The organism is Mannheimia massilioguelmaensis (assembly GCF_000940515.1).
In the GTDB taxonomy this organism is placed as follows: Bacteria; Pseudomonadota; Gammaproteobacteria; order Enterobacterales; family Pasteurellaceae; genus Basfia; species Basfia bettyae.
The window spans coordinates 230,687-288,357 of record NZ_CDQL01000007.1; the positions used below are offsets into that span (position 1 = coordinate 230,687).

Here is a 57,671-nt window from a genome sequence, read left to right on the forward strand (position 1 = left end):
TAAATTTTCTTTTATCCAACCAAACTGATAAAGCTGTCGATTTATTTTTAGATATGCTACAAAAGCAGGAAGCTGAGAATGAAATCGAAAGTAACTCCCAATTTGAAGCAGAATTAACTCTCGGTAACCTTTTTCGCTCTCGTGGAGAAGTAGATCGTGCTTTGAGAATCCACCAAAATCTTGATCGTAGCCAAAATTATAGTTTTGAACAAAAGCTCTTAGCAAAGCAACAATTAGCTAAAGATTTTATGGCTATGGGTTTTTTTGATCGGGCTGAAGCAATTTATATTATGTTAGTGGATGAACCTGATTTTGCAGAAAGTGCTCTCCAGCAATTAGCTGTTATTTATCAAAAAACAAAAGATTGGAAGAAGGCAATTAATGTTGCAGAGAAATTAGCAAAAATAGCTCCTCGAGAAGATAATATTGAATTAGCACAATATTATTGTGAATATGCAAAAGCTTTACATAAAGAAAATAAAGATACGAAAGAACAACAGCCAAAGGCGCTTTTGAAACAAGCATTAAATGTTTCACCTAGATGTGTGAGAGCCTCAATTCTTTTAGGTGACATTTTGATTAAAGAGCAACATTATCAAGAGGCTATTGTTGTATTAGAAAATGTTTTAGCACAAGATGCAACATATCTTGGTGAAGTAGTAACAAGATTAAAAGATTGTTATCATCATCTTGATCAATTAGATAATTTTGAAATATTTTTGATTAGAGCAAATCAGGAATGTCAATATAACAGTACAGTTGCTTTAGCATTGGCAGATTTAATTGAAGAAAAACATGGTCGTGCAGCGGCGCAAAATAAGATATATCAACAATTGACACATAATCCAAGTCTATTCTTATTTCATCGATTTGTAGAATATCAAGTCGAGGAAGCCGAAGATGGAAGAGGTAAAGAAAGTTTAATTTTATTACGGAATCTTGTTGGTGAACGAATTAAGCGGAATTTTGATTATCGTTGTTCGAAATGTGGTTATCAGTCTCATAAATTAATATGGTGTTGTCCATCTTGTCGCCAATGGGAAACCATTAAACCTATTCGAGGAATAGAAAGCCAAATTTAAATAGAATTTAGGCTAAGAGAAGGAAGTTAAACATGAATAATAAAATTATCGTAGCGTTGGATTACGAAACAGAACATGAAGCTTTATATTTAGTAGATCAAATCGATCCAAGTTTGTGCCGTGTTAAGGTCGGTAAAGAAATGTTTACTACCTTAGGAACTACCTTTGTAAAACAATTACAAACTCGAGGTTTTGATGTATTTCTTGATTTGAAATTTCATGATATTCCTAATACTGTTGCACGGGCAGTTCGTTCTGCTGCTGATTTAGGTGTGTGGATGGTTGATCTCCATGCAATTGGTGGATTACGTATGATGGAAGAAGCAAAGAAAATTTTGGAACCTTATGGTCAAGATGCTCCTTTATTAATTGGCGTAACGGTATTAACTAGCATGGAAGATTTAGATTTGCTACAAATTGGTATCAATGCATCACCGATGGAACAAGTTATTCGTTTAGCACATTTGACTCAACGAGCAGGTTTAGATGGTGTGGTGTGTTCGCCACAAGAAGTTGAAATCTTACGTAGTCATTTAGGAAAAGACTTTAAATTAGTGACTCCAGGTATTCGTCCTTCAGGCAGTGATTTTGGAGATCAACGACGAGTCATGACACCCACAGATGCAATCAAATCAGGTTCAGATTATTTAGTGATTGGTCGTCCAATTACTCAAGCAGATAATCCAGCTGAAGTATTACGTGCACTTAATGCTTCTATTGCTAATTTAGGTGAGTAATGAGCGAAAGTAATTTAGTTTATTCCACAGAAGTGGGGCGTATTAAGCCAGAAAAAATCAAAGCTGAGAGACCTAAAGGTGATGGTGTAGTAAGAATTCAACGCCAAATAAGCGGTCGTAAAGGTAATGGTGTTAATGTAATTACTGGTTTAGATTTGAGTGATGATGAATTGAAAAAGCTAGCAGCAGAGCTTAAGAAACGTTGTGGATGTGGTGGCTCCGTAAAAGATGGAACTATTGAAATTCAAGGTGATAAACGAGAATTACTTAAATCACTGTTAGAGCAGAAAGGCTTTACTGTGAAATTAGCTGGTGGCTAGAGATAAAAATACCGCATTAAAGTGCGGTATTTTTTTATAAAATTTTAGTGAGAATAGCCTATGAATATTGCTCCTAAGAATGCACAGATAGCAAGTAATAAGAATAAGCTATTTGGTGCTGTAGCATTTTTATGGAAATATTTTGCTGCAAAAATGGCATAGACAATTAATAATATCACTTTAGCAATGATCCATAATTGTAATGAATAACCAAAAGCAAAAACTAATCCAATTCCACTTAATACTAAAATAGTGTCAGCTAAGTGCGGTAAGATTTTAAGAAGTTTGATTGTACGCCAATCTTTACCTTGCCATTGCATGAGACCTCGGATCACTAATAAAGTGAGGCTCAGAAAAGCAAAAGTAATATGAGTATGAAGCAGACCTGTTAACATAAAATAATCACTCTCGTAAAATGAAATGATTATAACGGCTTTTTATCATGTTTGATACAAATACTATCTAATTATTAAGAGGTAAAAGCGCGGTATTTTTCTGAAAAATTTACCGCACTTTAAATAGGCTAAATAACGCTACCAATGAGACTACGGGTTTCAAGTTTCACTTCAGTTAATTGAATCTTGATAATATCTCCGATTTTATATTTACGTTCCCCTTTAATATAAAATGCGAGCTCATCAGAATTCACTTCTATTTCTTCTTTTTTATCGTGTAAAGTTGCTGCTGGAATGAAAATACTTGCCCCATTTTCTAATAATTGAACCCGTAAACCACCACGCATACAATCTTGAACTTCTGCTTCAAATTCAGGTTTATCCTTAACTTTATCGGCAAGATAACGACAATATAACCAATCTGCGATATCACGTTCTACTAACCGATTTTGACGACGTGCTTCTTGTAAACGAGTAAGTATATCATCAGTTGGCTTGTCACAAGTTTGGTTAGCAATGCAAGCTTTAATTAAACGATGATTCACCATATCAGAATATTTACGGATAGGTGATGTCCAGGTAGCGTAACCTGTTAAACCTAAGCCAAAGTGCGGTGCTAATTCAGATTTAAATTCAGCGAAAGTAAGAAAACGACGTAAGCGGAATTCCATATAATCACCTTCAATAGGTTCGATATCATGACGCATACGACAGTAGCCTTCTAATGTCGCTAAATTTTCTACAGAATAGCGTTGTTCTAATTCAACTTTGTTTTCATCATTGCTTAAGTTAGCCATTAAGAAGTTATGCACATTTGGTAAGAATTTAGTATCAAATCCTTTATGAGTATTGAAAATCCCCGTATGAGCATGTTCTGCTAAATAATGAGCACAACAAATATTGGCTATAATCATTGATTCTTCAACAATTTGATTGGCTATACGACGATATTCCGCTTTGATCTCAAGAATATGTCCTTTGTCATCCACAACAAAGTGATAATCAGGTTTTTCTTTAAATAATAAACCATGAGATTGACGCCAATTAATTCGCATTAAGGCAAATTGGTGTAACCAATGAATTTGTTGCTTAGTGGCTTCATCTTGCGGTTGCCATGCATTTTCTAGTTGTTCTAAGTAATCTGAAACATGGTTATAAGCTAATTTTGCTTTAGATTGAACTTTTGCTTGGACGAAATATGGGCTACCAATAATTTCACCCTGTAAATTGGTTTCAAGGTAACAAACTAATGCTGCACGGGTTTCATTTTTGACTAAAGAACAAAGCTCATCAGAGAGTTCACGTGGTAACATTGGAATATTGAAACCAGGTAAATAGTTAGTAAAACAACGTTGGCGAGCATCTTTTTCGATTTGTGAATCTTTAGCTATATAAGCGGTTGGATCGGCAATCGCAACGACTAATTTCCAACCCGTTTGTTCGCCATTATTTTCCACAGGTTCGATGTAGAGTGCATCATCCATGTCTTTAGTCGTTTCGCTATCAATAGTGACAAAATGTAATGCTGTGAGATCTTCACGTGAGGCGGTGTCAAGCATTTGATAACTATCTTGACCTTTTACTGGATAGCGAGATTGTTGATGACGAGCAAGCGTTACCCACCAAGGCGCATATTCATCTTCAGATGAACAGATAAATTCAATAATTTGAGCAAAGAAAAAACGATCATCACGTAATGGGTGAGTTTTCAAGGTTGCCACAACCCAATCACCTTCTTTTAGTTCTTCTTTGACTGATTTAGCCTGATTTGCACCAATAGGTTGGTTAATGTTTGGATGATCCACTAAAACTTGGAGTTTTTTATCTTTATTGAAACGCACTTTGGCAATGAAGCGAGTGAGCATAGGCTCTATTAATGCTTCTGGCTCGGCTTGCTGTTTATCACCGAGAGTTTCAATTGTCGCTTTAATTTTATCTCCATGCATAACTTTTTTCATAGCTGGTGGAGCGATAAAGTAGGTTTCTTTTTCAGTCTCTAAAAAACCGTAAGCTTTATCAGTTCCTTTGACTACGCCCTCCACATGAGGTTTACTATCGTGGAGTTGCTGTTTTAGTTGTGAGAGTAGTGGATTATCTTGAAACATGTTGATTTATTATAAAAAGTAAAGGTGGACAGAAAGCCCACCGTATCAATACAAATGGAGGGATGGTTATTCCTCCTTGCGAGATAAGTTGCGATTATTCTTCGCCTAATTCACCCATTGCCATTATGCTAAAACCAGCATCAACGTGTAACACTTCACCAGTGACACCTGAAGCTAAGTTTGAGCATAAGTATGCGGCTGAATTACCAACATCTTCGATCGTTACTGTACGACGTAATGCGGCAGTTTTTTCAAATGCACCAAGCATTTTTTTGAAGTTTTTAATGCCTGATGCGGCTAATGTACGAATTGGACCAGCAGATATAGCATTAACACGAATGCCATCTTTACCTAAGTCAGCTGCCATGACACGAGTTGCCGCTTCTAATGAAGCTTTTGCTAAACACATAACGTTGTAGTTAGGAATAGCTCGTTCAGCACCTAAATAAGTTAAGGTTAATAAAGCTGAATTTGGGTTTAAGTATGGACGTGCCGCTTGAGCCATTGCTACAAAACTGTAAGCACTGATATCATGAGCAATACGGTAACCTTCACGAGTCGCTGCATTGACATAATCACCATCTAATTGATCACCAGGTGCAAATGCGATTGCGTGCACAAAACCATCAAATTTATCCCAACGTTTGCTTAATTCTGTGAAGCAACTAGAAATGCTTTCATCTGTTGCAACATCTAACGGAAGAACAATATCAGAACCGAATTCTTTAGCAAATTCTTCAACTCGTGGTTGTAATTTATCATTTAAATAAGTGAATGCTAATTCTGCACCTTGTTCTTTCATTGATTTTGCAATGCCGTATGCAATCGAACGGTTACTTGCAAGACCAGTGACTAAAATACGTTTGCCAGTTAAGATACCCATAGTGTTTCCTATTATATTAGTATAAACAAAAGATTGTTTGTGTTCGAAAATTGGGGCGATTATACCTTTTTCAGGGAAATTGAGCAATTAAACAATTAGCTAGCTTCCTTTTGTTGGACCAGTGAGATTCACTTAAGCCGGATTATTAATATCCTTAAATATTACCTCAAAGCCATATTCTTCGGCTAGCCATTCTCCTAAGGCTTTAATTCCATAGCGTTCTGTTGCATGATGTCCGCAACCAAAGTAGTGAATACCTTGTTCCCTAGCAGAATGAGTTGTTTGTTCTGAAATTTCACCTGAAATAAAAGCATCACAGCCTTGAGCTGCTGCAAGATCAATGTAACTCTGACCGCCACCAGTACATATACCCACTTTCTGAATCAAGTGCGGTTCATTTTGCAAAAATTCTTCCGAATTACATACGATTGGCGTTTTATCTAATACATGGATAATGCGCTGCGTAAATTCAGCTAATGTGACGGGTTCTTTTAACATTCCCCATATTGGAATACTTACTGTGCCTTGTTCTAATGGTTGTCGTTCTTCAATGCCAAGTCGTGTGGCAAGAAGAGCATTATTGCCTAATTCAGCATGTACATCTAAAGGCAGATGATAACCGTATAAATTGATATCATTCACTAGTAAGGTCTTAATGCGTTTACCTTTCATTCCTCGGATGCAGGGATTTTCATTTTTCCAAAAATATCCATGGTGTACCAAGATTGCATCAGCTTTTTGTTCTACAGCATAGTCAATCAATGCTTGTGTAGCTGTGACGCCTGTAATTATTTTTTTTATTTCAGCTTTACCTTCAACTTGTAAGCCGTTTGGGGCGTAGTCTGAAATAGCTTGTGTATTGAGTTTTTGATTAATAATTTGTTCTAGTTTGAGATTATTCATAATAGAAAAATGTGAGTGAATTATGTTGATATGATAAAGGATTTATTCAGGAATAAGAATAAAAAAATGGCTAGCAAAGTTGATCGTGGGGATCAGGGGGATTTACTAGCCAAAAATTTACTACACGAGTTTTGAGTGATTAGTATAATTATTAGAATGTGAATTCATTATATACTCATTTATATAATGATCAACAAAAATTTTAATGCTATATTTGAAAATAAAATAACTTAAAAAAAGGAATATGATTATGGCTATTAGTGCAAGAAATCAGTTAGCAGCAACAGTAAAATCAATTAAAACAGGTGCAACTAACGATGCGATTGAATTAACCCTTAAAGGTGGTGAAACTTTGGTAGCAACGATTACTTGTGAAAGTACAAAAAACTTAGGTTTAGTAGTGGGAAAAGAGGTCGTTGCAATTTTTAAAGCTCCTTCAGTGATTTTATCTACTGATAATGATTTAATTTTTTCTTCACGTAATCAATTTAAAGGCACTGTAGAAAAAGTGATAGACGGTGCTGTAAATGCAGAAATTCTGGTTAAAACAGTGGGTGGGATAGATTTAACCGCAATTATTACAGAAACCAGTGTTAAAAATTTAGGCTTATCAAAAGGAACTGAAGTGACAGCTTTAATAAAAGCCTCTCATGTCATTTTAGGGGTAAAGCATAAATAAATTAACTAAAACTGTGGTAAAATACCGCAGTTTTTTTATCTATTTTTAATTTATTTTCATAAGCATCTTGATTCCTTGTTTCATCGGTTTATGATCTCTATCAATAAAGTATTTTTAATTTGTGATATTCTTGTTAAAAATTTCTATTTGAAGGGGATTAAATATGTGTACAACTTGCGGCTGTGGTCATCCAGATCAAGTAAGAATTGGCGAATTACAACATACTCATGAACATAAAGAGTCAAAAAGTGCGGTTAAATTACCTAATTTTTCTCATTCAACTTTCCATACGGCAGCTCATAGCCATGCACATTCTCATCATTCTACTCAGATGCAACAGAGCGAAGGAGATATGCAAAAACGCTTATTAAAGATTGAGCAAGATGTACTAGGAAAAAATAATCAGATTGCTGATTCTAATCGTAACTTATTCAAATACTTAAACTTAACAGCATTAAACCTCGTTTCCAGCCCTGGCTCAGGTAAAACGACTTTATTGACAACAACATTAAATGCATTAAAAACTGCTCACCGCTGTTATGTCATTGAAGGCGATCAACAAACTGAAAATGATGCTGATCGTATTCGTGAAACAGGGGTGCCTGCTATTCAAGTTAATACAGGTAAAGGCTGTCATCTAGATGCACAAATGATTGCTGATGCGATGATGAAATTACGTCCTCAAGAAAACAGTTTCTTATTTATTGAAAACGTTGGGAATCTTGTTTGTCCATCTGAATTTGATTTAGGTGAGAAAGCAAAAGTAGTCATTTTATCAGTGACGGAAGGTGAAGATAAACCACTTAAATATCCGCATATGTTTGCAGCATCAAAATTGATGATTTTAAATAAAGTCGATTTACTTCCTTACTTAAAATTTGATGTAGAAAAATGTATTGAAAATGCAAAACGAGTCAATCCAGAGATTGAGGTCATTAAACTTTCTGCCACTACTGGTGAAGGTTTGCAAGACTGGTTAGCTTGGTTACAAAAATAAGTTTTTTAATTTTTTGTAGTGGGATGATTTATCCCACTTTTTCTTTGAAGTGATTATCAGATTGAGCAATAGCTCAATTTTACAGGGGAAACATGATGCAATTTGTTGATGAGTTTCGAGATCCCAAATTAGCGAAAAGTTTAATTGAACGCTTAAATCATTTGATGGATAAATTGCCACAATATAATGAGAAGAATCCATTATATTTAATGGAAGTTTGTGGCGGGCATACCCATACTATTTATAAATTTGGTTTAGATCGTCTATTACCAAAGAGTATTGAATTTATCCATGGACCAGGTTGCCCAGTTTGTGTTTTACCTATGGGGCGTATTGACGTTTGTATTGAAATAGCCGAAAAGCCAGATGTAATTTTCTGTACTTTTGGCGATGCAATGCGAGTAAAAGGTCGTCGTGGTTCTTTATTAGAAGCTAAAGCAAAAGGTTGTGATGTACGTATAGTTTATTCTCCTATTGATGCACTGAGTATTGCACAGCATAATCCTGACAAAAAAGTTGTGTTCTTCTCCCTCGGGTTTGAAACGACTATGCCAAGTGCAGCGGTAACTTTACAACAAGCTAAACGCCAAAATGTGCAAAACTTTTGGATTGTGTGCCAAAATATTACGATTATTCCAACTTTGCGTAGCCTATTATCACAAGATCAAGTGAAGATTGATGGTTTTATTGCACCAGGTCATGTGAGTATGGTAATTGGTTCCGAACCCTATGAAGGACTTTGTGAGAAATATCATAAACCCTTTGTGATTACAGGTTTTGAGCCTCTTGATATTCTGCAATCAATAGTTATGTTAGTAGAACAGTTTGTGGATGGACGTTGTAAAATTGAAAATCAATATAAGCGTATTGTGCATGATCATGGCAATCAATTAGCCCAAAAAGCAATGACTGAAGTATTCCAGTTGAAAGCTTCTAGTGAATGGCGTGGTTTAGGTGAAATTGAGGAATCTGGTGTGGAGTTAACGCCTGAATATCATCAATTTGATGCAGAAACTTATTTCAATAGCACACAACAGAAAGTTGCTGATGATCCTAATTCACGTTGTGGAGATGTGTTAACAGGTAAATGTAAACCATCAGATTGCCCATTATTTGCTAAACAGTGCAATCCAGATAATGCTTATGGTGCATTAATGGTTTCTTCTGAAGGGGCTTGTGCCGCTTATTATCAATATCGTAGAGACTAAAATAAAAGGAATCATATGACAGATTTTATTACAATGGCACACGGTAATGGTGGTGCAGCCATGCAAAAATTGATTCAAGATTATTTCTTCGAAGCCTTTAATAATCCTATTCTTGCACAAGGCGAGGATCAGGCTCGTATTCCTTTAGATGAGCTTTCAAAGTGCGGTCAAAAATTAGCATTTTCTACAGATAGTTTTGTTATTGATCCTATCTTTTTCCCCGGTGGCAATATTGGTAAATTAGCTGTTTGTGGTACAGCTAATGATGTGGCAGTAAGCGGAGCAATACCAAAATATCTGTCTTGTGGTTTTATTTTAGAAGAAGGTCTTGCACTTTCTGAACTTAAAGAAATTATTCAAGCGATGGCAGATACTTGTAAAAAAGCAGGTATTCAGGTGGTGACTGGGGATACTAAAGTGGTACAAAAAGGTGCCGTGGATAAAGTCTTTATTAATACTAGTGGTATCGGAGTCATTCCATCGGAATTAGATTGGGGAGCACATAAAATTGAAGCTGGCGATAAAATTATTGTAAGCGGAACCTTAGGTGACCATGGTGCAACTATTTTGAATCTTCGTGAAAATTTAGGTATTAAAACTGATCTGCATAGTGACTGTGCTGTATTAACCCCATTAATTGAATTATTACGTCCAATAGAAGGGATTAAGGCAGTACGTGATGCTACTCGAGGCGGAGTCAATGCCGTATTACATGAGTATGCTCAAACACAGCAACTCGGTATGAAAATCAACGAAGATGATTTACCGCTTCGCACAGAAGTCCGTGGTATTTGTGAATTGCTGGGATTAGAGGCATTAAATTTTGCTAATGAAGGTAAATTAGTGATTATTGTTAAAGAAGATAAAGCTCAGCAAGTAATAGATACCTTACATACTCATGAATTAGGTAAAAATGCGGCTATTATTGGTGATGTCACTGAAGATAAAAAAGTTCGTTTAGTGGGCATCTTTGGTCAATCAAGATTACTGGATTTACCAACCAACGAACCCTTGCCAAGAATTTGTTGATCGCCATTTCTATTTTGTAAAGAGGGCTAGTTTAGCCCTTCTTTTCATTTATATTTCTGCTGCAATTATTGCCTGTCCTAAACTCAAACCACCATCGCCCATTGGAAATTGATGTGCACTCAGTACATTAAATTCAGCTAAATTTTCTTTGATGAGTTTACGCAATAATTGGTTATGCATTACTCCCCCTGAAAGCACAATAATTTTACATTGATATTGTAAAGCTTGCTGCCTTGCCATTTGTGCAAAACCAGAGGCAAGGGCAAAGTGAAAGACAAAGGCTTTGTCTGCTTTTGAAGCTGGGTAATCCAACCACGTTTGCCAAAAAGTCGCTAGGTCAAGTTTATTTTCTTTGATTGGCATTATCACAGGTAAAATTTTTGAAATTTCTACCGCACTTTGATGGGATAAATTGGATTGCATTGCTAGTACTTCAAGCTGACAAGCCGCTTCACCTTCCCAACTGAGTTTTTCAGGGCTAATATTTAGTCCATAAGCGATGGCATCAAATAAACGTCCAGCAGAAGAAATCGTGGGTGAATTAATACCTCGTTCAATCGCTTTTGCCAATAGTTGCCAATCGTAATTTGCACAGGTTTGTGAGGCAATAATTTGCCAGTTTGGCACAAATTGTTGTAAATGCGCTAGCCAGTTTCGCCAAGGTTGAGTCGCAGCTAAATCCCCCCCAGGAAGTGCCACTGAAGGCAGCCCACCTAAGTATTGATAAGTTTGACGATTGGCTAATAAGCATTCACCGCCCCATAACTGATTATTTTCTCCCATTCCAATACCATCTAAAGCGAGTCCAATAACATTTTCATCAAGATGATGCTCAGCCATAACGGAGACAATATGAGCATGATGGTGGAGAATCTCTATAATAGGCAAGTTGATTCGTTTTGCTAGTTTTTTACCCGTTGCGGAACTGAAATAACCTTGATGAGCATCCACCGCAATAAGTTCAGGTTTAAATTGGTAAATATGTTGGAATAGTTCAAGATTATTTTCTAATTGAGAGCGCACTTTTTCATTGGAGGTATCGCCAATATGCTGGCTCACTACAGCTTTATTTCCTTTTAATAAACAGAAGGTATTTTTTAAATCTGAGCCTATTGCTAAGATATTTTTCTTATTTTTGGTTGCTAATAAGGTTTCATCAGGCACATAGCCACGAGCACGGCGTAAGGTTTCCAAACCATCAAATGCGACTCGGACTAGGCTATCATCAGCACGTTGCAAAATATCTCGATTATGACAGAGATAGTAATCTGCTAAATTTCCTAAAAATTGTACTGCACTTTGATTATCTAAAACGGGCGGTTGACCGCTTGGATTAGCAGAGGTCATCACTAGTGGCTTATTGATGGCTCGTAACAATAAATGTTGCAAGGGATTACTTGGTAACATTACGCCAATTTCATTTAAATGAGGTGCAATAAGATCTACGACAGCTGGCACCTTATGTTTTTTCAGTAACACAATAGGAGCAGCAGTACTTTTCAAAATCTTGATTTCTTCTTGGCTAAGCTCAATTAAATGCTCAAGGCTTGGCACCATAATGGCTAATGGTTTGGTTGGACGATGTTTGCGTTCACGTAATAATTGTACTGATGCCGAATTTGTTGCATCGCAAGCTAAATGGAAGCCCCCAACTCCTTTTATAGCAACGATTTTTCCCTGCATAAGTAAATCGACAGTTTGGTTTAGGGCATTTTCATGAGTTGATAAAGTTTCAAAGGCAGTTTGTAACCAAATATGAGGTCCACAATCTGCACAGGCATTAGGCTGAGCATGGAAACGGCGATCCGCAGGATTCTTATATTCTTGTTCGCAATCAGCACAGAATGGAAAGCTTGCCATTGAGGTATTTTTGCGATCATAAGGAATTGCTTTAATAATGGTGAATCTTGGACCACAATGTGTGCAGTTAGTAAAAGGGTAGTGAAAGCGTCGATTGTTTGGATTAAAGAGATCTTCAATACAAGCGGGACAAGTCGCTGCATCTGGAACAATTTGGGTATCCATTGCATTATTTTCACTTTCACGAATCACAAATTCATCAAAGTGCGGTAGATTTTCCCAAAATTTTTCTGTTTGTTGAATCTCTGTAATCAGCGCTAGAGGTGGCAATTTAGTTTGTAAGTCGGTTAGGAAATGTGAAAGTGCGGCATTTTCAGGTTCTACAAAACGAATTAACACACCTTGTCCATCATTGTTAACATCTCCTTTTAATTGGTATTGATTTGCTAACAACCATACAAAAGGGCGAAAACCAACGCCTTGTACTTTACCTTTTATACGTAACTCAACTCCGTTCATATTTTCCCTTCAACATAACTAAAAAATAGCACTAATGTGTATTTATCTTAGCAGTTAAGCACTAAAAAGCTATCTTTTTTGCTGTATAAAATATATACAAAAATGAGAACTATTTTTATCTTAAACATAAATTAAACATTGATAACAATTTGTTAACCTATTGATATATAAGTATATTTTCTTTATAAAAAATTTAAAAATTTCATGATCTGAATCAATAAATTTTCAAGTGAACTATTTTTTCATATTTTTGAGAAGAGTATCCTTACAATCAGAGTGGTTATGAAGAAATAACTTTTTATTAATCGGGGGGAAAAAACTATGAACCGTTTTGTTATTGGTGATCCCAAAGACTGTATTGGTTGCAATACGTGCATGGCTGCATGTAGTGAAACCCACAAAGCCTTCGGATTACAACCTTTTCCACGTCTTCAAGTGATGCGTAATGATGATGTAACTGTACCGATTCTGTGCCGTCACTGTGATGATTCGCCTTGTGCAACTGTATGTCCAGTGCATGCTATTACACATCAGGCTGACACAATTCAACTCAATGAGAGTCTTTGTATTGGTTGCAAACTTTGTGGTATTGCTTGTCCATTTGGGACAATCACTCAACATGGTAGTACCGCAATTGATGCTCCAACTTACTATGAACATTTCACTTTCCAAGATGCAGTTGCTCGCGATATTCGTACTGCACCAAATAATACCAATGTACATAATATGTTGGCTTGGCAACCAGGTGTAAAAGCGATTGCGATTAAATGCGATCTTTGCTATTTCCGACCAGAAGGTCCAGCTTGTGTACAAACTTGTCCAACGAAAACGTTATTTTTGATTAGTGACGAAAGTATTGAACAAGCTAACCGAGAAAAACGTGAAAAAGCGATGATGAATTCACCTGTGGTATTTGGCTAGCTTAAAGTAGATTTTAAATAATCAATGGAGTGAAATTATGAGTTCAATCACCTTACTCATCACTGCCTTGTTGATTTATGTCGTCGGTGCGTTCATTTCTCTTTGCGTTAGCAAAAATGAACAGCTTTCAATCAATATATCTGGCGTGACCAGTGTACTTGGCGGAATATTAGGAATTATTTCCTGCGCCCCCGTTCTTATCAGCAATGAGACGGTCTATGACCTTTTCCAAACACCTTTTGAGTTTGCTCAATTCTCTATCCGAATTGATGGATTAGCGGCTTTCATGGTGTGTGTTATTTCTTTATTAGTTGTGATTACTGCAATTTATTCTTTCTCTTATGTCCAGGAGTATAAAGGGAAAGGGGCAGGTACAATGGGATTTTTTATGAATCTCTTTATCGCTTCTATGATTGCATTGGTCACTTCAGATAATGCATTTTATTTTCTTGTTTTCTTTGAGATGATGTCCTTATCATCTTATTTCCTCGTACTAACTGAACAAGATGAGAATGCGACTAAAGCTGGCTTGCTTTATTTCTTCATCGCTCATGCAGGTTCAGTTTTAATTATGATTGCTTTCTATATTTTCTACTGCCATGCAGGTAGTTTTGAATTTGAAGCATTCCGTCAAACACAATTATCCACACCATTGGCATTTACTGTATTTATGCTTGCCTTTTTAGGTTTTGGTGCAAAAGCCGGGATGATTCCATTACATGGTTGGTTACCTAAAGCTCACCCAGCGGCACCTTCTCATGCTTCTGCGTTAATGTCTGGTGTGATGGTTAAGATTGGTATCTTCGGAATTATTAAAGTAGGTATCGATTTACTTGGTGCCACTAATATTTGGTTTGGTGTGATTGTATTAGGTTTCGGTGCAGTATCTTCTGTACTCGGAGTACTTTATGCATTGGCAGAGCATGATATTAAACGCTTATTGGCTTACCATACCGTAGAAAACATTGGCATTATTATGATGGGCGTTGGTGTTGGTATGATTGGTATTGCAATTAAGCAACCGATTCTTGCTACAGTAGGTTTACTTGGTGGGTTATATCACTTACTTAACCATGCCGTCTTCAAAGGATTATTATTCCTTGGCGCAGGTTCCATTATGTATCGCTTAGATACCAAAGATATGGATTTAATGGGTGGTTTAAGTAAATTAATGCCATATACTGCATTAACCTTCTTAATTGGTACAATGGCAATTTCTGCATTGCCGCCATTTAATGGCTTTGTCAGTGAATGGTTTACTTACCAATCCCTCTTTACGTTAAGTCAAAATTCAGACATCGTTTTAAAAATTGCAGGTCCAGTTGCGATTATTATGTTGGCGTTAACAGGGGCATTAGCTGCACTTTGTTTCGTTAAAGTATATGGTATCAGTTTTGGTGGTGCTCCTCGTAGTGAAAGAGCCGCTAATGCGCGTGAAGTTCCAATGCCAATGATTGTTGCCATGGCAATATTGGCGATTCTTTGTATTTTATTAGGAATAGGAGCTTCAGAGGTATCACCAGTAATTACTCGTGTTGCCAATTCTTTAGCACAACTACAAAATACTTTCCCTATTGCTGAGAACGGTACAGTCGTAGCACATTCAGAACCTAATACGGCACTTTCTACGCCGATGGTTGCAATTATGTTAGTTGCCTTCTTCTTTATACCGTTTGTTTACTATGCAATGACTAAATCTAGTCGTTTATCAGACAGTGCAAAAGGTAATCCTTGGGCTTGTGGTTATGCTTATGAACCTGATATGGCATCTTCAGCGGGTGGTTTCACTCGTCCATTACGTACGATGTTTAAACCGCTTTATACTATTCGTAAAACTTTCGATCCTTCAACAATGACTTATAAAGCCATTGATGAAGTGATTAAAGGTTCAACGAAAGTAGAACCATTCTGGGAAGAAAAAGTCACTATGCCAATTGCTCATTTTATTCCATGGATTTCAAATAAAATCCGTTGGTTACAAGCTGGCGATTTCCGTGTGTATTGCATATATTTCGTCGTGGCTTTAGTTATGTTACTTGCTGTTGCAGCAACGATGTAGGAGGTGTGAGATGATTAATTTACCTTCAGAAATTGCAACATCAGTAGGTATGTTTGCTTTAGGTCTTGTTCAAGCGCTGATTCTCTTATTATTAGCACCATTATTCTCAGGAATTTCTCGCATGATTCGTGCGAGGGTTCAATCTCGCCGTGGACCTGGAATATTACAAGATTACCGTGATATTTTTAAATTAATGAAACGCCAAAACATTTTGCCAGATAATGCTGGGGCGGTATCAAAAACCATGCCTTACGTATTAATTAGCACAGTGTTAGTAATTGCAATGAGCTTACCAATGTTTACTCTAGCATCACCATTTGGTACAGCAGGGGATTTAATTACAGCAATTTATCTTTTTGCATTATTCCGTTTCTTCTTCTCTATTGCTGGATTGGATAGTAATAGTACTTTCTCAAGTTTAGGTGCAAGCCGCGAAGTGACATTAGGTGTACTTGTTGAACCTACCTTAATGCTTTCTTTATTAATTATTGCATTAATTGCTGGCTCAACAAATTTTGGTCTAATTAGTACCGCACTTGCTACAGAATCTTGGGTGGCTCCTGTTGCAACTATTGTGGCATTAATTGCCTGTGGTTTTGCTGTATTTATTGAAATGGGTAAAATTCCTTTCGATTTAGCAGAAGCAGAACAAGAGTTACAAGAAGGTCCATTAACTGAATATTCTGGCCCCGCTTTAGCGTTAATTAAAGTTGGCATAAGCTTAAAAGCCGTGGTTGTGGCTTCCATTTTTGTTGGTGTGTTATTGCCATTCGGTGCGGCACAAGAGCTAACCCTAAGTGCGGTCATTTTCGGCGCAATTTTTTTCTTTATCAAATTGTTGATTGTATTTGTACTTGCTTGTGTATTTGAAAATACCTTATCTCGTACACGTTTTATGATGACAGGTCGTATTACCGTGATAGGTTTTGGTATTTCAGTGTTAGCTTTTGTATTTTACTTAATCGGATTGTAAGGAGAAGAAAATGGAAAATTTAGCTCTAATTACAATCATCTTACCATTTGTTGGTGCATTTTTAGTTGGATTGATTAAAAATCAAAACACCTTTCCTAAACTGGCGACCTTTTTTGCTGCACTTGCCACTTTAGGTACGTTAGCTTTAGCACAACAATGGTATATGAGTGGCGAAGCAACCGTTACTTATGATGTTGTACGTTTTGGTGATACGACTATTTTTGGTATTACTTTAGATGCCGTAAGTACATTAATTGCCTTTGCTGTGGTTGGTTTAGGTTTTTTAATTAGCTTATATTCTTGCGGTTATTTAACTGATAAGAATAAAGAACATTCGCATCCACCTCTACCTCGTTTCTATGCCTTTTTGCTGATCTTTATCGGTGCGATGGCAGGTTTAGTACTGTCTTCAACTTTAGTAGGACAATTACTATTCTTCGAAATTACAGGGGCTTGTTCTTGGTCATTAATTAGCTATTACCAAACACCTAAAGCTCAGTCAGCGGCAATGAAAGCTTTAATTATTACTCATATTGGTTCATTAGGCTTATATGTGGCTGCTGCATATTTATTTAGTAAATCAGGGACTTTCTCTATTAGCGCATTAGACGCATTAGATCCGACTTCAAAAACCATTGTGCTCTTTGGGGTGATGTTCGCTGCATGGGGTAAATCAGCACAAATTCCAATGCAAATTTGGTTACCAAATGCGATGGAAGCACCAACACCAGTGAGTGCGTATTTGCATGCGGCATCAATGGTTAAAGTTGGCGTATACATTTTTGCAAGATCTGTTATGTCAGCAGGTGATATTCCTGAAATCGTTGGTGAAGTTGGTTTAATCATGGCAATGATTACCTTGATTTATGGCTTCTTAATGTACTTACCTCAAACGGATTTAAAACGTTTGTTGGCATACTCAACTATTACACAATTAGCTTATATTTTCATTGGGCTTTCATTAGCAGCCTTTGGCTCTAAACTTGCCTTTGTTGCGGCTATTTCTTATATCTTTAACCATGCTTTCGCGAAAAGTTTATTCTTCTTAGTAGCGGGTTCCTTAGCTTATTCAACAGGTACACGTTCAATGCCTCGCTTGAAAGGTATCATTAAAACTATGCCGTTAGTTGGTACTGGTTTTGGAGTTGGTGCATTAGCCATTGCAGGGGTTCCACCATTCAATGGTTTCTTCAGTAAATTCCCATTATTTGCAGCAGGCTTTGAATTAGGTGCTGAGCATCCTTGGATTACTACCTTGATGGTCATTGCTTTAATTGAAAGTGTCACAACCTTTGTGTGGTTACTCTATAAATTTGGGCAATGTGTCCTCGGAGAACCCACTGAAGAAGTTAAAAATGCACAACCTATTACCTTATCAATGAGTATTGTACTTGTTGTATTAATGGTGATGTCAGTTTGCTCAAGCTTTATTGCTGCATACTGGTTGAATATGTCGTGGTTAGGTTAGGAGGTCGTTATGTTAATGATTAATATCCTTGCAGGCTTGCTTATCCTAACTTCACTTCTTGTGATTATGGGAAAAACAGCAAGAAAATCTGCGTTATTTTATGCCTTGCAGTCATTAGTTTTAGTGGGATTATTTGTTTGCCTAGCAGGTGAGCTTAAATCACATTCATTATATATGTGGTCAATCAGTGCATTTATCACGAAAGTGATTTTAGTACCTGCAATTTTAATTTATGCCACTAAAAAAATTGATGAAAGTGCGGTACCAAAAAGTTTAAATTCTTCTTGGTTAATTCCAATTACCGCTATCATTGTGGTGGTATGTTATTTAGTCGTGAGTCCAATTAAACTTCCGTTAGAAGAACATTTGAACTTAGTGTTATCTGTATCATTAAGCCATTTCTTACTTGGTATTTTATGTATTGTGTCTCAACGCAATATTTTGAAACAAGTTTTTGGTTATTGCTTAATGGAAAATGGTTCACATCTAACACTTGCCTTACTTGCAAGTAATGCACCAGAGTTAGTTGAAATCGGTATTGCAACAGATGCGTTCTTTGCAGTGATCATTTTGGTTGTTTTAGTGAATAAAATTTACCGCACATTGAACACATTAGATGCAAAAGAATTAACGGAATTGAAGGGGTAATACGCTATGACAGAATGGATTTATGCGTTATTAATCGCACCTTTGGCAGTTTCCGTAGTGAGTTTTTTACTAGCAAAAAGTAAAAATCAAACATTAGTAACCGCACTTCATGTGACAGGTTTGGTTTTGATGTTTGTTTTCTCATTAAAAGTGATTGCTGAAGTTTTAGAACAAGGTTCTATTTTAGCATTAGATAATTGGATTTATGTGGATAGCTTATCAGCCATCTTCATTGGTTTAATTGGTATTGTCGGTGCTTTAGCAGGAATGTATTCAATTGGTTATATGAATACTGAATTGTCTGAAGGCCATATTGATTTCAAAACTTATACCTATTATCACGGCTTCTTACATTTGTTCTTCTTTACTATGTTAGTTTCAGTCACAACTAATAACCTCATTTTAATGTGGGTGGGTATTGAAGCAACAACATTAAGTTCCGCATTCTTAGTAGGAACCTATAAGCATAAAACTTCACTTGAAGCAGCTTGGAAGTACATCATTATTTGTTCTGTTGGAGTAGCCTTTGGTTTATACGGAACGATTTTGGTATTTAGCGGTGCAAGTTCAATGTTACAAGATCCAAGCCAAGCAATTTTCTGGTCTGCAGTGAATGCTCAAGCTCAAAATTTAGATCCTTCATTACTTTATATTGCATTTGCTTTTATCCTGGTTGGCTTTGGTACTAAATGTGGTTTATTCCCAATGCATACTTGGTTATCAGATGCACATAGTGAGGCACCAAGTCCAGTGAGTGCAATTTTATCAGCTGTATTATTAAATTGTGCAATGTTAGTGGTGCTACGTTATTACACCATTATTTCTAAAGCCATTGGTGCAGAATATTTACAAACCTTATTCCTATGGTTTGGTTTAATTTCAGTGGGTATTGCTGCCTTATTCATTATTGTTCAAGCAGATATTAAACGTTTACTTGCTTATTCAAGTATTGAAAATATGGGATTAATTACCTTTGCATTTGGTTTAGGTGGTCCATTAGGAATGTTTGCTGGTTTATTACACACCATTAACCACAGTTTGGCGAAAACCTTATTATTCTGTGCATCAGGTAATATTTTATTAAAGTATAAAACCAGAGATATGAACCAAGTACGTGGTTTATGGAAAGTTGCACCTGTTACTGCGGTATTATTTGCTGGCGGTGGTCTAGCATTAGGTGGTGTGCCTCCATTTAACGTATTTGTGAGTGAATTTAGTGTGGCAGTTGCTGGTATTACAGCGGGTAAAACTTGGCTAGTGATTATCTGTTTATTGCTTCTTACTGTTGTACTTGCTGGTCTTGCAATGATGTTATTAAAAACGGTTTTAGGTAAACCAACTGATAATATCGAAACAGGTGAAGTGAGTAAAATTTCAGTATTAGCAATGGCAGTCTTATTGTTGTTAATGTTGATGATGGGTTTACATATAGCAGATCCAATTATGCAACTTCTTAAAAATTCAGTGGGAATTATTCTTGGTCAAGATAATGTTTCCTTTGGTGATATGTTGTTATTGCCTTGGCAAAGCTTAGGTAAATAGGTCAACAGGAGGAATATATGGAATTAACAAAAAATACATCAGTGGATCAAGCAAAAGCGCGTGGTAAAAATTACCTTGAAGCGATTAATGCGAAATTTCCAAATACAATTCTTGATGAAGAATGGTCAACTGAAAATCAAGTGACCATCACCATTAAAACCAATATGCTACCTGATGTAGTTGAGTATTTATATTATCAACATTACGGTTGGCTACCTGTGGCATTTGCTAATGATGAACGTAGCATTAATGGTCATTATGCAGTTTATTATGTGCTGTCAATGGAAGGTGAAGTAAAAACCTTTGTCACTGTAAAAGCCTTAGTGGATGCCGTTTCACTTGAATTCCCATCCGTAACACCTCGAGTAAAAGCCGCGGTATGGGCAGAACGTGAAATGTACGATATGTATGGTCTGAAAGCCGTAGGGTTGCCAGATCAACGACGTTTAGTGTTACCAGATGACTGGCCAGATGAAGTATTTCCACTTCGTAAAGATGCTATGGACTATCGTTTACGTCCAGATCCAACAAGTGCGGTTGAGACTTATGAATTCATTAATGAAAAAGGTGAAGCTCGTATTGTGCCAATTGGTCCATTGCATATTACTTCTGATGAACCAGGACATTTCCGTTTATTTGTAGATGGTGAGGACATCGTCGATGCCGATTACCGTTTATTCTATGTTCATCGTGGTATGGAAAAGCTAGCAGAAACTCGCATGGATTATGACCAAGTAACATTCTTGGCTGACCGTGTATGTGGTATCTGTGGTTTTACCCATAGTGTCGCTTATTCAAATGCGGTAGAAAATGCATTGGGTATTCAAATTCCACAACGAGCGGAATGGATCCGTGCAATTTTACTTGAAGTTGAACGTTTACATAGTCATTTACTGAATTTAGGTTTGGCAAGTCACTTTACTGGCTTCGATACAGGCTTTATGCAATTCTTCCGTGTTCGTGAAAAATCCATGACTTTAGCGGAAGTTTTAACTGGTGCACGTAAAACTTATGGGATTAATCTAATTGGTGGTGTTCGCCGTGATATGTTGAAACACCAACGTGAACAATGCCGTAAGATTATTGCTGAAATGCGTGAAGAATTAATCACTTTAAGTGATATTTTAATGAACACACCTAATATGGAACAACGTACAGTGGGTGTCGGGATCTTAGATCGTCAAGTTGCTCGTGATTTCAGCCCAGTTGGTCCAATGGTTCGTGCCAGTGGCTTTGATCGTGATGTTCGTTCTGTTCATCCATTCTCAGGTTATGGAGACATTCCATTTAATATTCATGTAGAACAAAACGGCGATGTATTATCTCGTTTGAAAGTTCGTATTAATGAAGTTTTTGAATCCATGAATATTATTGATTATATGGTGGATAATTTACCAAAAGGTGAATTATTAGTTGAAGGTTTTAATTATACTCCAGGTCGTTTTGCATTAGGCATTACAGAAGCCCCTCGAGGCGAGGATATTCACTGGGCAATGCTAGGTAATAACCAAAAATTATTCCGTTGGCGTTGTCGTGCTGCAACCTATGCAAACTGGCCAACATTACGTTATATGCTTCGTGGAAATACCGTTTCTGATGCGGCATTAATCATTGGTAGCCTTGACCCATGTTATTCTTGTACTGACCGTGTTACGGTGGTAGATGTGAATAAACGTAAGGCTAAAAATGTAGCCTATAAAGAAATTGAACGTTATGGTATTGAGCGTAAAAACTCACCATTGAAATAAGGAAGTGGTCTATGTTTAAGTTATTAAAGACAGTTTTTAAAGCAGGGGATGTAACCACAAAATATCCCTTCAAACCTTATGAAGTGGATCCTGATTTTCGTGGTAGACCAGAATTAAATTCAGATCAATGTATTGTATGCGGTGCCTGTACAATTGCTTGTCCAGCCAATGCATTAACCTTGAATACTAATGCTGAACAAGGTGATCGTACATGGTCATTATTTTTAGGACGTTGTATTTTCTGTGGTCGATGTGAAGAAGTGTGTCCAACGAAAGCGATTCGCTTAACACAAGACTTCGAGCTTTCAGTGAAAAATAAGCAAGATTTATATCAAGAGACTACATTTAAAACAGCTAGTTGCCAACAATGTGGTACGCCATTTATTTCTTATAAAGAATTAAATTATGCGGTAGATCTTCTTAAACAACAAGCTTATGACCCTGAAGATGTCAATAAAAAGCTCGCTGTATTACATACTTGTCCAGATTGTAAACGCCAAAATAGTTTGAATAAAACGGCTAGAATGGAAGATAAAATGCAACTTCCATTGAGTGATTTCAGTATTGAAAAAATTGAAACCGTTGTAAAAGAGCTTGAATATGTTGGGGGAGAAATAAGATGAATACACAAATTCCTATGCCCGTAAATGGCGTATCTACGCCGTTTACGATAGATGAAAGCATTGCCAAAATGAAACAAACCTTACTCAAGGATATTCAACGTTCAGCTTATGTATATCGTGTAGACTGTGGTGGTTGTAATGGTTGTGAAATTGAAATTTTTGGCACTATTACTCCAGCATTTGACGCAGAGCGTTTTGGTATTAAAGTTGTCGCCTCTCCTCGCCATGCCGATATTTTGCTATTTACAGGCTCTGTGACTCGTGCAATGCGTACCCCTGCCATGCGTGCCTATCAAGCTGCACCAGATCCTAAAATTTGTATTTCTTATGGTGCTTGTGGTTGTGGTGGCGGTATTTTCCACGATCTTTACTGTGTATGGGGCGGAACAGATCAAATTGTTCCTGTTGATGTTTATATTCCAGGTTGTCCACCAACACCCGCAGCAACTATTTATGGTTTTGCGATGGCATTAGGCTTATTGGATCAAAAATTAAAAGGAAAACAAGAGATTGCAGATTCCACTGCGGCAGCAAAAGTTCGTTTTCCTAAGATTCCTCATGATCTTCGGATTACGCTTGAACGTGAAGCTCGTCGTTTAGCTGGTTATCGCCAAGGTGGAGATATTGCAGATAAATTTATGAGTATGATGTGCGAAAATCAAGAAGAGCCTTTTGCAGTCCGTCTTGGTGAATTTTTAGAGCGAGAATCCGATCCTCGTTTAAGTGAGATTGTGACAAGATTGCATCGAATTAGCCAACCATTTTCAGGTTAGCTCATAGAAAGTGCGGTCTATTTTGTAAAAATTTTATCAAAATGAACCGCACTTTTGATTAGCCAATAAGGATTATTCAATGACAACACAAGTTATCTTTTACCTTCTTAATCAACGATTTATGGAAAAAGAAGAGCGTGATGATATTCCAGAGGAAGCAAAGCAAGTCGTATATTACTCCTTAGCAATTGGGCATCATGTGGGAATTGTTGATTGCTTTAAGAAATTAATTGTTTGTGATTATGATGAATATCAAAAATTTGTAGAAAGTTTTCCAGAAGGGGAGGCACGACGTAAGTTTGCTGGATTAATTAAATTTGGTGAAATTGTTATTGATGTGAGTCATGTAAATTTATTAGCGAAAGCACTAGATGACAATAAGGCAAATTTCTCTCAGCTTCATCAACAATGGGCAGAAACTTTATTGGATACATTGGCATCAATACAACGTGAGCCAGTTATGTATATTATGGTTAAACGTCGAGATAACAAGGAATAGAAGCACCTATGACAACTGAAAATGTAATGCTTGCGGTAGGCAATTCAATGATGGGAGATGATGGTGCAGGTCCTTTACTTGCGGAAATGATGGAGGCGAATCCTATCCCTAATTGGACAGTGGTAGATGGCGGTTCGGCACCTGAAAATTATTCTCATACTGTACGAGCACTGCGCCCGAAACGTTTATTAATTGTTGATGCCTCAGATATGCAACAAGATATTGGATCCTTAAGAATTATTGATAAAGATTTGATTGCTGAAATGTTGTTTATGAGTACGCATAATATGCCACTTAACTATTTAATTGAGCAACTTGAAGAAGATATTGAAGAAATCATTTTTGTAGGAATTCAACCTGATTTAGTGTCGTTTGGTTTTCCTATGACAGAAAAAGTGAAAGCTGCTGTAGAGCACCTTTATTCGCTAATTAAAGATAATAGAATTAACGATATTCAGGCGTTATAACATTTCACTAAAATAAAGTGAAAATTAATAAAAAATATGTTTTAAATCAATAAATACTCATTTTTTATAGGGGATTGTTGATTAATTGAGCGTATTATAGAAGGGAACAAATTAACCATTCTGAGTGATTAGTTTGAGATTTATTATTAACTGAAGGACATTCATTATGAAAAAAGTGATTACTGTCTGTCCGTATTGCGCATCAGGTTGTAAGATCAATTTATTGGTTGAAAACAACAAAATTGTGGGTGCTGAAGGCGCAAACGGAAAAACCAATGAGGGAGAACTCTGCCTCAAAGGGTATTTTGGATGGGATTTCGTCCATGATACTCGTATCCTAACTCCTCGGCTTACTCAGCCAATGATTCGCTATAAAAGAGGCGAAGCATTCACGCCAGTAAGTTGGGATGAAGCCATTTCTTATACTGCAAGACGTCTTTCTGAAATTAAAGAAAAGTATGGTAATGAATCTATCATGGTAACGGGGTCATCTCGTGGTCCAGGTAATGAAGTTAACTATGTGATGCAAAAATTTGCACGTGCAGTATTACGAAACAACAATGTTGACTGTTGTGCGCGCGTTTGACACGGCCCTTCTGTAACAGGTCTGCTCAAATCGGTCGGAAACGGCGCAATGTCTAACTCAATCGTAGAGATTGAAGACACCAAATGTGTATTTATTTTTGGCTATAATGCATCAACATCTCACCCAATTGTGGCGAGACGAATTAATCATGCCAAAGCGAAGGGTGCAAAAATCATTGTTTGTGATCCTCGTAAAATCGAGACAGCACGTATCGCAGATATTTATGCACCATTAAATAATGCAAGTAATGTCGCATTTCTTAATGCGATGATGAACGTCATCCTAGAAGAAGGTCTGCAAGATCAAGCATTTATTGATGCTCATACAGAGAACTTTGAGCAATTCTATGAGATTGTCAAATCTTATACGCCAGAATCTACTCAACATATTACAGGTATTGAACCAGAAATGTTGCGTGAAATTGCTCGTACCTATGCCAAAGCGGAAACTGCAACCATTTTATGGGGTATGGGTGTTTGTCAATTTAGACAAGGGGTTGAAACTGTACGAGCTTTAGCAAGTTTAGCAATGCTTACAGGTAATCTTGGTAAACCAAATGTTGGGGTAAACCCTGTACGTGGTCAAAATAACGTACAAGGGGCTTGTGACATGGGGGCTTTATTTAATACCTTGCCAGGCTATCAACGTTTAAATGACCCTGTAGCCATGGCAAAATTTGCGAAAGCTTATGGCATTCCTGAAATGAATCCAAAACCAGGTGTACCATTAAGTGAAGTACCAGAAGCCATAATGGAAGATAAAATTAAAGCTTTCTACATTATGGGGGAAGATACTTTACAAACAGAACCAGATATCAATGCAGTTAAAAAAGCTTTTGAAAAAGTAGAATTTTTAATTGTTCAAGATATTTTTATGACACAAACTGCAGCAGAAGCTGATGTTTTATTACCAGCAACTTCTTGTGCTGAGCATGAAGGGGTGTATAGTGCGGCAGACCGTGGTTTCCAACGTTTTTACAAAGCAGTTGAACCGGTAGGTGATGTTAAAGATGACTGGCAAATTATTAGTGAAATTGCAACTGCAATGGGCTACCCAATGCATTACAATAACACTAAAGAAATTTGGGATGAATTACGTTCATTATGTGATCTTTACAAAGGTGCAACTTACGAAAAAATGGAAGGATTGGGTTATATTCAATGGCCTTGTACTGATGAAGGTCCTGAAGATCAAGGTACCAGCTATTTGTATAAAAACCAAGTCTTTGACCGTCCAAATGGTAAGGCAGAGTTCTTTGCTTGCGACTGGGAACCACCAATGGAAACATTGACAGAGGAATTCCCATTAGTCTTATCTACTGTACGTGAAGTTGGACATTATTCATGTCGTTCAATGACAGGTAACTGCCGAGCATTGGCAGCACTTGCAGACGAACCAGGATATGTTCAAATGAATGATGAAGATGCAAAAGCATTAGGCATTAAGAATAATGATCTTGTGTGGATTGCTTCACCTCGTGGTAAAGTTATTTCACGTGCGGATGTCAGCAGCCGTACCAATAAAGGTGCTTGCTACATGACATATCAATGGTGGATTGGTAAATGTAATGAACTTACAGCAGAACACTTAAATCCTGGTTCTAGAACGCCAGAATATAAGTATAGTGCAGTCCGTATTGATAAAATAGAAGATCAACGTTGGGCTGAGCATTATGTTGTAACGGAATACACTAAACTCAAACAACGTTTAAAAGATACCGCACTTGTGGCGTAATTATTGAAAATTTAATGGAAAAGGCACATTTAGTGCCTTTTTTATTGGCTTTTTTTAGTGATTTTAGGTTAATTAATAAACATATTTTTTCTTGACTCTAAAGTTACTTCATAGTTTAAGATGAGTATGAATTTTTAACATGGAGAGCTAAAAAATGAAAAAAACTACGTTATTTCTAACCGCACTTTTTGCTTTTTCTGCTAATGCACATAATATTTGGTTAGAGCCAGATACGGGAAATCACTTAGGATATGTGATGAAGTTTGGTCATGAAGAAACGGAAACTTATCCTGAACATAAAGTCAAAGAAATTAAGCTATTGAATCAGAAAGGGCAACTATCTGATGCAAAATATCATTTCGAGAAAGGTGAAGCTCATTTCTTAGCTGATAATGCTTCCATTGTATTTTTAAAATTTGATAACGGTGTTTGGTCTAAATTACCAAATGGTAAATATGTAGAAAAAACAAAAGCTCAAGAACCCACCGCAGAATCTACTTCTAACCCTGTAAAATTAGGTAAAGCTATTTTACATTGGGATGAACAAGCAATCAAAAATCATAATATGGAATATGAACTTATTCCTCAACAAAAACCTGAAGTAGGAACAGCGCTTCCAATCTTAGTTTTGCATCAAGGTAAGCCTGTTGAAGGTATTAAGGTAGGCATTGATGGTGATGATGCTTCTTTTAAAGCAACCAATCAGAAAGGAATTGTTGAATATACTCCAGTAAAAGGAACTAATAAAATAGTAGCTAAATTTGCTGAAAAAGTGGTGGGCAATCCAGATTATTCAGATCGTAAAATTTCATATATGTTAACATTTGATGCGAAATAATGAAAATATTCCAAATTCTTACCGCACTTTTTACTTTGGTTACAGGCTTGTTCTGTAGCCAAAGTTGCTTTGCGCATAGTCTTTATATTTTTGCCCAATATGATGGACAAGCCATTACTGGAAAATCTTATTATTCAGATATGACGCCAGCAGCTGAAACTTATGTAGAAGCTTTTCGAGAAGGTGAATCAAGCCCTGCGGTTTCAGGAAAAACAGATAAAAAAGGTTTATTTCATTTACCTATAACAGGCGAAGCAAATTTTAAAGTGGTAATTGAAGGTGAAGAAGGGCATCGTGCAACGGTGATGGCAGACAGAATTTCATCCTCGAATACTGATAATAGTGCATTAATGCTTATTCGAGAGGATATTAATCGTCTTAAAGATAAAATCTATCTTCATGATATTTTAGGTGGAATTGGATATATCTTTGGGATTATTGGGCTTCTCGCTTGGTTTAAAAATTATTCTAATCGCAAGAATAAAAGGGAGAATGTGTAGCCATGCATCTATCAGAAGGTGTATTGCATAGCCAAACGCTGATCGCTGGTGCAATATTTGCCGTAATAGGTTTAAGCATTGGCATTCGGAAAATGGATTATCAAAAATTACCCCTAACAGCACTTTTTGCCTCCGCTTTTTTTGTTGCAGGAACAATTCATGTGCCTGTGGGCATCAGTAGTGTACATTTGATCTTGAATGGAATGGCAGGTTTGTTTCTTGGCTGGGCAGTATTCCCTGCGTTTTGTATCGCATTATTATTGCAGGTGATTTTATTTTCTTTTGGTGGATTTGCCGTATTAGGTGTGAATTTATGTGTCATGGCATTACCCGCAGTGTTAATTCATTATCTGTTTCGTCATGTTTTACAAGAGCATTCTAGCGTATTGGTTAAAGTTTTAGTGGGAGCAAGTGCTGGTTTTTTAGGCGTTGGATTAGCCGCATTGTTTGCCTCACTTGTATTAGCTTTTGATGATGGAAGTCGTTATCAGGATCTGATTTTTCTGTTAGTCCTTAGCCATCTGCCCATTTTTATTGTAGATTCAGTGATCAGTGCGATTGTGATTGTCATTTTAGGTAAAATGTATCCTAGCTTATTGAATTTACGTACATGATGAAATTGGCTTTTTTTACCCCGCATGTCCGACTACTTTATGCTTTTGGTATAGGTCTTATCATTAGTGCGATCACGGATATTCCAATGTTAGCATGGCTAACATGCATCGCTTATACCGCTTTGTTGCTTTTTTTATATGTTAACCAGCAATCGATTGTCCCCTATATTAAACGTTGGTTATCTCTTAATATATTTACCTTATTATTATGGTTAACCTTAACTTGGCAAGTCAGTAATTCTGGGATTGATTTTTCTCCTCTAGGTATTCACACTGCATTGTTAATTACATTTAGAATGAACTTGATCTTTTGTAGTTTGTGTCTTTTATTGTATGGCATTAATGATGTACGCTTAGTACAGGCAATTAGCCAACTACCATTGCCAAATAAGTTTATTCAATTGTTTATTCTAACAGTGCGTTATATTAGTTTGTTAGCTGAAGAAAACCGACGCATCAGTATTGCTATGCAGGCGAGGGGATTTCAAGCTAAATGTAATTGGCGTACCTTTCAAGTGTTAGCTCAGCGAGTAGCATTATTATTAGTAAGAGCTTTGATTAAAGTGGAAGTGGTAGAAATGGCTCTTAGAGCAAGAGGATTTAAGTTTCAATCACAGTCTAGTTTATTAGAAAAAACATGGTGGAAATATGTGGAAATTTTTACCGCACTTTTGGCCATCGCATGGATAATTAAATGATGGTATTAGAGATTAAAGAACTTTCAGTATCACGCTACAGTAAACCCGTTTTACAAAATATTAGTTTTCAATTACATGAAGATGAACGTTTGTTTTTACAAGGAGAAATTGGTTGTGGTAAAACTACACTACTACATACCTTGCTAGGTTTTATACCATTCCAACAAGGAGATATACGATTATTTGGTCAATCTTGTCGTACTGAAAAGGATTTTATGCCATATCGTGGTCAAATTGGTCTATGTTTTCAGTCTCCTGATGATCAGCTTTTTGGTCCGACAGTCTTGGAGGATGTGGCATTTGGCTTAATTAATCAAGGTATTAATAATCAAACAGCAAAAGAAATGGCATTACAACAACTAGAAATACTTGGAGTAGAAGCATTAAAAGATCGTCCAATCCATGTGTTATCAGGGGGAGAGAAAAATATGGTGGCATTAGCTGGTGTGTTAGCTATGCAACCTAAACTGCTTTTCTTGGATGAGCCAACTAATGGGTTGGATCAAAAAAATATAAAAAAACTGACCGCACTTTTGAAAGCATTAAAACTCCCCATGCTGATTGCTTCCCATGATCTTGCATTTTCTCAACAAATGGCAGATTCTGTACTTTGGTTAGATAAATAATTCATCATGAAATTGTAATTATTTAGACAATATTTTACTCTACGGCAATCTCTTTAATTCTGAGTTCATCACCACTTTGACGTTGTAGATGAATGCTTCCACATTCTGGACACGCATCTTGATGTGCTTTAATTTCTACTAGCTTTTCACAATGCCAACAGTAAGCTTGTGCGGGAATAGCGATAAAGTGGAGCTTACAATTTTCCATTAGAGTATCTTTACTACAAACATCAAAACAAAATTCAATAGCATCAGGTTCAATACAAGATAGCGGACCAATCTCTAGCCAAAGATCTGTCACTTTAGATACATTATTCTTACGGCATTGTTCTTCAACAATTTCCATAATATTCTGAGTGAGCGACATTTCATGCATAATTTATCCTTAAAAGTGCGGTAGAAAAGTAGAAAATTTTGATAAAAAATTGGGTATCCTAAGATACCCAAATTTCATCAATTAAACTTTATGTTTCATTGCTGGGAATAGAATAACATCACGAATAGAAGGCGCGTTTGCATATAACATTGCCAAACGATCGATTCCTAGACCTTCACCCGCAGTTGGAGGAAGACCATGTTCAAGTGCGGTAACAAAATCATCGTCTTTGAACATAGCTTCATCATCACCAGCATCTTTTGCCGCAACTTGTGCATCAAAACGTTCTGCTTGGTCTTCAGCATCATTTAATTCTGAGAATCCGTTACCGATTTCACGACCGCCGATGAATAATTCAAAACGATCAGTTACTTCTGGATTTTCATCATTACGACGAGCTAATGGTGAAATTTCAGCAGGATGAGCCATTAAGAAGGTTGGTTGAATAAGATGGTGTTCAGCCACTTCTTCAAAAATTGCATTTACAAGAGAACCTAACCCCCAAGATTTTTGAATAGCAATACCTAATTTAGTAGCCACTGCCTTAGCACGCTCTAAATCATATAAATCTTCTTTAACGATGCCTTTTGCTGCACCATATTTAATAACGGCATCGTGCATAGTGATACGTTCGAATGGTTTACCAAAATCAAATTCATATTCACCATAAGGGACGATAGTAGTGCCTAAAATATCTAATGCTAATTTACGTAGCAATTCTTCAGTGTTATCCATTAAATCATGATAATCTGCATAAGCTTGATAGTATTCGATCATCGTAAATTCAGGATTGTGACGAACAGAAACCCCTTCGTTACGGAAGTTACGGTTTAATTCGAATACTCGTTCAAAACCGCCCACGACTAAACGTTTTAAGTAAAGTTCAGGAGCAATACGCAAGTACATATCGATGTCTAATGCATTATGATGAGTTACAAATGGACGAGCCGCCGCACCGCCTGGAATCACTTGTAGCATAGGTGTTTCAACTTCAATAAAACCTTTGCCAATAAAGTATTCTCGAATACCAGCAATAACTTTTGAACGGATTACAAATGTGCGACGTGATTCATCATTAGAAATTAAATCCAAATAACGTTGACGATAACGAATTTCCTGATCGCTTAAACCATGGAATTTATCTGGTAATGGACGAAGTGCTTTAGTTAATAATTGAACTTCATGAGCTTTAACTGTTAGTTCATTGGTTTTTGTTTTGAATAAGGTGCCTTTAATACCAACAATATCACCTAAATCCCAGCTTTTGACATCTTCTGCGTAAACACCTTCAGGTAAATTATCACGAGCAACATATAGTTGAATACGTCCACTCATATCTTGAATCGTGATGAAAGTTGCTTTACCCATGGTACGACGAGTCATAATACGACCAGCAACTGAAACTGAAATATTCTTTTCGTTTAATTCTTCACCTTCAAGAGCATCATATTGATGATGTAAATCTTCCGCTAATGCATCGCGGCGAAATGTATTTGGGAATGCGTTACCTTTGGCACGTAAAGCAGCAAGTTTTTCACGACGCACAGCCATTTCACCATGAAAATCTAATTCTGGGGTTTGTTGTTCTGACATTTTATTTTACCTTTATGTAGGGTGGGGATGTTTGCCCACCATGTAAACTTTCTATTTGATTTTTTAAATTTTAGAATGATGTTGATGGACTAGTCAGTCCAGGTTACAACTTACAAACCAGCTTTCAAGCTAGCTTCTATAAACTTATCTAAATCACCGTCTAATACGGCTTGTGTATTACGATTCTCCACGCCTGTACGCAAATCTTTAATGCGAGCATCATCTAGCACATAAGAGCGAATTTGACTGCCCCAACCAATATCAGATTTGGAATCTTCCAATGCTTGTTTATCCGCATTTTTCTTTTGTAATTCCATTTCATAGAGCTTCGCCTTCAACTGCTTCATACATTGATCTTTGTTTTTATGTTGAGAACGATCGTTTTGGCATTGCACCACAATTCCACTTGGAATATGGGTAATACGTACCGCACTTTCTGTACGGTTAACATGTTGACCACCAGCACCTGAGGCTCGATAAACATCGATACGCAGATCTGCTGGATTAATTTCGATATCAATATCATCATCAATTTCAGGATAAATGAATGCAGCTGCAAATGATGTATGGCGACGATTATTGCTATCAAAAGGGCTTTTACGCACTAAACGATGAATTCCAGTTTCTGTCCGTAACCAGCCGAAAGCATATTCACCAGAAACACGAATTGTTGCTGATTTTAAACCTGCAACATCACCATCAGAGACTTCCATGAGTTCCGTTTTAAAGCCTTTGCTTTCTGCCCAACGTAAATACATTCGAAGTAGCATTTCCGTCCAGTCTTGCGCTTCAGTACCGCCAGATCCTGCTTGCAGATCCACATAACAATCGCAAGCATCATGTTCACCACTAAACATACGACGAAATTCAAGAATTTCTAATTGTTTTTCTAAATCTTCTAGTTCAGCCACAGCTTCATTAAAGGTTTCTTCATCTTCACCTTCGATGGCTAATTCTAGTAAACCATCAACGTCTTCTAAACCTTGATCGAGTTTTTTAATGGTGTTCACTACAATTTCTAATGCAGAACGTTCTTTCCCTAATGCTTGTGCTTTTTCAGGGTTATTCCATACATTTGGCTGTTCAAGTTCAGCATTCACTTCTTCTAAACGTTCAAGTTTAGATTCAAAGTCAAAGATACCCCCTAAGGATATTGGTTCGTTCACTGAGATCTGAGATTTTATTTTTAATTGGATTAATTTCAAACATATAAAATAAGATAATTATTTACAATAAATAAAGTGTTAATTATAGGCTATTTTGATGATGTTGGATAGTGGGCTATTAGACGTGATAAAAAGAAATGTAGGTTTTTTATTGAGCAAATATTGTTATTATTTCTTGCACAATTTCTTAATCTTTTTATAATTCATCACTTATCCATTAATTTAGGAATTCTAAAAATGAAAAAAATGCTAACCGCACTTTCTTTAATGTTTATTACAACTGTTACTTTAGCTGATGATGCACAAATTAAAGCACAATTAAACAAATTAGGTGCAACTGACATTGAAGTAAAAGAATCTCCTATTAAAGGAATGAAAACTGTTGTGACAAATGAGGGAGTTTTGTATACAACAGAAGATGGAAAATATGCGATTCAAGGTAAGCTTTTTGAATTAACGGATAAAGGTGCGGTAGATGTGAGTGGCAAGGCGCTATATAGTACTTTAGAAAGTTATAAAGATGAAATGATAGTTTACCCTGCAAAAAATGAGAAATATGTGGTGACCATTTTCATGGATATTACTTGTGCATATTGTCAAAAATTACACAATGAAGCGAAAGAATATAATGATTTAGGCATTACTTTACGCTATTTGGCTTTTCCTCGTGGTGGATTAGATACTAATACAGCAAAACAAATGGAAAGCATCTTTACTGCACCAGATAAAGCTTTTGCATTGACAGAAGCACAAAATGGTCATTTACCAAAAGAATTGAAAACACCCAATATTGTTAAGAAACATTATAAGTTAGGTATTCAATACGGAGTCCGTGGTACGCCAAGTATTATTACGAGTTCTGGTGAATTAATAGGCGGTTATGTGCCTGCAAAAGATTTATTACGCATGTTAGAAGGATAGTCCTGTTAGCCTTAGAAGCTAAGGGGCCTCTGGCTTAAGTTAATATTGCTCTACAATATCTATTTTCTATTCAATAAATAATGAATAAACTTATTCAACGTCGTTCTGTTCCTTATGGTGCATCGGTTTGCGAGCACCCTTTGTTAGATCGTTTGTATCGTTCTCGTCATATCGAAAATTCTCAACAATTAGACCGCACTTTGCAAGCGATGTTGGCTCCTCAGCTTTTACAAGGTATTGATGATGCTGTAAATTTATTGCTTAAAGCACGAGATAAACAGCAAAATATCGTGATTGTTGGTGACTTTGATGCTGATGGTGCAACGAGTACTGCATTAGCTGTTACTGCATTACGCCAGCTAGGATTTAATTCTGTAAGTTATTTGATTCCTAATCGTTTTGATCAGGGCTATGGATTAAGTGTTGCGGTTGCTAAAATTGCCTGTGAACAGCAAGCCGAGTTGCTTATTACGGTGGATAATGGTGTGTCTTCTTTTGAAGGTGTCGCTTTTTTAAAAGAACATGGGGTAAATGTTTTAATTACCGATCATCATTTACCACCAGAAACATTGCCTAATGCAGATGCGATTGTTAATCCTAATTTGACTACATGCGAGTTTCCATCAAAAGCTTTAGCGGGTGTAGGTGTCATCTTTTATTTAATGCTGGCATTGCGTGCAAAATTACGTGAGCTAGGTATATTTGATGCTAAAACACAGCCTAATTTTACAGAATTATTAGATCTAGTTGCATTAGGTACGATTGCTGATGTGGTACCTCTTGATCAAAATAATCGAATACTAGCTTATCAGGGGCTTGCACGAATTCGTGCTGGGCGTTGTCGACATGGTATTCGCGCTTTAATAGAAGTTACGAATAAAGATATTCATCAATTAAGTGCCAGTGATCTTGGCTTCTCTATTGCCCCTCGTTTGAATGCCGCAGGCCGTTTAGATAGTATGTCAGTTGGAGTGGAGTTGCTTTTAGCTGATTCAATGGAAGTTGCTAGAGGACTTGCTTTAGAACTTGATAGTTTAAATCAAACACGTAAGGAGATTGAGCAAGGCATGAAAATGGAGGCATTAGAAATTTGCCGAAATTTGACCGCACTTAAATCTGATTTACCTATGGGAATTGCCCTTTATCAAGCTGACTGGCACCAAGGTGTGCTTGGTATTTTAGCTGCACGAATTAAAGATCAATTTCATCGTCCTGTAGTGGCGTTTACGCAGGATCAAGAGGGAATTTTAAAGGGCTCTGCCCGTTCTATTGAGGGATTGCATATACGTGATGTTTTAGCACATATGAATACCTTATATCCAAATATGATCTTAAAATTTGGTGGGCATGCAATGGCTGCAGGCTTAACCATTCATGAAGCATCATATGCTGAATTCCAATGCCTCTTTAACCAAGTGGTCTCTGAATGGCTTGATATAGATGGTTTACAGGGCATTGTGTGGACTGATGGAGAATTATCTTTAGATCTGATGACACTTGCTACAGCTGAATTATTGAAACAATCTGGACCCTGGGGACAGGCTTTTCCAGAGCCGATATTTGATGGCGAGTTTAAAATTTTACAACAACGTTTAGTAGGGGAACGCCATTTAAAAATGTTAGTGGAGCCTATAAAGGGCGGACCTCTTATGGATGCCATTGCTTTTAATATTGATACCCGCTATTATCCTGACTTATCTATTCGTACAGCAGTATTAGCGTATAAATTAGATATAAATGAATTTCGAGGTAATCGAGATATTCAATTATTAGTGGATTATATCCAACCTATTAGTTAATTTTTTATACAATTTTAAGTGTTTAGATGTAAAATTTAGCATCTGTTTATTTGGTTTTATGATAAGTATTGGTAATCAATGAAAATTTGTCGTTATCTACCTATGCTATTAGGTGTTCATTCTGTCTTTGCACAAGACAATTCGGTCACACCAAGTATGCCTCAAGATATCTCAGTAGCTGAAACTCGAGTTGCCGAGAATCAATTTGAGGATGGTCGAGATTATTTCTCTTATAATTCACCGATTAAAGGTGAAAATCCTATTGATCACAAAATTTTGATTCAATCTTTTTTTGATTATGATTGCCGTGTTTGTGTTAATACACAAGATATTTTAGAACTTTATAGCCGTATTAATCCTAATAAAGTAGTCATTGTTGAGCATCCTATTGCTACGAAAGAAACGCCTTATACTGCAAGAGTTTATTATAGCCTTAAACGCTTAAATCATTCTGATATTGCAGATGCCTTATTGTTTGAAACAGCAGATCCTGAACGTTATCAAGCTTTAACAAATTTAGAGAATTTGGTCGCTTATTTGCAAGAACAACAAGTTGATGGTCAAGCGTTTATGGATACTTATAATTCTACAGAGATTCAAAAACAGGTTAATGAAGCTATCTATCGAACAGAAAAATATGGCGTATTTACCTATCCTTTTGTGGTGATTCAAGGACGATATGTATTAACTAATAGTACGTTATATAATGATGATTATACTTTTGCTGTATTAGATTATTTAGTAGGCAAATTATCTAAAAATGAAAATTTACAATAAGGAAATTTTATGAAAATTGGTGTTGTTGGTGCCATGGCGCAGGAAGTTGAAATTTTAGCCAACTTAATGAAAGATAAAAAAATCACACAGATAGCAAGTAGTACTATCTATGAAGGTAATATTCATGGTAAACAAATTGTATTACTTCAATCGGGAATTGGTAAAGTAGCGGCTGCAGTTGGAACAACGTTGTTAATTCAGCTTACTAAACCTGATATGATATTAAATACTGGTTCAGCAGGTGGAGTCGCACAAGGACTAAAAGTAGGAGATATCGTAATTTCCACTGAAACGGCTTATCATGATGTTGATGTCACTGCATTTGGATATGTTAAAGGTCAACTTCCTGCTTGTCCTGCAACCTTTATTTCTGATAAAAAACTTACCGCACTTGCAGAACAAGTAGCCCGAGAGCAAGGTCATCATGTAAAGCATGGATTGATTTGTTCTGGTGATAGTTTTATTGCTGGTGGTGAGTCTTTAGCTCAAATTAAAGCGGATTTTCCACAAGTTACAGCAGTAGAAATGGAAGCAGCTGCGATTGCGCAAGTGTGTCACGTATTTAATATTCCTTTCCTCGTGGTACGTGCAATTTCTGATGCGGGGGACGGAGAAGCAAGTATGTCCTTTGAGGAATTTCTTCCGATTGCAGCAAAACAATCTTCACAAATGATTGTGGGAATGATTGATAAATTGTCATGAAAATTGATTGTAAATGAGAATATTTCAGGATAGATTCCTTATTCTTTCGATAATCAAAAATAATAAAATTTTTCTAAAAAAATGCCGCAGTTTTTATATCACTTATTCAAAACTACTCTCATTTCTAAAATTCTGATATGAGACAAAATAAAAAACCACAATTTAGGTTGTGGTTTTTTATTTTTAGTGCGTTAACGAATCAATTATTCTTCAAACATCGCAGAGATAGATTCTTCATTACTGATGCGGCGGATTGCTTCAGCAAGCATAGCTGATAAGGTTAGTGTACGTACTTTACCTAATGCTTTGATTTCTTTTGTGAGTGGGATAGTATCTGTGACAACCACTTCATCTAATGCAGGATTAGCAATATTTTGTAATGCTGAACCAGAGAATACAGCATGAGTTGCATAAGCAAATACTCGTTTTGCACCACGCTCTTTTAATGCTTCTGCGGCTTTTACTAAAGTACCACCAGTATCGATCATATCATCAACTAAGATACAATCACGATCTGCAACTTCACCAATAATATGCATGACTTGAGAGACATTCGCTTTAGGGCGGCGTTTATCAATGATAGCCATATCAGTATCATTTAATAATTTAGCAACTGCACGAGCACGAACAACCCCACCAATATCAGGTGAAACAACAATTGGATTATCGAGATCGGTTTTCTTCATAATATCATCTAGCAGTACAGGAGAACCAAACACGTTATCTACTGGAACATCGAAGAAACCTTGAATTTGTTCTGCGTGTAAGTCACATGTTAATACACGGTCAACGCCAACACTTGATAAAAAGTCAGCGACAACTTTTGCGGTGATTGGAACACGAGCTGAACGGACACGGCGGTCTTGGCGAGCATAACCAAAATAAGGAATGACAGCCGTAATACGACCTGCTGAAGCACGGCGTAAGGCATCAACCATTACAATCAACTCCATTAGGTTGTCATTGGTTGGTGCACAAGTTGATTGAATGATAAATACGTCACAACCACGTACATTTTCATTAATTTGAACTTGAATTTCGCCATCGCTAAAACGACCTACGGTAGCATCGCCTAGAGAAATATATAGGCGTTCTGAAATTCGTTTTGCTAATTCTGGCGTTGCATTACCAGCAAAGAGTTTAATGTCAGGCATTTTTAATAACCTCAGGTTTTAGATTGTAATTAAGGGTTTAGGAAATAAATTAATATTTACGGTTTTGTTATTATAGCTGTTTCAGCATTTGGTGTAATGGAGAAACGTTTAAGCCTTTAGCAACAAAACCAGAAAATTCTTTTGCTTTTAAATTCAATATCGCTTGTGCCGCTTGTTCGTTTTCAAATTCAGCAAATACACAAGCACCGCTCCCCGTCAATCTTGACGGTGAATATTGTACCAACCAGTTGAGAAGTTGTTCAACCTCTGGGTATTGTTTTCTTACAATTCTTTCACAGTCATTTTTGTATTCTTGTTGTAATAACTGTTGGAGTGATTTTTTCGGTGTATCACGTGTTAGTTCTGGTGCAGAGAAAACTTTTGCGGTCGAAATAGATACATTGGGTTTAATGACTAAATACCATTTTTCAGGAGCTTCACAATAAGTGATCTTTTCACCAACGCCTTCAGCAAAAGAGGCCTTGCCATGTATAAATATAGGTACATCTGCACCAAGTTGAAGCCCCAGTTCTGCCAGTTCTTCAATCGTTAAATTAGTTTTCCAAAGATAGTTTAAAGCAAGTAGTGTGGTCGCCGCATTAGATGAACCACCACCAACACCACCACCCATTGGTAATACTTTATCAAGATGCATTTCTGCGCCTAATTTACATTTTGTTTTTTGTTGTAATAAGCGGGCAGCTCGATAAATGAGATTATCTTGTATTTTTAAATTTGGAATAGTGGGAGTAAGTAATATTTGATCATCATTATGACGGACTTTGATAGTTAGCCAATCACCATAATCTAAAAATTGAAATAGCGTTTGTAATTCGTGGTAGCCATCAGCACGACGGCCATTAATATATAAGAATAAGTTGAGTTTTGCAGGGCAAGGGAAGCTGATAGCCTCGCCTTGCTTATAATCTGTTGAAAGTGCGGTAGAAAATTGATGATTTTTCATTGATTAGAATTTCCAATTATCTACGCGAATTTTTAAAGTTTGGTTGTCATTTTTAAGCAAGATATCTTTAGGTAATGCTGGTGTCTGATCTGCGTGATAATTTAAATAATCCGCAGTCCAAAGGGTTCCATCAACAGGATAAGTAAAACTTGCTAAATAATGGTTTTCACCTACTTGGTAATTGGCTTTTTCATCGGGTTGTCCTTTTAACCAGTAAGCAAATTGTTCGAGGGGAACATCCATTCCTACAATTTCACGTACTAACATTTTCGCATCAGCCTCAGAACGTTGATGACCTTTATTATCAGAAATTGTCATTCCAGTTTTGTGCATTTGCATTAATAAACTACTAGAACTCACAGTGGAATAGAGTTTTAAGGTGTAATTGGTGGCACTATTATAATTCCATTCAAAACGGCTAGAAAAACGTTCTTTATTGCTAATATAACCAATTTGACCTTGGTTACTATAATGTTGGATCTGTTTAATTTGTTTTAGGTGTTGTTGCCATTGTGCATCTGATTTATCAATAGTTTTGACATCAGTTGGGCGTGTATCACGAATATCAAGTGATGAGCACGCACTTAAAAATGTACTAACAAAGAGAACAGTAAGAAAAGATTTTAAGTTTTTCATATCAATGAGATGGGTTTTTAACTCATCAGTTTAAATGGATTATTGGGATTAGATTGTTCATCTTTAAAAACAAGGATATTGTACGAATTTATACAGAATTAGTAAAGCACTGTTGTTAAAGTGCGGTTAGTTTTGTAAAAATTTTGCAAATTAAGAAGGAACAAATTGTGCTAGAATTTCTGCTTTTTTAGCTTTGATTGCTAATGTTCTACGTCTGTTTAATTCCTCTCTGATCCCTTGTTTTTCAAAACCATCATCAATAACTTGTTGAACCTTCACCATTAATGCTGCTTGATAAAGTGCCCAAATGTAATCTTGTTGAGGATAAGTTTGCTGCTCAAAGCCTGTTCTACCACGTGTATCAGCAATACAGACTAGTATTAATTCTTGGAATCGTTGTGGTTTACGCCAAATATCTAATCGATTAAATAACTTCATTACTGTTGTTGGCTTCAATTCAAAAATTTTGTGAATATGAGAGTGGTATTCGCAACAGAATTCAGCCAGTTCTTTATAATAAGTCGGAACTTTTAAACGATTACATAAATTTCTTGTCGGCAGAATACCTCTTTGTTCGTGCTGATAATGGTGAGGCAAAATATCTTTAGGCGTTAATGCTTTACCTAAATCATGACAAATTGCAGCAAAGCGTACCGCAGTTTTATTAAAATGAGAATTTTCTGTGAGTTGTACAGCCTGCTGCAATACTAACATCGTATGTACAAAACTATCTATTTCTGGATGATATTGTGCGGGATTAGGTATGCCAGACAAGGCATCTATTTCAGGCAATAAAAAAGCTAATGCCCCGACTTTACGTAAGGTTTCAAAATAGACTTCAGGATTTTTTTCACTTAATGCCTTTTCGGTTTCGAGCCAAACACGTTCAGTGGTAAGGTGTTGTAATTCACCCGCTTGAGTAATTTGCAGCATTAATTCAAAGGTTTCATTTGCAATGCTAAAACCTAATTGATGATAACGAGCAGCAAATCTTGCGACACGTAACACTCGTAGAGGATCTTCAGCAAAAGCAGGGGAGATATGACGTAAAGTGCGGTTGTTTAAATCAGAAATTCCACCATAAGGATCATAAAGTTTACCAGTGTTATCTTGAGCGATAGCATTGATAGTAAGATCACGACGAATAAGATCTTGCTCTAAGGTAATGTCAGGAGAAAAATCACAAATAAAGCCTGTATAACCTGCACCTGATTTTCTTTCTGTACGAGCAAGAGCATATTCTTCTTTTGTGTGCGGATTGAGAAAAACAGGAAAGTCTCTACCCACTTGCTGATAGCCTTTAGCAATAAGTTGCTCTGGTGTTGAGCCTACAACAACCCAATCTCGATCTTTGACGGGAAGATTGAGAAGTTGATCACGGATAGCACCACCGACGAGGTAGATTTGCATATTCAATACACCTGTTCTATGACATAAAAAGGCGGATTTAATCCACCTTTTTATTTATTATGCCCAGCCGCTGTTACGACGACGTTTAGGTAAAATGAGTGGAATAATTAAGCCAAGTAATAAACCCACACCTAATACAGAACCACCGTAAATAAACCATTGAATTGCAATTTCGCGTTTGCCAGCATCCAGCATTGCCTCTAAATCACGATTTTTATTTTTAGTTATTTCTAATTCACGTTTAAGCTGTGAATTTTCTTCTAATAATTGGCTACTTTTTTGATCGGCATCTTTAGCACGACGTTGCATTTCTGTTGTTCGTTGTTGCCAGTCTGTATCTAAACGATTTAGTTTAGTGGTTAATTCTTGTACCTGTGCTTTTAAACGAGGGGTTTCTTCTTTGCTACTTGGCGTATTGGTTAATTCTGAATTTAAAATCCATGCTTCACGATTTTTTCCATCTCTAATCAAGGTATATTTTTCTTTGCGATCTAATACCGTAACGGCTTCACCAGCTTGAATGGCACCTGCAATTTTGAAATTATCACCCGCACCTTTACGTAAATAAGTATTTAAGTTTTCTGTTACATACTGTGTTTCAGCATGAACAACTTGGATGGATAATCCAAGAATTGTGCTTGAAAGGATGATATTAATAAATTTTTGCATAATTGAAACCTTGAATGTCATTGAAAAATAATTATTTTATGTAACAAAATATTATAAATAAAACTATTCTGAGATAACCATAAAGTGCGGGATAATTACCGCACTTTTTATTATATTTGATAGCTATCTAAAAATTGCATCTAAACAATAGTATATGATAATTGCAAAGAATGCTCCGGCAGGCAAGGTAACTACCCAAGAAACAACGATATTGCGAATAACATTTAGGTTTAGAGCGGCGATACCTCGTGCAAATCCAATACCTAAAACAGCACCGACTAATGTTTGAGTTGTTGATATTGGCAGACCTGTACCTGATGCTACCACAACAGTTGCTGCTGTGGCAAATTGTGCGGCAAACCCACGGCTAGGTGTTAAATCGGTGATACCTGTACCAATAGTAGCCATCACTTTATAACCCATTACAATCAAGCCCAATGCTATACCTGCGGCTCCTAGAGGCAGAACCCACCATGCATTAGGTGCAACAGCAGAAATATTACCACCATTTTCGATAATCGTAACCACTGAGGCTAGAGGACCAATTGCATTTGCTACGTCATTTGAACCATGAGCAAATGCCATAGCACAAGCTGTCATTAACATTAAAATGCTAAATATATGTTCTACACCACCAAAAGCACCCTTGCGCACTTTGTTAATAAAGTTTTTACTGCGAAAATAGAAATGGCTGATAATGCCTGAGATGATGCTTAAAGTTAAGGAAATGGCGAGAGTTTGTTGTAAGGTTAAGTTTAATCCAACGTGTTTTAACCCTTTAGATACAGTCACAATTGCTACAATAAATACAGTTAATCCCATAAAATAAGGACCATATTTTTGTGCGTTACGTAATGGAGATTCTGTATCAAAGATCAGTTTTTGAGTAATGTAGAAGATGAGATAGGCAAGAATACCTGCGATAAAAGGGGTAATAAACCAACTTCCTACAATACCTGTAATTGCTCCCCATTTTACAGCACCACCACCTGCGGTAATGCAAGCAAAACCAATAATAGCACCCACGATAGAATGGGTGGTTGATACTGGCCACCCCCAACGAGAGGCAATAAGTAACCAACAACCAGAAGCAAACAGAGAAGCCATCATGCCGAATACTAATGTGTCTGGTTCAGTGATAAAGTCAGTTGGATTAATAATTCCACTTTTTATCGTTTCAGTTACTTCTCCACCAGCAAGATAAGCACCAGAAGCTTCGAAAATTAAAGCAATAATAATTGCTTGTTTAGCTGTAATTGTCCCTGAGCCAACAGATGTTCCCATTGCATTTGAAACATCGTTAGCTCCCACTCCAAAAGCCATAAAAAAGGCGAAAACAGCAGTAATTACGATAAGTATTGTGCCGTAATTTTGTAATAATTCCATAGTCAATTCCCTATGTTATAGTTATTATGAACGAGCAAGCATCAACTCAATACGGGAGCCTACTCGTTGGGCTTGGTCAGCCAAGACGCCAATCCATTCAAAAATTTTATATAAGGACATCACATCAATTGGATTATATTGCCCTTCAATTTGGCGTAGCATTAAACGTAATTTTATTTGTATTTGATCTGTATCGTCCTCAATTTGATCTAATTCAGTAATCATATTATTTACTAAGATTAATTCACGCCCTTTAAATCCAGTTTCTAACAGAGAATCCATTTCTTCAATAACTCTATGAGCTTGAACTGTTGCATCTAAGCTACGGCAAACAAATTTCATAAACTCAGTTTGTAATGTTGGCGGAATAGTAAATTGACGACCAATTAGTCGTCCTGCAATATCCTTTGCATAGTTTGCTAATTTGTCTTGTTGCGTGACTAATTCAAGTAGATCACGACGATCAATTGGTAAAAATAGACCACGGGGAAGTTTCAAACGAATTTCACGTTTTATTGCATCAGCTTGACGTTCTGTTTCTGAAATTTGTAAACGAATTTGTTCTGCTAGTTTCCAATCGCTTTCAAAAACAGCTTCAACAAATGGCACTAATAGGCTACAAGCTTCCGTGACTTTATCTGAATGTCGTTGTAGAGGTTTTAAAGGCGAATGTGCAAATAATCCTAAGATATTGTTTATTGCCATAAATTAACTCCGAAAAAAATCAGTTGTTGATTAAAATTTTCAGCATATTACCCTATGTTAGGTAAAAATTCACGGTTTAAATTGAAAAAGATTTATAATCTGTTAAGAATATATGCTAAGTTAATCAATACAATAGATTAACAAATTGATAATCAAGGATTTTTATATGAGTAATGAAATAGAACTTAAATTGGCAGTGAATCAGCAATTTGCAGAAGTTTTTGCTCAAGAAATTACTAATTTTCATATCATTGAGCATAAAAAAGTTTTTTTAGGTAATTGCTATTATGATAGTTCCGATTGTTACTTTGCTCAGCGAAAAATGGGATTACGTGTTCGTACTGAAGATGATAAATTTACCATGACTTTAAAAACTGATGGTAAAGTCACTGGGGGATTACATATTCGTCCTGAGTACAATATTGAATTAGACTCAATGCAGCCAGATTTAACGAAATTGTCAGTATGTTGTGAAGAATTATTTGATTTACCTAAAGATCTTCAAGTACAACCCATTTTTAGTACGGATTTTGAACGACAATTTTGGTTAGTAGAATGCGGACATAATTCAGAAGTGGAGATTGCCTTAGATCTAGGCGAAATTAAAGCGGGTAAAAAGATTGAAGCAATTTCGGAAGTTGAATTTGAGCTTAAACATGGTGATATTTCAGAATTATTAACTTTGGTAAGTGGTTTAAGCTTAACTGATGGTATTCGCTTAAGTTCAGCAAGTAAAGCTAAACGTGGTTATCAATTAGCCAAACCATCTTCTATTAAGCTTGTTAATTGGTTGGAACAATGGCGTGATATTTTAAAATTAGAAGCTTCGGGTATGTCTGCAACAAATGAGTTAGCCATGTTATTTACCCATGAGCAACAATTAATTGAAGAAACCGTAGCACTTAGACCTGAATATTTTGCTTTAGATTTTATTAAAACCGTAGAACGTATCGGTTCATTTTTTAATTTATATCATCATTATGCTGAACAGACTTCATTATTTAATCATTTAATAAATGAAAAAGCGAATATCGATGAATCAATCCTTGCTGAACTTGCCGAAAGTAATACTTATCTTTATGAGCAAATTCGTAATTTAATTCGTTTTCATAGCGAAACCAAAGATAATTTACAAGCTATGCAAAAGCTCCATGCTTTACTGCATAGAGGCGAATATGTACGTCGTATGATTAATTTAATTCGTTTAACTCTTGATTAGGATAGTCCATGGCTAAAGCTCCCAAAACTGCTTATGTATGTAATGACTGTGGTGCAGAATATTCCCGTTGGCAAGGTCAATGTTCCGCTTGTAAAGCTTGGAATACTATTAGTGAAATTCGTTTAGTCTCTGCGAAACAAGCCCCAAACCGTAACGATCGGTTTAGCGGTTATGCAGGTGAAACTCAAGCTAAAATTCAGACCCTAGCAGAAATTAGTTTGCAGGAAACACCTCGTTTTTCTAGTGGTTTTAAAGAATTAGATCGTGTACTTGGTGGAGGTATTGTTCCTGGTAGTGCGATTCTTATTGGTGGTCACCCTGGGGCAGGTAAAAGTACCTTATTGTTACAAGTCATGTGTGGTTTAGCAAAAAATATGACCGCACTTTATGTGACAGGGGAAGAATCATTACAACAGGTTGCGATGCGTGCAAATCGTTTAGGACTTCCTACCGATCAACTTAAAATGTTGTCAGAAACTTCTGTGGAGCAAATTTGTCATTTAGCGGATCAACTTAAACCACAAATTATTGTTATTGATTCTATTCAAGTGATGCATCTTGCGGATATCCAATCTTCACCTGGTAGTGTTGCACAAGTACGAGAATGTGCCTCTTTTTTGACTCGTTATGCGAAAACTCGCCAAACAGCCATCATCATGGTGGGACATGTGACTAAAGATGGTACTTTAGCTGGTCCTAAAGTGTTAGAGCATGCTATTGATTGTTCCTTATTATTAGAAGGTGAGTCAGATTCTCGCTTCCGAACCTTACGCAGTCATAAAAATCGTTTTGGTGCTGTCAATGAACTTGGGGTATTTGGCATGACTGAACAAGGCTTGCGGGAAGTGAAAAATCCTTCAGCAATCTTTTTAAGTCGAGGTGAAGAACAAACCCCTGGTAGTTCTGTGATGGTGCTCTGGGAAGGAACTCGACCATTATTAGTAGAGATTCAGGCTTTAGTGGATCATTCAATGCTAGCGAATCCTCGTCGTGTTGCCGTCGGTTTAGAACAAAATCGTTTAGCTTTATTGCTCGCCGTTTTACACCGCCATGGTGGTTTACAAATGTCAGATCAAGATGTATTTGTGAATGTAGTTGGTGGGGTGAAAGTGACAGAAACCAGTGCAGATTTAGCCTTATTATTAGCTTTGATCTCTAGCTTTCGTAATCGTGCTTTACCGCAAGATCTGGTGGTTTTTGGTGAAGTTGGATTAGCGGGGGAAATTCGACCTGTACCAAGTGGTCAGGAACGAATTTCTGAGGCAGCAAAACATGGTTTTAAACGAGCTATTGTTCCTTATGGGAATAAGCCAAAAAGTGCGGTAGAAAATATGAAAGTTTTTACCGTAAAAAAATTATCAGATGCATTGGATATTTTAGATAGTTTGGATTAGTCATAATAAAAATCAATGTGCGGTGAAATTTTTAAAAATCTTACCGCACTTTTGATTAGATACATCCACCACAGCTACCACAACGCCAATCAGCTTTATTGACAGCTTGATAGAATAGACGCATATTTTCTTCTTCAATGGGAATATTATTCTCAATAAAGACATCAGTTAACCAATCGATATTTGCTAAAATCCAATCATCTTCAGCTAATCCTTCCAAATAGAGTTCATCTTCAGGATCGATAAAATTATAGATCCCTCTTGTTCCCATATCTTTTTCTGCTCGTTCTTGAGGAAGATTAATTGGTTGATTGTTAAAATTAATCAGCCAATGCCCTAAACATAATGTATTGCCATTAGTAGACCATTGTGCTGTAAAAGGGTTACTCATGATTTTTAATCTGTCCTAATTGTTAAAAAATTGTAAGTAATAATACGCTTTCCCTAAAAAACTAATATACAAAAAACAGGTGATTTTTAGAGATAAGTTTGAGAATTATAAGAAATATAGAAAATTATCATTGTTTATCGGGCGGTTAAGCGTAAAAAAACATATAACTGACTAAAAAATAGTGTAAAATTAAATTAATCTTCTATTTCTACAATGATGGTGAATTTTATGGATAAAAAATTGCCTAAAGGCTTTGATGCTATTGATATTAAAATCCTTAACGAACTCCAACGTAATGGCAAAATTTCTAATATTGACTTGTCTAAAAAAGTTGGATTATCTCCAACACCTTGTTTAGAGCGTGTTAAACGGCTTGAAAAACAGGGCGTAATTATGGGCTATAAAGCATTATTAAACCCTGAACTCTTAAATTCTCCATTATTGGTTATTGTTGAAATTACCCTTGTTCGTGGTAAACCAGACGTTTTTGAAGAATTTAATGCTGCGGTACAGGCTCTTGAGGAAATTCAAGAATGTCACCTTGTCTCTGGAGACTTTGATTATTTGCTCAAAACTCGTGTAGCGGATATGGCGGAATATCGTAAATTATTAGGAACCACCTTATTGCGTTTACCTGGAGTAAATGACACCCGTACTTATGTAGTAATGGAAGAAGTAAAACAAACTAATTTTTTACAATTAAAATAATAAATAGACATGATAAAAAAATTTTCAGTTGGCTTTACGCCAAAACATTATCTTGTGGAAATCTTGTTTGGATTGACCGCACTTTTAGGCTTTTATCTTATTATTGCCTGGTCAAGTTATAGTCCTATTGATAGTACTTGGTCTGTTTCAAGTTATCAAACTGAAATTATTAATAAGGCTGGTAAGTTTGGCGCCTGGATGGTGGATCTTTTCTTTGTCTTTTTTGGTTATGTTGGGCATTTATTACCTTTTCTACTATTAATTGCACCTATTTATTTTATTCGTACTAAACGTGTTGATAGTTTGACTTGGACTCGATTTAGTTTACGTATGTTTGGTTTTATCGTATTAATTTGTGGGCTCACTGCATTAGCTTCATTAAGTTTAAATAATACCAGTTATCATCTTGCAGGTGGCGTTTTAGGCGCAACTATAGTGAAAGCTTTTTATCCTTTATTGGGAAAATTCGGGCTACTTTGTTTTGCTTTCGTATTTTCTGTGATTGGATTTATTTTCTGTTCAGGGGCTTCATTAATTCGTTTACTAGTGCGTTTCTACAATTGGTTAACCGAAAAGAATGAAGAAAAACAACCCGAGATAGTTGAAAATGAAAATATTGAAGAATGGATTGAAACGGAGATTGATGAAGAGCGAGCCATGATACATGCTCAGCAAGAATTGCAACCGCATGTCAATAATCTTGATGAAAAACCATCCTCAATAAATATTGTCGGGCTTTCATCTCATCAAAATGTTTTAATGCTTCCTGAAGATCAGCTTAAACCTGAGAGTTTTGGGCAATATGCAGTAGATGAAAATAATGATTTACCTGAGGTAAGAATTTCTCCTTTAGAACAAGATAATATGATGCCTCAGGATTATCAATCTCCTGAGTTTTTAGATCCAGCTCGCAGTTCGGTAGTTTTATCTGAAGAAGAATTATCTGAAAATGAAAATTTTGCTCAAGTACATATTCCTGAAGTTAGTTTGACACCAGTCCGTCCTTTATCACCTATAGGCGAGGGAACGGCAGAGAAGTATTCTACAATATCAAATATTTCAGAAATTGACACTTCAACTGGATTTGATACCAGTGAGCTTGCTACACAGTTTGCTCAACAAGAAGCAGAACGTGAACGTATTCGTTTAGAAAAAGCTCAAGTTTTAGGTGTCACAGATATTCCAGAACCTTTAATTAATGAGCTTGCTAATCCAACAGTGAGTTTACAACCTCAATTAGACTTGTCCCCAGAACCTGAAGTAGAAAATAATAATGGTTTACGTACATTACCTATTGATAAAGTAATGGAGCTTTTTGGTAATAATAAGACAGTAGTAAAACCAACAACTGAGTTGCCAAGTTTAGACTTGTTAGATTATCGAGCTACACGTGTCCAAGAAGCCACTGAACAAGAAATCCAAGAAACTTCACAACGCATTGAACAGCAACTTCGTAATTTTAATGTGAAAGCTGTGGTTAAAGATGTATTGGTTGGCCCTGTTGTCACCCGTTATGAACTAGAATTACAACCTGGTGTAAAAGCATCGAAAGTAACTAGTATTGATACAGACTTAGCTCGTGCATTAATGTTTAAATCTATTCGTGTGGCAGAAACTATTCCAGGTAAGCCTTATATCGGTATTGAAACGCCAAACGCTCTTCGTCAAATTGTATCATTACGTGAAGTGTTGGATAGTGATGAGTTCCGTTATACTAAAGCACTATTGCCGATGGCATTAGGTAAGGATATTAGTGGTAAACCTATTATTATTGATTTAGCTAAAACCCCTCATTTATTAGTTGCGGGTTCCACGGGTTCAGGTAAATCGGTAGGGATTAATACCATGATTCTTAGCTTATTGTATAAGGTAAAACCTGAACAAGTAAAATTTATTATGATTGATCCTAAAGTGGTGGAATTGTCGGTTTATAATGATATTCCTCATTTGTTAACGGAAGTCGTGACGGATATGAAAAAAGCGGCGAATGCTCTGCGTTGGTGTGTAGATGAAATGGAACGTCGCTATCAATTATTAGCAAAATTACGTGTGCGTAATATTGAAGGCTTTAATGAACGCCTAGATGAATATCGAGCCGAAAACCTTGTGGTGCCAGATCCTTTATGGAGACCTGGTGATTCAATGGATGCTACTGCACCTATATTAGAAAAATTGAGTTATATTGTTTTAATTGTAGATGAGTTCGCTGACTTAATGATGGTTGCGGGTAAACAAATTGAAGAATTAATAGCTCGTTTAACGCAAAAAGCACGAGCAGTGGGCATTCACGTGATTTTAGCAACACAACGTCCTTCTGTAGATGTGATTACAGGGTTGATCAAGTCAAACATTCCAAGTCGTATTGCGTTCACTGTTGTGCAACGTAATGACTCTCGTACCATCTTAGATCAAAATGGTGCTGAAGCCTTATTAGGTCGTGGAGATATGTTATATTTAGGTAACGGAACCACAGATTTAATTCGTGTTCATGGCGCTTATATGTCAGATGATGAAGTTGTTCGAGTCGCAGATGATTGGCGTGCTCGAGGTAAACCGAACTATATTTCAGCAATTCTTGAAAGTTCTGATGAAGATTCTGTTGATGATGAGTTAGGTGGAGATGGAAATCCTGATGAATTAGATGATTTATTTGATGAAGTGGTGGAGTTTGTTAGCCGTACTGGTACAACATCAACCTCATCAATTCAACGTCGTTTCCGTGTTGGATTTAATCGTGCAGCGCGTATTATGGATCAGCTTGAAGAGCAAGGTATTGTATCGGAAATGCGAAATGGTAAACGTGAAATTTTGGTTCGTAATAATCAAGAATATTAATTTCACTTTTGAAAAGAAAAGGAAAGTAAATGAAAAAATTTATGCTAAAAATGACCGCACTTTTAGCGGTTTCATGCAGTTCTCTAGTTTGGGCTGATGCAACAAATGAATTACAACAGCGTTTAGCTCAAGTCAATTACTTTAGTGCCGATTTTACTCAGAATGTCAGTTCTGCAAATGGGAAAAATGTTCAAAACGGAAGTGGTAAATTACAGATTAAACGTCCTAATTTATTTCGCATGGATAATAAAGCACCGCAAGAAACTCAGATTATTTCTGATGGCAAAACATTATGGTTTTATGATCCTTTCGTAGATCAAGTAACCGCAAATTGGGTGAAAGATGCGGTAAATAATACTCCCTTTGTATTATTAACTAGTGATGATAAAGCTAACTGGAATCAATATACAGTTCAACAAAATGCGGATACTTTCGTATTAAAACCAAAAGCGAAAAACAGCAATATCAAACAATTTGATATTCGGATTGATAGTAATGGTGTGTTAAAAGGTTTTAGTACTATTGAAAAAGATGGTCAATCAAATCTTTATATCTTACGTAATATTACAAATAATCCATTAGCAGATAGTTTATTCCAATTCTCAGTGCCTAAAGGTGCAGAATTTGATGATCAACGTAAAAAGAAAAAATGATTAAGTTATACTAAACTAAAGGTGGGCAAGTAGGCCCACCATTTTTTTAACTATTTAAATTTGCTTACTTCAGGTAATGTATATGTCTAATTTTAGTTTCGATTTTACAGAAAATGATTTTAAACCCCTTGCTGCCAGAATGCGTCCGACCAATTTAGATGAATACTGTGGTCAGCAACATTTACTTGGTGTTGGTAAACCTTTACGTAAAGCGATTGAGGCAGGGCATGCTCATTCGATGATTTTCTGGGGGCCTCCAGGCACAGGGAAAACCACGTTAGCTGAAATTATTGCTCATCGAATCAATGCTGAAGTAGAACGTATTTCTGCGGTAACTAGCGGAATTAAAGAAATTCGAGAAGCTATTGAGCGAGCCAAACAAAATCGTTTAGCCGATCGGCGCACTATTTTATTTGTAGATGAAGTTCATCGTTTTAATAAAAGTCAGCAAGATGCTTTTTTACCACATATTGAAGATGGTACGATTATTTTTATTGGTGCAACTACAGAAAACCCGTCTTTTGAATTAAATAGTGCGTTGCTCTCCCGTGCTCGAGTTTATATTTTAAAATCATTAACAACAGAAGATGTTGTTCAGGTTTTAAAACAAGCTTTAAATAATAAAGAACATGGATTAGGCAATCAAAAACTGAATTTAGAAGAGGGAATTCTCGAAGTTTTGGCAGATTATGTGCATGGCGATGCTCGTTTATCATTAAACTGCCTAGAATTAATGGTCGATATGGCTGATGAAACAGAAAATGGTAAAAAAATCGACCGCACTTTATTAACTGAAGTTCTTGGAGAACGGCAAGCACGTTTTGATAAGCAAGGCGATCGCTTCTATGATCTCATTTCGGCAGTACATAAATCTATTCGAGGTTCAGCACCTGATGCAGCTTTATATTGGTATGCACGGATTATTACTGCTGGCGGTGATCCTTTGTATGTAGCACGCCGTTTATTAGCGATTGCCTCTGAAGATGTGGGCAATGCTGATCCTCGAGCAATGCAAGTCGCTATTGCTGCTTGGGATTGTTTTACTCGTGTTGGGGCGGCTGAGGGGGAACGAGCAATTGCACAAGCTATTGTGTATTTAGCGGTTGCCCCCAAAAGTAACGCCGTATATCGAGCGTTTAATCAAGCCAAACAACTTGCAAAAGAGAGTGCTGATTTTGATGTGCCACTTCATTTACGTAATGCACCAACCAATTTAATGAAAAATTTAGGTTATGGCACAGAATATCGTTATGCTCATGATGAACCAAATGCTTATGCCGCGGGAGAAAATTATTTTCCTATTGAGCTGAAAGATACTATCTTATATGAACCTACTGATCGTGGAATGGAAATAAAAATTAAAGAAAAATTAGATTGGTTAAAAGCACAAAATAAGCATAGTAATAAGCAACGTTATAAATAGTTTCTAAAGAGAATTATAAGCACTTGTTGATACTGTATTTTTCTTTTAAATAGAGATAGAATACTAGGAATCTTACTTGATAAATATAAAATAGGTACCAATATGATCGACCCGAATTTACTTCGTAATAATCTTACAGAAGTTGCAGAAACATTAAAATTAAAACGCAACTTTATTTTAGATACAGCAAAATTAGCTGAATTAGAAGAAGAACGTAAAGCATTGCAAGTGAAAACTGAAACTTTACAAGCGGAACGTAATTCACGTTCCAAAGCAATTGGTGCAGCAAAAGCACGTGGTGAAAACATTGAATCCTTATTAGCTGATGTTGAGCATATGGGAGAAGAGTTAAGTAATTTGAAAGCTCAATTGGATGCTGTACTTAATCAATTAAATGAAATTTCTTTAACTATTCCTAACTTACCAGCAGATGAAGTACCTTTAGGTAAAGATGATAGTGAAAATAAAGAAATTTCACGTTGGGGTACACCTCGTACATTTGATTTTGAAATTAAAGATCACGTAACTTTAGGTGAAGGTATCAATGGCGGTTTAGATTTTGCAGCTGGTGCTAAATTAAGTGGTGCACGTTTTGCTGTAATGAAAGGTCAGGTTGCCAAGATGCACCGTGCATTATCCCAATTTATGTTAGATTTACATACAGAAAAACATGGTTATACAGAAACTTATGTGCCTTATTTAGTCAATCATGACACTTTATATGGTACAGGACAATTGCCAAAATTTGGTGAGGATCTTTTCCATACCAAACCATTAGAAGGGGAAGTGCCTTACGCATTAATTCCAACGGCAGAAGTACCAGTGACAAACTTAGTTCGCAGTGAAATTGTAAATGCAGAAGACTTGCCGATTCGAATGACTGCACATACGCCTTGCTTCCGTTCAGAGGCTGGTTCTTATGGACGTGATACACGTGGATTAATTCGTATGCATCAATTTGATAAAGTAGAATTAGTTCAAATTGTTGAACCTGAAAAATCTATGGAAGCGTTGGAAGAATTAACGGGTCATGCAGAAAAAGTTCTACAACTTTTAGGTTTGCCATATCGTAAAGTTTTATTATGTACAGGTGATATGGGCTTTGGTTCTTGTAAAACTTATGACTTAGAAGTTTGGGTACCAGCACAAAATACTTACCGTGAAATTTCTTCTTGCTCAAATATGTGGGATTTCCAAGCTCGTCGTATGCAAGCTCGCTATAAAGCAAAAGGTGATAAGAAAACCACATTAGTACACACCTTAAATGGTTCTGGTTTAGCTGTAGGTCGTACATTAGTTGCAGTATTAGAAAACTATCAAAATGAAGATGGATCAGTAACAGTACCAGAGGTATTACGTCCTTATATGGGGGGACTAGAAGTTATTGGTAAATAGTCATATTTAAACAAACATATTTAGACAAACATAGAAAAGGACGCAATATGCGTCCTTTGTTTTTTCTATTAACGGCTAAAATAGGCACATTCCCCTCTAATTCGGCAGAAATTTTTGAAAATCTCACCGCACTTTTTCGGTGTTAGAGATGCTCGAAAGTGTGCATTATCTAGTAAATAAGTGATTATTTAATAGCTGTTCCTTTTAATAATTTTCGCATCCAACTTCTATTCGGATTAAGTGTATGAATAATATCTTCGCTAAGTGGTAAAGGTTCTGCATAAATTAATGAGGCTAATGTTTCCCCTAAAATTGGAGCAGAAGTAAGACCTCGAGAGCCTAAGGCACCCACCAAATAAAGATTCTTATAATTTGCAGCATTTGGAATAGCTTGTTTACGACGGCGTAAATTAAAAATATTTTTATATTCTTCTGCTTGTTGCTCAAAATTAGGCACATTTCCTACCATCGGAATACGATCACGCACAGCACAACGTACGCCTATACGAGCCAAATTATCACTAGTATCTACATCCTTTGTCCAATCTAATCCAAGGTTATGTTGAATCTTCAATTGGTTATCTTGTTGTTCTTGATGGCTGAATTCTCGATCTTCACAGTCTCGTACATGGCTTGCACCAATGCAATGATATTGTTTAGCCGCATCAGCAGGGGTAAGATAGCCATCATAGCAAACTACAGATTTCAATTTTAATAGTTTTTCTGATGTGGGAATTTGGCTCACCTGACCACGTACTGAATACACAGGAATATGGGATGTTTGTTCAAACTGATTAAGCTTATGCCCATTGGCAATAATGACCAAGTCATGATGAAATTGTTGACCTTGTTCATTAATTAATATCCAACCTGAATTATGTTGAGAAAGTGCGGCGATTTTTTCAGAATTTTTTAAAATCAGACCGCACTTTTGGGCAAAAGCAAAGCTATTTTGTACAAATTGGCGAGGAGCGAGCCAAGCACCTTTGGGAATAAATCCACCACCACAAGGCAGTGCCAATCCCACTTTTTCACTGAGCGCTTGTTGAGTTAAGGTTTGATATAAACTGAGCGGCCAATCATAGCTTGAAATTTTTGCTAATTTCACCGCACTTTTCTCATCATAAGCACAGAGTGCAACACCACAGAACTCATGCTCAAACGTAATGCCTTGTTGAATAGCCCATTGTAATTGTTGCTGACCATAAGCAAAGGCGTGAATATAAAAGCGGATGTTATGAATATCATCATCACTAAGTTGAGGATAGAAGGCACCTTGTTTATTGCCTGAGGCATTTAGTGCCATTTGTTGATCTTCACAATAGACTGTGACTTGTGCACCTCTCTGCATAAGTGAAAGTGCGGTAAATAATGAAGAAATTCCGCCACCAATAATCGCAATATTGGCTTTTTGAGGTAAATCGGCTGATTGAGAATAGTTCCACGGTTGATGGATTTTTGTTAAATATTCTGGTGAATGTTGAATAAAAGGTATGTCATCAGAAAATCGTTTTTCATGATTAATAGAAATATTATTAACTTTAATTCCATGAATACATTCCCGTTTTTTTCCAAAACCTTTCCTTTTGGTAATGTTGAAACCAACAGATTCTAATCCTTTTTTTACCGCACTTGCTGCCGTAAAAGTCGCAAATGTACCAGATAATTTTGTGTATCGAGAAATATGTTGATATAAATTTTCATTCCACATTTCTGGATTTTTACTGGGTGCAAAACCATCTAAGAACCAAGCATCAATTTTCTCAATCATATAATCGCCTAATTGAGGTAAATTCTCAGCAATATCGCCAAACCAAAGATCTAAAGTTGTTTCTTCGAAATGAAAACGATAACAACCTACAATAGGTTCAAGCCATAACCGTTGTAGCTGCGCTGCAATAGATTGAAATTCTGGATAAGCTTGATGTGCTAATTTTAATTCTGCTAAATTAATAGGAAATTTTTCAAAGGAAATAAAAAATAAGCGAGTTAGTGAACTATGAGGATACTGTTCACGAAATTGTCTAAATAATGTCGTTACTGCAAAAAAGTTTAAGCCAGTGCCAAAACCTGTTTCTGCAATAACAAAATGTTGCCCTTGATAGGCTTTCCAACGTTCCCATAGCTGATTGCCTTCCTGAAATACATAACGGCTTTCAGCAAGCCCATCTTGAGTTGAAAAGTAAATATCATCAAATTGTTCAGAAACAGGTGTGTTATCTTGATTAAAATGAATACTGGCAGGGCTAACTTTTAGCATATTTGATTATTTCCTTGGTATTTTTGTTATTTAGTTTTATATCATACGCTTAATTATAAATTTATTCCAAAAAGGAATGTTTCCCTACTGGTCGTATGTTAAAATTAACACTTGCAATATTTTATTTTCATAGTAAATTAGCTTTCAGCTAACAAATGTAAGTTGAAATGATTGAAAAGTTTCACTTAAAACGATAAGGAAAAAATAATGAAAAGAGCAGTTATTACTGGTTTCGGTGTAATTTCAAGTATAGGTAACAACAAAGAAGAAGTTTTAGCTTCTTTAAAAGCAGGTAAATCAGGTATTGAAACTGTACCAAGCTTTGTTGAAATGGGTATGCGTAGCCACATCGCAGGTACAATCAAAATCAATCCAGCAGAACACATCGACCGTAAAGTTTATCGTTTTATGGGAGATGCGGCTTCTTACGCTTATCTTGCAATGAAAGAAGCTATTGAAGATGCTAATTTATCTGAAGATCAAGTTTCTAATGATCGTACAGGTTTAGTTATTGGGGCGGGTACAGGATCAGCACATAGTCAATTAGTGGCTTGTGATGCGGTACGTGGTCCCCGTGGTGTCAAAGCAATTGGCCCTTATGCAGTGACAAAAACCATGGCATCAAGTGCATCAGCTTGTTTGGCAACACCATTTAAAATTCGTGGTGTGAACTACTCAATGAGTTCAGCTTGTGCAACATCAGCACATTGTATTGGTCATGCTTGGGAATTAATCCAATTAGGTAAACAAGATATTGTATTTGCAGGTGGTGCAGAAGAATTGTCTTGGGAATGTGCCACTGAATTCGATGCAATGGGCGCCCTTTCAACTAAATATAACGATACGCCAGAAAAAGCATCTCGTGCATATGATGCAAATCGTGATGGTTTTGTAATTGCAGGTGGTGGTGCTGTAGTTGTTGTTGAAGAATTAGAACATGCATTAGCACGTGGAGCAAAAATTTATGCTGAACTGATTGGCTATGGAGCAACTTCAGATGGTTATGATATGGTAGCTCCAAGCGGTGAAGGCGCAGAACGTTGTATGAAACAAGCCATGGCTAATATTGATACAGCAATTGATTACATCAATGTTCATGGTACATCAACTCCAGTAGGTGATGTAAAAGAATTAGCTGCAATTAAAGCTGTATTCGGTGAT

Annotated in this window: 53 protein-coding genes (2 of these 53 running past the window's edge); 36 read left to right on the top strand and 17 right to left on the bottom strand. The window is 36.5% G+C overall.

Annotation, left to right across the window (positions count from 1 at the left end; all coding sequences use genetic code 11):
* The 3 genes in view from lapB to yciH are tightly spaced (at most 32 nt apart) and all read left to right on the top strand, a layout consistent with a single transcriptional unit that may run on beyond the window.
* Positions 1 to 1,082, top strand: the 3' portion of a protein-coding gene (lapB, locus tag BN1226_RS07680; protein WP_044470689.1) for a lipopolysaccharide assembly protein LapB. It extends 127 nt beyond the left edge of the window; only the last 1,082 of its 1,209 coding nucleotides appear in the window; its start codon lies off the left edge, out of view; it ends in the stop codon at positions 1,080 to 1,082.
* 32 nt (positions 1,083 to 1,114) lie between these two features.
* A complete protein-coding gene (pyrF, locus tag BN1226_RS07685) occupies positions 1,115 to 1,819 on the top strand; it encodes an orotidine-5'-phosphate decarboxylase (RefSeq protein ID WP_044470690.1) in 705 nt (234 codons plus the stop codon).
* Positions 1,819 to 2,139, top strand: coding sequence for a stress response translation initiation inhibitor YciH (yciH, locus tag BN1226_RS07690; protein ID WP_044470691.1), 321 nt, complete (start codon positions 1,819 to 1,821; stop codon positions 2,137 to 2,139). The genes pyrF and yciH overlap by 1 nt, the downstream gene beginning before the upstream one ends.
* A 44-nt stretch (positions 2,140 to 2,183) precedes the next feature.
* On the opposite strand, the gene BN1226_RS07695 is transcribed toward yciH, so the two are convergent.
* The 4 genes from BN1226_RS07695 to BN1226_RS07710 all read right to left on the bottom strand — a co-directional run bounded on the left by BN1226_RS07695 (position 2,184) and on the right by BN1226_RS07710 (position 6,425).
* Positions 2,184 to 2,534, bottom strand: coding sequence for a SirB2 family protein (locus tag BN1226_RS07695; protein ID WP_044470692.1), 351 nt, complete (start codon positions 2,532 to 2,534; stop codon positions 2,184 to 2,186).
* A gap of 128 nt (positions 2,535 to 2,662) precedes the next feature.
* Positions 2,663 to 4,639, bottom strand: a complete 1,977-nt coding sequence (rnb, locus tag BN1226_RS07700) for an exoribonuclease II (RefSeq protein ID WP_044470693.1) — start codon at positions 4,637 to 4,639, stop codon at positions 2,663 to 2,665.
* 94 nt (positions 4,640 to 4,733) lie between these two features.
* On the bottom strand, positions 4,734 to 5,522 hold the full coding sequence (locus BN1226_RS07705) for an enoyl-ACP reductase FabI (RefSeq protein ID WP_044470694.1): 789 nt from the start codon (positions 5,520 to 5,522) through the stop codon (positions 4,734 to 4,736).
* A gap of 132 nt (positions 5,523 to 5,654) precedes the next feature.
* Positions 5,655 to 6,425, bottom strand: coding sequence for a Nif3-like dinuclear metal center hexameric protein (locus tag BN1226_RS07710; protein ID WP_044470695.1), 771 nt, complete (start codon positions 6,423 to 6,425; stop codon positions 5,655 to 5,657).
* Positions 6,426 to 6,675: 250 nt separating this feature from the next.
* Between BN1226_RS07710 and BN1226_RS07715 the strand changes: the two genes are divergently transcribed.
* From BN1226_RS07715 to hypE, 4 genes are all read left to right on the top strand, one after another.
* On the top strand, positions 6,676 to 7,104 hold the full coding sequence (locus tag BN1226_RS07715; RefSeq protein WP_044470696.1) for a TOBE domain-containing protein: 429 nt from the start codon (positions 6,676 to 6,678) through the stop codon (positions 7,102 to 7,104).
* Between the two features lie 163 nt (positions 7,105 to 7,267).
* Complete coding sequence (gene hypB / locus BN1226_RS07720) at positions 7,268 to 8,101, top strand: hydrogenase nickel incorporation protein HypB (protein ID WP_044470697.1); 834 nt, start codon at positions 7,268 to 7,270, stop codon at positions 8,099 to 8,101.
* A 95-nt stretch (positions 8,102 to 8,196) separates the two neighbouring features.
* Positions 8,197 to 9,309 (top strand): hydrogenase formation protein HypD, encoded by a 1,113-nt coding sequence (hypD, locus tag BN1226_RS07725; RefSeq protein WP_044470698.1) that lies wholly within the window; start codon positions 8,197 to 8,199, stop codon positions 9,307 to 9,309.
* Positions 9,310 to 9,324: 15 nt separating this feature from the next.
* Complete coding sequence (gene hypE, locus BN1226_RS07730; protein ID WP_044470699.1) at positions 9,325 to 10,338, top strand: hydrogenase expression/formation protein HypE; 1,014 nt, start codon at positions 9,325 to 9,327, stop codon at positions 10,336 to 10,338.
* A gap of 48 nt (positions 10,339 to 10,386) precedes the next feature.
* Here hypE and hypF read toward each other — a convergent pair whose 3' ends face one another.
* Positions 10,387 to 12,657: a carbamoyltransferase HypF gene (gene hypF, locus BN1226_RS07735; RefSeq protein WP_044470700.1), complete on the bottom strand. Its 2,271-nt coding sequence runs from the start codon at positions 12,655 to 12,657 to the stop codon at positions 10,387 to 10,389.
* A gap of 321 nt (positions 12,658 to 12,978) precedes the next feature.
* Here hypF and BN1226_RS07740 point away from each other — a divergent pair, with 321 nt between their 5' ends.
* From BN1226_RS07740 to BN1226_RS07825, 17 genes are all read left to right on the top strand, one after another.
* Positions 12,979 to 13,578 carry a 4Fe-4S dicluster domain-containing protein gene (locus BN1226_RS07740; RefSeq protein WP_005760672.1) on the top strand — a complete coding sequence of 200 codons (600 nt, stop codon included), beginning with the start codon at positions 12,979 to 12,981 and terminating at the stop codon, positions 13,576 to 13,578.
* Positions 13,579 to 13,615: 37 nt separating this feature from the next.
* Positions 13,616 to 15,637, top strand: coding sequence for a hydrogenase 4 subunit B (gene hyfB, locus BN1226_RS07745; protein WP_044470701.1), 2,022 nt, complete (start codon positions 13,616 to 13,618; stop codon positions 15,635 to 15,637).
* Positions 15,638 to 15,647: 10 nt separating this feature from the next.
* The gene (locus tag BN1226_RS07750; protein ID WP_044470702.1) at positions 15,648 to 16,610 is read left to right on the top strand and encodes a respiratory chain complex I subunit 1 family protein; all 963 of its coding nucleotides are present in this window, start codon (positions 15,648 to 15,650) and stop codon (positions 16,608 to 16,610) included.
* A gap of 10 nt (positions 16,611 to 16,620) precedes the next feature.
* The gene (locus BN1226_RS07755) at positions 16,621 to 18,078 is read left to right on the top strand and encodes a hydrogenase 4 subunit D (protein ID WP_044470703.1); all 1,458 of its coding nucleotides are present in this window, start codon (positions 16,621 to 16,623) and stop codon (positions 18,076 to 18,078) included.
* A gap of 9 nt (positions 18,079 to 18,087) precedes the next feature.
* Positions 18,088 to 18,726 (top strand): hydrogenase 4 membrane subunit, encoded by a 639-nt coding sequence (hyfE, locus tag BN1226_RS07760; protein WP_005760610.1) that lies wholly within the window; start codon positions 18,088 to 18,090, stop codon positions 18,724 to 18,726.
* Between the two features lie 6 nt (positions 18,727 to 18,732).
* Positions 18,733 to 20,268 (top strand): hydrogenase 4 subunit F, encoded by a 1,536-nt coding sequence (locus BN1226_RS07765; RefSeq protein ID WP_044470704.1) that lies wholly within the window; start codon positions 18,733 to 18,735, stop codon positions 20,266 to 20,268.
* 17 nt (positions 20,269 to 20,285) lie between these two features.
* A complete protein-coding gene (locus BN1226_RS07770) occupies positions 20,286 to 22,016 on the top strand; it encodes a hydrogenase large subunit (protein WP_044470705.1) in 1,731 nt (576 codons plus the stop codon).
* A gap of 11 nt (positions 22,017 to 22,027) precedes the next feature.
* Positions 22,028 to 22,639, top strand: a complete 612-nt coding sequence (locus BN1226_RS07775; protein ID WP_044470706.1) for a formate hydrogenlyase complex iron-sulfur subunit — start codon at positions 22,028 to 22,030, stop codon at positions 22,637 to 22,639.
* A complete protein-coding gene (locus BN1226_RS07780) occupies positions 22,636 to 23,412 on the top strand; it encodes an NADH-quinone oxidoreductase subunit B family protein (RefSeq protein ID WP_005760470.1) in 777 nt (258 codons plus the stop codon). Before BN1226_RS07775 ends, BN1226_RS07780 begins: the two co-directional genes overlap by 4 nt.
* 79 nt (positions 23,413 to 23,491) lie before the next feature.
* A complete protein-coding gene (locus BN1226_RS07785) occupies positions 23,492 to 23,911 on the top strand; it encodes a formate hydrogenlyase maturation HycH family protein (RefSeq protein ID WP_044470707.1) in 420 nt (139 codons plus the stop codon).
* An 8-nt stretch (positions 23,912 to 23,919) separates the two neighbouring features.
* The gene (gene hycI, locus BN1226_RS07790) at positions 23,920 to 24,378 is read left to right on the top strand and encodes a hydrogenase maturation peptidase HycI (RefSeq protein WP_005760512.1); all 459 of its coding nucleotides are present in this window, start codon (positions 23,920 to 23,922) and stop codon (positions 24,376 to 24,378) included.
* A 166-nt stretch (positions 24,379 to 24,544) separates the two neighbouring features.
* Positions 24,545 to 26,698: a formate dehydrogenase subunit alpha gene (gene fdhF / locus BN1226_RS07800; protein ID WP_082041917.1), complete on the top strand. Its 2,154-nt coding sequence runs from the start codon at positions 24,545 to 24,547 to the stop codon at positions 26,696 to 26,698.
* Positions 26,699 to 26,852: 154 nt separating this feature from the next.
* On the top strand, positions 26,853 to 27,536 hold the full coding sequence (locus BN1226_RS07805; RefSeq protein ID WP_044470709.1) for a DUF4198 domain-containing protein: 684 nt from the start codon (positions 26,853 to 26,855) through the stop codon (positions 27,534 to 27,536).
* Positions 27,536 to 28,036, top strand: coding sequence for a hypothetical protein (locus BN1226_RS07810; RefSeq protein WP_044470710.1), 501 nt, complete (start codon positions 27,536 to 27,538; stop codon positions 28,034 to 28,036). Before BN1226_RS07805 ends, BN1226_RS07810 begins: the two co-directional genes overlap by 1 nt.
* Before the next feature lie 2 nt (positions 28,037 to 28,038).
* Positions 28,039 to 28,650, top strand: a complete 612-nt coding sequence (gene cbiM / locus BN1226_RS07815) for a cobalt transporter CbiM (RefSeq protein ID WP_044470711.1) — start codon at positions 28,039 to 28,041, stop codon at positions 28,648 to 28,650.
* Complete coding sequence (locus tag BN1226_RS07820) at positions 28,647 to 29,348, top strand: energy-coupling factor transporter transmembrane component T family protein (protein WP_044470712.1); 702 nt, start codon at positions 28,647 to 28,649, stop codon at positions 29,346 to 29,348. Before cbiM ends, BN1226_RS07820 begins: the two co-directional genes overlap by 4 nt.
* Complete coding sequence (locus tag BN1226_RS07825) at positions 29,345 to 29,974, top strand: energy-coupling factor ABC transporter ATP-binding protein (protein WP_044470713.1); 630 nt, start codon at positions 29,345 to 29,347, stop codon at positions 29,972 to 29,974. The genes BN1226_RS07820 and BN1226_RS07825 overlap by 4 nt, the downstream gene beginning before the upstream one ends.
* Before the next feature lie 34 nt (positions 29,975 to 30,008).
* Here the strand turns inward: BN1226_RS07825 and hypA are convergent, their stop codons facing one another.
* From hypA to prfB, 3 genes are all read right to left on the bottom strand, one after another.
* Positions 30,009 to 30,350 carry a hydrogenase maturation nickel metallochaperone HypA gene (gene hypA / locus BN1226_RS07830; protein ID WP_044470714.1) on the bottom strand — a complete coding sequence of 114 codons (342 nt, stop codon included), beginning with the start codon at positions 30,348 to 30,350 and terminating at the stop codon, positions 30,009 to 30,011.
* Positions 30,351 to 30,431: 81 nt separating this feature from the next.
* The gene (gene lysS / locus BN1226_RS07835) at positions 30,432 to 31,943 is read right to left on the bottom strand and encodes a lysine--tRNA ligase (RefSeq protein ID WP_044470715.1); all 1,512 of its coding nucleotides are present in this window, start codon (positions 31,941 to 31,943) and stop codon (positions 30,432 to 30,434) included.
* Positions 31,944 to 32,053: 110 nt separating this feature from the next.
* A protein-coding gene (gene prfB, locus BN1226_RS07840; protein WP_156149910.1) for a peptide chain release factor 2 occupies positions 32,054 to 33,152 on the bottom strand; the annotation gives its coding sequence in 2 pieces (ribosomal slippage) (positions 32,054 to 33,076 and positions 33,078 to 33,152; 1,098 coding nt in all).
* Between the two features lie 194 nt (positions 33,153 to 33,346).
* Between prfB and dsbC the strand changes: the two genes are divergently transcribed.
* The 4 genes from dsbC (at position 33,347) to BN1226_RS07860 (ending at position 37,308) form a co-directional block, all read left to right on the top strand.
* Complete coding sequence (dsbC, locus tag BN1226_RS07845) at positions 33,347 to 34,030, top strand: bifunctional protein-disulfide isomerase/oxidoreductase DsbC (protein WP_044470716.1); 684 nt, start codon at positions 33,347 to 33,349, stop codon at positions 34,028 to 34,030.
* An 80-nt stretch (positions 34,031 to 34,110) separates the two neighbouring features.
* Entirely contained in the window at positions 34,111 to 35,829 is a 1,719-nt protein-coding gene (gene recJ, locus BN1226_RS07850) for a single-stranded-DNA-specific exonuclease RecJ (protein ID WP_044470717.1), read from the top strand.
* A 78-nt stretch (positions 35,830 to 35,907) separates the two neighbouring features.
* The gene (locus BN1226_RS07855; protein WP_082041918.1) at positions 35,908 to 36,606 is read left to right on the top strand and encodes a thiol:disulfide interchange protein DsbA/DsbL; all 699 of its coding nucleotides are present in this window, start codon (positions 35,908 to 35,910) and stop codon (positions 36,604 to 36,606) included.
* 9 nt (positions 36,607 to 36,615) lie between these two features.
* Positions 36,616 to 37,308, top strand: coding sequence for a 5'-methylthioadenosine/adenosylhomocysteine nucleosidase (locus BN1226_RS07860; RefSeq protein ID WP_044470718.1), 693 nt, complete (start codon positions 36,616 to 36,618; stop codon positions 37,306 to 37,308).
* Between the two features lie 203 nt (positions 37,309 to 37,511).
* Here the strand turns inward: BN1226_RS07860 and BN1226_RS07865 are convergent, their stop codons facing one another.
* The 7 genes from BN1226_RS07865 to BN1226_RS07895 all read right to left on the bottom strand — a co-directional run bounded on the left by BN1226_RS07865 (position 37,512) and on the right by BN1226_RS07895 (position 44,232).
* On the bottom strand, positions 37,512 to 38,462 hold the full coding sequence (locus BN1226_RS07865; RefSeq protein WP_005760446.1) for a ribose-phosphate pyrophosphokinase: 951 nt from the start codon (positions 38,460 to 38,462) through the stop codon (positions 37,512 to 37,514).
* 70 nt (positions 38,463 to 38,532) lie between these two features.
* Positions 38,533 to 39,426 carry a 4-(cytidine 5'-diphospho)-2-C-methyl-D-erythritol kinase gene (gene ispE, locus BN1226_RS07870; protein ID WP_044470719.1) on the bottom strand — a complete coding sequence of 298 codons (894 nt, stop codon included), beginning with the start codon at positions 39,424 to 39,426 and terminating at the stop codon, positions 38,533 to 38,535.
* 3 nt (positions 39,427 to 39,429) lie between these two features.
* Positions 39,430 to 40,062, bottom strand: coding sequence for a lipoprotein insertase outer membrane protein LolB (gene lolB / locus BN1226_RS07875; RefSeq protein WP_005760544.1), 633 nt, complete (start codon positions 40,060 to 40,062; stop codon positions 39,430 to 39,432).
* 150 nt (positions 40,063 to 40,212) lie between these two features.
* Positions 40,213 to 41,472: a multifunctional CCA addition/repair protein gene (locus tag BN1226_RS07880; RefSeq protein WP_044470720.1), complete on the bottom strand. Its 1,260-nt coding sequence runs from the start codon at positions 41,470 to 41,472 to the stop codon at positions 40,213 to 40,215.
* A 57-nt stretch (positions 41,473 to 41,529) separates the two neighbouring features.
* The gene (locus BN1226_RS07885) at positions 41,530 to 42,141 is read right to left on the bottom strand and encodes a TIGR04211 family SH3 domain-containing protein (RefSeq protein WP_005760522.1); all 612 of its coding nucleotides are present in this window, start codon (positions 42,139 to 42,141) and stop codon (positions 41,530 to 41,532) included.
* A 123-nt stretch (positions 42,142 to 42,264) separates the two neighbouring features.
* Entirely contained in the window at positions 42,265 to 43,527 is a 1,263-nt protein-coding gene (locus tag BN1226_RS07890; protein ID WP_044470721.1) for an inorganic phosphate transporter, read from the bottom strand.
* Between the two features lie 24 nt (positions 43,528 to 43,551).
* Entirely contained in the window at positions 43,552 to 44,232 is a 681-nt protein-coding gene (locus BN1226_RS07895) for a TIGR00153 family protein (protein WP_044470722.1), read from the bottom strand.
* 166 nt (positions 44,233 to 44,398) lie between these two features.
* Between BN1226_RS07895 and BN1226_RS07900 the strand changes: the two genes are divergently transcribed.
* The gene (locus BN1226_RS07900; RefSeq protein WP_044470723.1) at positions 44,399 to 45,451 is read left to right on the top strand and encodes a CYTH domain-containing protein; all 1,053 of its coding nucleotides are present in this window, start codon (positions 44,399 to 44,401) and stop codon (positions 45,449 to 45,451) included.
* An 8-nt stretch (positions 45,452 to 45,459) separates the two neighbouring features.
* On the top strand, positions 45,460 to 46,845 hold the full coding sequence (radA, locus tag BN1226_RS07905) for a DNA repair protein RadA (RefSeq protein ID WP_044470724.1): 1,386 nt from the start codon (positions 45,460 to 45,462) through the stop codon (positions 46,843 to 46,845).
* 55 nt (positions 46,846 to 46,900) lie between these two features.
* On the opposite strand, the gene BN1226_RS07910 is transcribed toward radA, so the two are convergent.
* A complete protein-coding gene (locus BN1226_RS07910) occupies positions 46,901 to 47,236 on the bottom strand; it encodes a hypothetical protein (protein WP_044470725.1) in 336 nt (111 codons plus the stop codon).
* 228 nt (positions 47,237 to 47,464) lie between these two features.
* Between BN1226_RS07910 and lrp the strand changes: the two genes are divergently transcribed.
* From lrp to serS, 5 genes are all read left to right on the top strand, one after another.
* Positions 47,465 to 47,944, top strand: coding sequence for a leucine-responsive transcriptional regulator Lrp (lrp, locus tag BN1226_RS07915; protein ID WP_005760661.1), 480 nt, complete (start codon positions 47,465 to 47,467; stop codon positions 47,942 to 47,944).
* Between the two features lie 9 nt (positions 47,945 to 47,953).
* Complete coding sequence (locus BN1226_RS07920) at positions 47,954 to 50,779, top strand: DNA translocase FtsK (protein WP_044470726.1); 2,826 nt, start codon at positions 47,954 to 47,956, stop codon at positions 50,777 to 50,779.
* A 29-nt stretch (positions 50,780 to 50,808) separates the two neighbouring features.
* Positions 50,809 to 51,432, top strand: coding sequence for an outer membrane lipoprotein periplasmic chaperone LolA (gene lolA / locus BN1226_RS07925; protein ID WP_005760530.1), 624 nt, complete (start codon positions 50,809 to 50,811; stop codon positions 51,430 to 51,432).
* Positions 51,433 to 51,514: 82 nt separating this feature from the next.
* Entirely contained in the window at positions 51,515 to 52,855 is a 1,341-nt protein-coding gene (locus tag BN1226_RS07930; RefSeq protein ID WP_044470727.1) for a replication-associated recombination protein A, read from the top strand.
* A gap of 102 nt (positions 52,856 to 52,957) precedes the next feature.
* The gene (gene serS, locus BN1226_RS07935) at positions 52,958 to 54,250 is read left to right on the top strand and encodes a serine--tRNA ligase (RefSeq protein WP_044470728.1); all 1,293 of its coding nucleotides are present in this window, start codon (positions 52,958 to 52,960) and stop codon (positions 54,248 to 54,250) included.
* A 184-nt stretch (positions 54,251 to 54,434) separates the two neighbouring features.
* On the opposite strand, the gene mnmC is transcribed toward serS, so the two are convergent.
* On the bottom strand, positions 54,435 to 56,510 hold the full coding sequence (gene mnmC / locus BN1226_RS07940) for a bifunctional tRNA (5-methylaminomethyl-2-thiouridine)(34)-methyltransferase MnmC2/FAD-dependent 5-carboxymethylaminomethyl-2-thiouridine(34) oxidoreductase MnmC1 (protein ID WP_044470729.1): 2,076 nt from the start codon (positions 56,508 to 56,510) through the stop codon (positions 54,435 to 54,437).
* A gap of 207 nt (positions 56,511 to 56,717) precedes the next feature.
* Here mnmC and fabB point away from each other — a divergent pair, with 207 nt between their 5' ends.
* Positions 56,718 to 57,671, top strand: partial view of a beta-ketoacyl-ACP synthase I gene (gene fabB, locus BN1226_RS07945; protein WP_044470730.1) — the 5' portion only. Its footprint extends 267 nt past the window's final position; 954 of the gene's 1,221 nt are visible here — the first part of the coding sequence; the start codon lies at positions 56,718 to 56,720; its stop codon lies beyond the right edge, outside the window.

Coding starts and splice junctions, on each gene's coding strand:
- pyrF (WP_044470690.1), top strand. CDS start 1,115: ATGAATAATAAAATTATCGTAGCGTTGGATTACGAAACAGAACATGAA.
- yciH (WP_044470691.1), top strand. CDS start 1,819: ATGAGCGAAAGTAATTTAGTTTATTCCACAGAAGTGGGGCGTATTAAG.
- BN1226_RS07695 (WP_044470692.1), bottom strand. CDS start 2,534: ATGTTAACAGGTCTGCTTCATACTCATATTACTTTTGCTTTTCTGAGC.
- rnb (WP_044470693.1), bottom strand. CDS start 4,639: ATGTTTCAAGATAATCCACTACTCTCACAACTAAAACAGCAACTCCAC.
- BN1226_RS07705 (WP_044470694.1), bottom strand. CDS start 5,522: ATGGGTATCTTAACTGGCAAACGTATTTTAGTCACTGGTCTTGCAAGT.
- BN1226_RS07710 (WP_044470695.1), bottom strand. CDS start 6,425: ATGAATAATCTCAAACTAGAACAAATTATTAATCAAAAACTCAATACA.
- BN1226_RS07715 (WP_044470696.1), top strand. CDS start 6,676: ATGGCTATTAGTGCAAGAAATCAGTTAGCAGCAACAGTAAAATCAATT.
- hypB (WP_044470697.1), top strand. CDS start 7,268: ATGTGTACAACTTGCGGCTGTGGTCATCCAGATCAAGTAAGAATTGGC.
- hypD (WP_044470698.1), top strand. CDS start 8,197: ATGCAATTTGTTGATGAGTTTCGAGATCCCAAATTAGCGAAAAGTTTA.
- hypE (WP_044470699.1), top strand. CDS start 9,325: ATGACAGATTTTATTACAATGGCACACGGTAATGGTGGTGCAGCCATG.
- hypF (WP_044470700.1), bottom strand. CDS start 12,657: ATGAACGGAGTTGAGTTACGTATAAAAGGTAAAGTACAAGGCGTTGGT.
- BN1226_RS07740 (WP_005760672.1), top strand. CDS start 12,979: ATGAACCGTTTTGTTATTGGTGATCCCAAAGACTGTATTGGTTGCAAT.
- hyfB (WP_044470701.1), top strand. CDS start 13,616: ATGAGTTCAATCACCTTACTCATCACTGCCTTGTTGATTTATGTCGTC.
- BN1226_RS07750 (WP_044470702.1), top strand. CDS start 15,648: ATGATTAATTTACCTTCAGAAATTGCAACATCAGTAGGTATGTTTGCT.
- BN1226_RS07755 (WP_044470703.1), top strand. CDS start 16,621: ATGGAAAATTTAGCTCTAATTACAATCATCTTACCATTTGTTGGTGCA.
- hyfE (WP_005760610.1), top strand. CDS start 18,088: ATGTTAATGATTAATATCCTTGCAGGCTTGCTTATCCTAACTTCACTT.
- BN1226_RS07765 (WP_044470704.1), top strand. CDS start 18,733: ATGACAGAATGGATTTATGCGTTATTAATCGCACCTTTGGCAGTTTCC.
- BN1226_RS07770 (WP_044470705.1), top strand. CDS start 20,286: ATGGAATTAACAAAAAATACATCAGTGGATCAAGCAAAAGCGCGTGGT.
- BN1226_RS07775 (WP_044470706.1), top strand. CDS start 22,028: ATGTTTAAGTTATTAAAGACAGTTTTTAAAGCAGGGGATGTAACCACA.
- BN1226_RS07780 (WP_005760470.1), top strand. CDS start 22,636: ATGAATACACAAATTCCTATGCCCGTAAATGGCGTATCTACGCCGTTT.
- BN1226_RS07785 (WP_044470707.1), top strand. CDS start 23,492: ATGACAACACAAGTTATCTTTTACCTTCTTAATCAACGATTTATGGAA.
- hycI (WP_005760512.1), top strand. CDS start 23,920: ATGACAACTGAAAATGTAATGCTTGCGGTAGGCAATTCAATGATGGGA.
- BN1226_RS07805 (WP_044470709.1), top strand. CDS start 26,853: ATGAAAAAAACTACGTTATTTCTAACCGCACTTTTTGCTTTTTCTGCT.
- BN1226_RS07810 (WP_044470710.1), top strand. CDS start 27,536: ATGAAAATATTCCAAATTCTTACCGCACTTTTTACTTTGGTTACAGGC.
- cbiM (WP_044470711.1), top strand. CDS start 28,039: ATGCATCTATCAGAAGGTGTATTGCATAGCCAAACGCTGATCGCTGGT.
- BN1226_RS07820 (WP_044470712.1), top strand. CDS start 28,647: ATGATGAAATTGGCTTTTTTTACCCCGCATGTCCGACTACTTTATGCT.
- BN1226_RS07825 (WP_044470713.1), top strand. CDS start 29,345: ATGATGGTATTAGAGATTAAAGAACTTTCAGTATCACGCTACAGTAAA.
- hypA (WP_044470714.1), bottom strand. CDS start 30,350: ATGCATGAAATGTCGCTCACTCAGAATATTATGGAAATTGTTGAAGAA.
- lysS (WP_044470715.1), bottom strand. CDS start 31,943: ATGTCAGAACAACAAACCCCAGAATTAGATTTTCATGGTGAAATGGCT.
- dsbC (WP_044470716.1), top strand. CDS start 33,347: ATGAAAAAAATGCTAACCGCACTTTCTTTAATGTTTATTACAACTGTT.
- recJ (WP_044470717.1), top strand. CDS start 34,111: ATGAATAAACTTATTCAACGTCGTTCTGTTCCTTATGGTGCATCGGTT.
- BN1226_RS07855 (WP_082041918.1), top strand. CDS start 35,908: ATGAAAATTTGTCGTTATCTACCTATGCTATTAGGTGTTCATTCTGTC.
- BN1226_RS07860 (WP_044470718.1), top strand. CDS start 36,616: ATGAAAATTGGTGTTGTTGGTGCCATGGCGCAGGAAGTTGAAATTTTA.
- BN1226_RS07865 (WP_005760446.1), bottom strand. CDS start 38,462: ATGCCTGACATTAAACTCTTTGCTGGTAATGCAACGCCAGAATTAGCA.
- ispE (WP_044470719.1), bottom strand. CDS start 39,426: ATGAAAAATCATCAATTTTCTACCGCACTTTCAACAGATTATAAGCAA.
- lolB (WP_005760544.1), bottom strand. CDS start 40,062: ATGAAAAACTTAAAATCTTTTCTTACTGTTCTCTTTGTTAGTACATTT.
- BN1226_RS07880 (WP_044470720.1), bottom strand. CDS start 41,472: ATGCAAATCTACCTCGTCGGTGGTGCTATCCGTGATCAACTTCTCAAT.
- BN1226_RS07885 (WP_005760522.1), bottom strand. CDS start 42,141: ATGCAAAAATTTATTAATATCATCCTTTCAAGCACAATTCTTGGATTA.
- BN1226_RS07890 (WP_044470721.1), bottom strand. CDS start 43,527: ATGGAATTATTACAAAATTACGGCACAATACTTATCGTAATTACTGCT.
- BN1226_RS07895 (WP_044470722.1), bottom strand. CDS start 44,232: ATGGCAATAAACAATATCTTAGGATTATTTGCACATTCGCCTTTAAAA.
- BN1226_RS07900 (WP_044470723.1), top strand. CDS start 44,399: ATGAGTAATGAAATAGAACTTAAATTGGCAGTGAATCAGCAATTTGCA.
- radA (WP_044470724.1), top strand. CDS start 45,460: ATGGCTAAAGCTCCCAAAACTGCTTATGTATGTAATGACTGTGGTGCA.
- BN1226_RS07910 (WP_044470725.1), bottom strand. CDS start 47,236: ATGAGTAACCCTTTTACAGCACAATGGTCTACTAATGGCAATACATTA.
- lrp (WP_005760661.1), top strand. CDS start 47,465: ATGGATAAAAAATTGCCTAAAGGCTTTGATGCTATTGATATTAAAATC.
- BN1226_RS07920 (WP_044470726.1), top strand. CDS start 47,954: ATGATAAAAAAATTTTCAGTTGGCTTTACGCCAAAACATTATCTTGTG.
- lolA (WP_005760530.1), top strand. CDS start 50,809: ATGAAAAAATTTATGCTAAAAATGACCGCACTTTTAGCGGTTTCATGC.
- BN1226_RS07930 (WP_044470727.1), top strand. CDS start 51,515: ATGTCTAATTTTAGTTTCGATTTTACAGAAAATGATTTTAAACCCCTT.
- serS (WP_044470728.1), top strand. CDS start 52,958: ATGATCGACCCGAATTTACTTCGTAATAATCTTACAGAAGTTGCAGAA.
- mnmC (WP_044470729.1), bottom strand. CDS start 56,510: ATGCTAAAAGTTAGCCCTGCCAGTATTCATTTTAATCAAGATAACACA.